At 67.7% G+C, this 54,585-nt stretch carries 60 protein-coding genes and 1 tRNA gene (2 of these 61 running past the window's edge); 18 read left to right on the top strand and 43 right to left on the bottom strand.

Annotated features, from left to right (window positions below):
* The 9 genes from H1Q64_RS10930 to H1Q64_RS10890 form a co-directional block, all read right to left on the bottom strand.
* Window positions 1-1,051 carry the 5' portion of a homospermidine synthase gene (locus H1Q64_RS10930; protein WP_237903513.1) on the bottom strand. Its footprint begins 368 nt before the window's first position, so the window shows 1,051 of its 1,419 coding nt (coding positions 1-1,051); the start codon lies at window positions 1,049-1,051; its stop codon lies off the left edge, out of view.
* 140 nt (window positions 1,052-1,191) lie between these two features.
* On the bottom strand, window positions 1,192-2,466 hold the full coding sequence (locus tag H1Q64_RS10925; RefSeq protein ID WP_237903512.1) for a type III PLP-dependent enzyme: 1,275 nt from the start codon (window positions 2,464-2,466) through the stop codon (window positions 1,192-1,194).
* A gap of 421 nt (window positions 2,467-2,887) precedes the next feature.
* Window positions 2,888-3,712 carry a hemerythrin domain-containing protein gene (locus tag H1Q64_RS10920; protein WP_237903511.1) on the bottom strand — a complete coding sequence of 275 codons (825 nt, stop codon included), beginning with the start codon at window positions 3,710-3,712 and terminating at the stop codon, window positions 2,888-2,890.
* A 132-nt stretch (window positions 3,713-3,844) separates the two neighbouring features.
* The gene (locus H1Q64_RS10915; protein WP_237903510.1) at window positions 3,845-4,408 is read right to left on the bottom strand and encodes a 1,2-dihydroxy-3-keto-5-methylthiopentene dioxygenase; all 564 of its coding nucleotides are present in this window, start codon (window positions 4,406-4,408) and stop codon (window positions 3,845-3,847) included.
* Window positions 4,409-4,508: 100 nt separating this feature from the next.
* Window positions 4,509-5,744, bottom strand: coding sequence for an MFS transporter (locus H1Q64_RS10910; protein ID WP_237903509.1), 1,236 nt, complete (start codon window positions 5,742-5,744; stop codon window positions 4,509-4,511).
* Between the two features lie 133 nt (window positions 5,745-5,877).
* A complete protein-coding gene (locus tag H1Q64_RS10905; RefSeq protein WP_237903508.1) occupies window positions 5,878-6,750 on the bottom strand; it encodes a VOC family protein in 873 nt (290 codons plus the stop codon).
* 75 nt (window positions 6,751-6,825) lie between these two features.
* Window positions 6,826-7,338 carry a thioesterase family protein gene (locus H1Q64_RS10900; protein WP_237903507.1) on the bottom strand — a complete coding sequence of 171 codons (513 nt, stop codon included), beginning with the start codon at window positions 7,336-7,338 and terminating at the stop codon, window positions 6,826-6,828.
* 46 nt (window positions 7,339-7,384) lie between these two features.
* Window positions 7,385-7,777, bottom strand: coding sequence for a MerR family transcriptional regulator (locus tag H1Q64_RS10895; protein WP_014240764.1), 393 nt, complete (start codon window positions 7,775-7,777; stop codon window positions 7,385-7,387).
* Window positions 7,778-7,914: 137 nt separating this feature from the next.
* Window positions 7,915-9,633 (bottom strand): long-chain-fatty-acid--CoA ligase, encoded by a 1,719-nt coding sequence (locus H1Q64_RS10890; protein ID WP_237903506.1) that lies wholly within the window; start codon window positions 9,631-9,633, stop codon window positions 7,915-7,917.
* 232 nt (window positions 9,634-9,865) lie between these two features.
* Here H1Q64_RS10890 and H1Q64_RS10885 point away from each other — a divergent pair, with 232 nt between their 5' ends.
* The 3 genes from H1Q64_RS10885 to H1Q64_RS10875 all read left to right on the top strand — a co-directional run bounded on the left by H1Q64_RS10885 (window position 9,866) and on the right by H1Q64_RS10875 (window position 11,181).
* Window positions 9,866-10,174, top strand: a complete 309-nt coding sequence (locus H1Q64_RS10885; protein ID WP_014240763.1) for an SCP2 sterol-binding domain-containing protein — start codon at window positions 9,866-9,868, stop codon at window positions 10,172-10,174.
* 66 nt (window positions 10,175-10,240) lie between these two features.
* Window positions 10,241-10,873, top strand: coding sequence for a DUF6134 family protein (locus H1Q64_RS10880; protein ID WP_237903505.1), 633 nt, complete (start codon window positions 10,241-10,243; stop codon window positions 10,871-10,873).
* 23 nt (window positions 10,874-10,896) lie between these two features.
* Window positions 10,897-11,181, top strand: coding sequence for a DUF1488 family protein (locus H1Q64_RS10875; protein ID WP_038527656.1), 285 nt, complete (start codon window positions 10,897-10,899; stop codon window positions 11,179-11,181).
* Between the two features lie 116 nt (window positions 11,182-11,297).
* Here H1Q64_RS10875 and H1Q64_RS10870 read toward each other — a convergent pair whose 3' ends face one another.
* The 6 genes from H1Q64_RS10870 to H1Q64_RS10845 form a co-directional block, all read right to left on the bottom strand.
* Window positions 11,298-12,026, bottom strand: a complete 729-nt coding sequence (locus tag H1Q64_RS10870) for an ABC transporter ATP-binding protein (protein ID WP_419468808.1) — start codon at window positions 12,024-12,026, stop codon at window positions 11,298-11,300.
* A gap of 41 nt (window positions 12,027-12,067) precedes the next feature.
* Complete coding sequence (locus H1Q64_RS10865) at window positions 12,068-12,832, bottom strand: ABC transporter permease (protein WP_237903503.1); 765 nt, start codon at window positions 12,830-12,832, stop codon at window positions 12,068-12,070.
* Between the two features lie 5 nt (window positions 12,833-12,837).
* The gene (locus H1Q64_RS10860) at window positions 12,838-13,869 is read right to left on the bottom strand and encodes an ABC transporter substrate-binding protein (RefSeq protein WP_237903502.1); all 1,032 of its coding nucleotides are present in this window, start codon (window positions 13,867-13,869) and stop codon (window positions 12,838-12,840) included.
* A 196-nt stretch (window positions 13,870-14,065) separates the two neighbouring features.
* Entirely contained in the window at window positions 14,066-15,940 is a 1,875-nt protein-coding gene (gene cysC / locus H1Q64_RS10855) for an adenylyl-sulfate kinase (RefSeq protein ID WP_237903501.1), read from the bottom strand.
* 18 nt (window positions 15,941-15,958) lie between these two features.
* Entirely contained in the window at window positions 15,959-16,756 is a 798-nt protein-coding gene (gene cysD / locus H1Q64_RS10850; protein ID WP_014240756.1) for a sulfate adenylyltransferase subunit CysD, read from the bottom strand.
* Window positions 16,753-17,487: a phosphoadenylyl-sulfate reductase gene (locus H1Q64_RS10845; RefSeq protein ID WP_237903500.1), complete on the bottom strand. Its 735-nt coding sequence runs from the start codon at window positions 17,485-17,487 to the stop codon at window positions 16,753-16,755. Before H1Q64_RS10845 ends, cysD begins: the two co-directional genes overlap by 4 nt.
* Before the next feature lie 209 nt (window positions 17,488-17,696).
* Here H1Q64_RS10845 and H1Q64_RS10840 point away from each other — a divergent pair, with 209 nt between their 5' ends.
* Genes H1Q64_RS10840 through H1Q64_RS10820 form a run of 5 tightly spaced genes read left to right on the top strand, consistent with a single transcriptional unit; the run spans window position 17,697 to window position 21,643 of the window.
* Entirely contained in the window at window positions 17,697-18,254 is a 558-nt protein-coding gene (locus H1Q64_RS10840; RefSeq protein WP_237903499.1) for a precorrin-2 dehydrogenase/sirohydrochlorin ferrochelatase family protein, read from the top strand.
* On the top strand, window positions 18,251-19,075 hold the full coding sequence (gene cobA / locus H1Q64_RS10835; RefSeq protein WP_330874489.1) for a uroporphyrinogen-III C-methyltransferase: 825 nt from the start codon (window positions 18,251-18,253) through the stop codon (window positions 19,073-19,075). The genes H1Q64_RS10840 and cobA overlap by 4 nt, the downstream gene beginning before the upstream one ends.
* Window positions 19,076-19,099: 24 nt before the next feature.
* Window positions 19,100-19,435 carry a DUF2849 domain-containing protein gene (locus H1Q64_RS10830; protein ID WP_237903497.1) on the top strand — a complete coding sequence of 112 codons (336 nt, stop codon included), beginning with the start codon at window positions 19,100-19,102 and terminating at the stop codon, window positions 19,433-19,435.
* A 35-nt stretch (window positions 19,436-19,470) separates the two neighbouring features.
* Entirely contained in the window at window positions 19,471-21,159 is a 1,689-nt protein-coding gene (locus H1Q64_RS10825) for a nitrite/sulfite reductase (protein ID WP_237903496.1), read from the top strand.
* Window positions 21,146-21,643 (top strand): DUF934 domain-containing protein, encoded by a 498-nt coding sequence (locus H1Q64_RS10820; protein WP_237903495.1) that lies wholly within the window; start codon window positions 21,146-21,148, stop codon window positions 21,641-21,643. Before H1Q64_RS10825 ends, H1Q64_RS10820 begins: the two co-directional genes overlap by 14 nt.
* A gap of 52 nt (window positions 21,644-21,695) precedes the next feature.
* Here the strand turns inward: H1Q64_RS10820 and H1Q64_RS10815 are convergent, their stop codons facing one another.
* Window positions 21,696-21,887, bottom strand: coding sequence for a hypothetical protein (locus H1Q64_RS10815; RefSeq protein ID WP_237903494.1), 192 nt, complete (start codon window positions 21,885-21,887; stop codon window positions 21,696-21,698).
* A 408-nt stretch (window positions 21,888-22,295) separates the two neighbouring features.
* On the opposite strand from H1Q64_RS10815, the gene H1Q64_RS10810 reads away from it, so the two are divergent.
* Window positions 22,296-24,074 carry a cation:proton antiporter gene (locus tag H1Q64_RS10810; protein ID WP_237903493.1) on the top strand — a complete coding sequence of 593 codons (1,779 nt, stop codon included), beginning with the start codon at window positions 22,296-22,298 and terminating at the stop codon, window positions 24,072-24,074.
* Between the two features lie 139 nt (window positions 24,075-24,213).
* On the opposite strand, the gene H1Q64_RS10805 is transcribed toward H1Q64_RS10810, so the two are convergent.
* The 8 genes from H1Q64_RS10805 to H1Q64_RS10770 form a co-directional block, all read right to left on the bottom strand.
* Window positions 24,214-24,290: transfer RNA gene (locus H1Q64_RS10805), tRNA-Pro, on the bottom strand.
* Window positions 24,291-24,375: 85 nt separating this feature from the next.
* On the bottom strand, window positions 24,376-24,879 hold the full coding sequence (locus tag H1Q64_RS10800; protein WP_237903492.1) for a MerR family transcriptional regulator: 504 nt from the start codon (window positions 24,877-24,879) through the stop codon (window positions 24,376-24,378).
* 40 nt (window positions 24,880-24,919) lie between these two features.
* Complete coding sequence (locus tag H1Q64_RS10795) at window positions 24,920-25,258, bottom strand: integration host factor subunit alpha (protein WP_014240747.1); 339 nt, start codon at window positions 25,256-25,258, stop codon at window positions 24,920-24,922.
* Window positions 25,259-25,397: 139 nt separating this feature from the next.
* Window positions 25,398-26,369 carry a beta-ketoacyl-ACP synthase III gene (locus H1Q64_RS10790; RefSeq protein ID WP_237903491.1) on the bottom strand — a complete coding sequence of 324 codons (972 nt, stop codon included), beginning with the start codon at window positions 26,367-26,369 and terminating at the stop codon, window positions 25,398-25,400.
* Window positions 26,370-26,373: 4 nt separating this feature from the next.
* Window positions 26,374-27,426 carry a phosphate acyltransferase PlsX gene (plsX, locus tag H1Q64_RS10785; RefSeq protein WP_014240745.1) on the bottom strand — a complete coding sequence of 351 codons (1,053 nt, stop codon included), beginning with the start codon at window positions 27,424-27,426 and terminating at the stop codon, window positions 26,374-26,376.
* 49 nt (window positions 27,427-27,475) lie between these two features.
* The gene (gene rpmF / locus H1Q64_RS10780) at window positions 27,476-27,661 is read right to left on the bottom strand and encodes a 50S ribosomal protein L32 (RefSeq protein WP_014240744.1); all 186 of its coding nucleotides are present in this window, start codon (window positions 27,659-27,661) and stop codon (window positions 27,476-27,478) included.
* Between the two features lie 105 nt (window positions 27,662-27,766).
* Window positions 27,767-28,375 (bottom strand): YceD family protein, encoded by a 609-nt coding sequence (locus H1Q64_RS10775; protein ID WP_237903490.1) that lies wholly within the window; start codon window positions 28,373-28,375, stop codon window positions 27,767-27,769.
* A gap of 132 nt (window positions 28,376-28,507) precedes the next feature.
* Window positions 28,508-29,053 (bottom strand): ubiquinol-cytochrome C chaperone family protein, encoded by a 546-nt coding sequence (locus tag H1Q64_RS10770; RefSeq protein ID WP_237903489.1) that lies wholly within the window; start codon window positions 29,051-29,053, stop codon window positions 28,508-28,510.
* A gap of 129 nt (window positions 29,054-29,182) precedes the next feature.
* Here H1Q64_RS10770 and H1Q64_RS10765 point away from each other — a divergent pair, with 129 nt between their 5' ends.
* Window positions 29,183-29,650, top strand: a complete 468-nt coding sequence (locus tag H1Q64_RS10765) for an outer membrane protein assembly factor BamE (protein WP_014240740.1) — start codon at window positions 29,183-29,185, stop codon at window positions 29,648-29,650.
* A gap of 85 nt (window positions 29,651-29,735) precedes the next feature.
* Here H1Q64_RS10765 and H1Q64_RS10760 read toward each other — a convergent pair whose 3' ends face one another.
* From H1Q64_RS10760 to rpiB, 11 genes are all read right to left on the bottom strand, one after another.
* Window positions 29,736-31,838: a sodium-translocating pyrophosphatase gene (locus H1Q64_RS10760; protein WP_237903488.1), complete on the bottom strand. Its 2,103-nt coding sequence runs from the start codon at window positions 31,836-31,838 to the stop codon at window positions 29,736-29,738.
* 205 nt (window positions 31,839-32,043) lie between these two features.
* Window positions 32,044-32,508, bottom strand: a complete 465-nt coding sequence (locus H1Q64_RS10755) for a hypothetical protein (protein WP_237903487.1) — start codon at window positions 32,506-32,508, stop codon at window positions 32,044-32,046.
* Window positions 32,509-32,591: 83 nt separating this feature from the next.
* The gene (gene thiL / locus H1Q64_RS10750; protein ID WP_237903486.1) at window positions 32,592-33,611 is read right to left on the bottom strand and encodes a thiamine-phosphate kinase; all 1,020 of its coding nucleotides are present in this window, start codon (window positions 33,609-33,611) and stop codon (window positions 32,592-32,594) included.
* Window positions 33,589-34,161 carry a transcription antitermination factor NusB gene (gene nusB, locus H1Q64_RS10745; protein WP_237903485.1) on the bottom strand — a complete coding sequence of 191 codons (573 nt, stop codon included), beginning with the start codon at window positions 34,159-34,161 and terminating at the stop codon, window positions 33,589-33,591. The genes thiL and nusB overlap by 23 nt, the downstream gene beginning before the upstream one ends.
* A gap of 33 nt (window positions 34,162-34,194) precedes the next feature.
* Window positions 34,195-34,659, bottom strand: coding sequence for a 6,7-dimethyl-8-ribityllumazine synthase (locus tag H1Q64_RS10740; RefSeq protein ID WP_014240735.1), 465 nt, complete (start codon window positions 34,657-34,659; stop codon window positions 34,195-34,197).
* 21 nt (window positions 34,660-34,680) lie between these two features.
* Entirely contained in the window at window positions 34,681-35,805 is a 1,125-nt protein-coding gene (gene ribB / locus H1Q64_RS10735) for a 3,4-dihydroxy-2-butanone-4-phosphate synthase (protein WP_237903484.1), read from the bottom strand.
* A complete protein-coding gene (locus H1Q64_RS10730; RefSeq protein WP_014240733.1) occupies window positions 35,802-36,389 on the bottom strand; it encodes a riboflavin synthase in 588 nt (195 codons plus the stop codon). Before H1Q64_RS10730 ends, ribB begins: the two co-directional genes overlap by 4 nt.
* A 112-nt stretch (window positions 36,390-36,501) precedes the next feature.
* Complete coding sequence (gene ribD, locus H1Q64_RS10725; RefSeq protein WP_237903483.1) at window positions 36,502-37,620, bottom strand: bifunctional diaminohydroxyphosphoribosylaminopyrimidine deaminase/5-amino-6-(5-phosphoribosylamino)uracil reductase RibD; 1,119 nt, start codon at window positions 37,618-37,620, stop codon at window positions 36,502-36,504.
* A 17-nt stretch (window positions 37,621-37,637) separates the two neighbouring features.
* Window positions 37,638-38,102, bottom strand: a complete 465-nt coding sequence (gene nrdR / locus H1Q64_RS10720) for a transcriptional regulator NrdR (RefSeq protein WP_014240731.1) — start codon at window positions 38,100-38,102, stop codon at window positions 37,638-37,640.
* A gap of 33 nt (window positions 38,103-38,135) precedes the next feature.
* Entirely contained in the window at window positions 38,136-39,446 is a 1,311-nt protein-coding gene (gene glyA, locus H1Q64_RS10715; protein ID WP_237903482.1) for a serine hydroxymethyltransferase, read from the bottom strand.
* A 54-nt stretch (window positions 39,447-39,500) separates the two neighbouring features.
* On the bottom strand, window positions 39,501-39,932 hold the full coding sequence (rpiB, locus tag H1Q64_RS10710; protein WP_237903481.1) for a ribose 5-phosphate isomerase B: 432 nt from the start codon (window positions 39,930-39,932) through the stop codon (window positions 39,501-39,503).
* 534 nt (window positions 39,933-40,466) lie between these two features.
* Between rpiB and H1Q64_RS10705 the strand changes: the two genes are divergently transcribed.
* The gene (locus tag H1Q64_RS10705; RefSeq protein WP_014240726.1) at window positions 40,467-40,910 is read left to right on the top strand and encodes a MucR family transcriptional regulator; all 444 of its coding nucleotides are present in this window, start codon (window positions 40,467-40,469) and stop codon (window positions 40,908-40,910) included.
* Window positions 40,911-41,053: 143 nt separating this feature from the next.
* Here the strand turns inward: H1Q64_RS10705 and H1Q64_RS10700 are convergent, their stop codons facing one another.
* Both H1Q64_RS10700 and H1Q64_RS10695 read right to left on the bottom strand, forming a co-directional pair.
* Window positions 41,054-41,365 (bottom strand): hypothetical protein, encoded by a 312-nt coding sequence (locus H1Q64_RS10700; protein ID WP_237903480.1) that lies wholly within the window; start codon window positions 41,363-41,365, stop codon window positions 41,054-41,056.
* Window positions 41,366-41,692: 327 nt separating this feature from the next.
* Window positions 41,693-41,935 carry a DUF6898 family protein gene (locus H1Q64_RS10695; protein ID WP_237903479.1) on the bottom strand — a complete coding sequence of 81 codons (243 nt, stop codon included), beginning with the start codon at window positions 41,933-41,935 and terminating at the stop codon, window positions 41,693-41,695.
* A gap of 128 nt (window positions 41,936-42,063) precedes the next feature.
* Between H1Q64_RS10695 and H1Q64_RS10690 the strand changes: the two genes are divergently transcribed.
* From H1Q64_RS10690 to H1Q64_RS10670, 5 genes are all read left to right on the top strand, one after another.
* Window positions 42,064-42,576: a ferritin-like domain-containing protein gene (locus H1Q64_RS10690; protein WP_237903478.1), complete on the top strand. Its 513-nt coding sequence runs from the start codon at window positions 42,064-42,066 to the stop codon at window positions 42,574-42,576.
* Window positions 42,577-42,689: 113 nt separating this feature from the next.
* A complete protein-coding gene (locus H1Q64_RS10685) occupies window positions 42,690-43,112 on the top strand; it encodes a hypothetical protein (protein ID WP_237903477.1) in 423 nt (140 codons plus the stop codon).
* Between the two features lie 75 nt (window positions 43,113-43,187).
* Window positions 43,188-43,607: a hypothetical protein gene (locus H1Q64_RS10680; protein ID WP_237903476.1), complete on the top strand. Its 420-nt coding sequence runs from the start codon at window positions 43,188-43,190 to the stop codon at window positions 43,605-43,607.
* Window positions 43,604-44,068, top strand: a complete 465-nt coding sequence (locus H1Q64_RS10675) for a DUF488 family protein (RefSeq protein WP_237903475.1) — start codon at window positions 43,604-43,606, stop codon at window positions 44,066-44,068. The genes H1Q64_RS10680 and H1Q64_RS10675 overlap by 4 nt, the downstream gene beginning before the upstream one ends.
* A gap of 8 nt (window positions 44,069-44,076) precedes the next feature.
* The gene (locus tag H1Q64_RS10670) at window positions 44,077-44,526 is read left to right on the top strand and encodes a GNAT family N-acetyltransferase (protein ID WP_237903474.1); all 450 of its coding nucleotides are present in this window, start codon (window positions 44,077-44,079) and stop codon (window positions 44,524-44,526) included.
* 15 nt (window positions 44,527-44,541) lie between these two features.
* On the opposite strand, the gene H1Q64_RS10665 is transcribed toward H1Q64_RS10670, so the two are convergent.
* The 3 genes from H1Q64_RS10665 to H1Q64_RS10655 form a co-directional block, all read right to left on the bottom strand.
* The gene (locus tag H1Q64_RS10665; protein ID WP_237903473.1) at window positions 44,542-45,315 is read right to left on the bottom strand and encodes a hypothetical protein; all 774 of its coding nucleotides are present in this window, start codon (window positions 45,313-45,315) and stop codon (window positions 44,542-44,544) included.
* Between the two features lie 129 nt (window positions 45,316-45,444).
* Window positions 45,445-47,022 carry a cisplatin damage response ATP-dependent DNA ligase gene (locus H1Q64_RS10660; RefSeq protein WP_237903472.1) on the bottom strand — a complete coding sequence of 526 codons (1,578 nt, stop codon included), beginning with the start codon at window positions 47,020-47,022 and terminating at the stop codon, window positions 45,445-45,447.
* Window positions 47,019-48,008, bottom strand: coding sequence for a ligase-associated DNA damage response exonuclease (locus H1Q64_RS10655; protein ID WP_237903471.1), 990 nt, complete (start codon window positions 48,006-48,008; stop codon window positions 47,019-47,021). The genes H1Q64_RS10660 and H1Q64_RS10655 overlap by 4 nt, the downstream gene beginning before the upstream one ends.
* 149 nt (window positions 48,009-48,157) lie before the next feature.
* On the opposite strand from H1Q64_RS10655, the gene H1Q64_RS10650 reads away from it, so the two are divergent.
* The gene (locus H1Q64_RS10650; RefSeq protein WP_237903470.1) at window positions 48,158-49,078 is read left to right on the top strand and encodes a pseudouridine-5'-phosphate glycosidase; all 921 of its coding nucleotides are present in this window, start codon (window positions 48,158-48,160) and stop codon (window positions 49,076-49,078) included.
* Between the two features lie 109 nt (window positions 49,079-49,187).
* Window positions 49,188-49,601, top strand: a complete 414-nt coding sequence (locus tag H1Q64_RS10645) for a hypothetical protein (protein ID WP_237903469.1) — start codon at window positions 49,188-49,190, stop codon at window positions 49,599-49,601.
* 78 nt (window positions 49,602-49,679) lie between these two features.
* Here H1Q64_RS10645 and H1Q64_RS10640 read toward each other — a convergent pair whose 3' ends face one another.
* The 3 genes from H1Q64_RS10640 to H1Q64_RS10630 all read right to left on the bottom strand — a co-directional run.
* A complete protein-coding gene (locus H1Q64_RS10640; RefSeq protein WP_237903468.1) occupies window positions 49,680-50,564 on the bottom strand; it encodes an S-methyl-5'-thioadenosine phosphorylase in 885 nt (294 codons plus the stop codon).
* Window positions 50,565-50,641: 77 nt separating this feature from the next.
* Entirely contained in the window at window positions 50,642-51,340 is a 699-nt protein-coding gene (locus tag H1Q64_RS10635) for a rhomboid family intramembrane serine protease (protein ID WP_237903467.1), read from the bottom strand.
* Window positions 51,341-51,466: 126 nt separating this feature from the next.
* Window positions 51,467-54,585 carry the 3' portion of a translocation/assembly module TamB domain-containing protein gene (locus H1Q64_RS10630; RefSeq protein WP_237903466.1) on the bottom strand. 1,186 nt of this gene lie beyond the right edge of the window, so the window shows 3,119 of its 4,305 coding nt (coding positions 1,187-4,305); the start codon falls outside the window, past its right edge — the gene reads right to left on this strand; its stop codon occupies window positions 51,467-51,469.

Below are 54,585 nucleotides of genomic sequence, written 5' to 3'. Positions count from 1 at the left end.
CGTGCATCATCAGGCGCTGGCTCGGCTGCATGTACCAGTTCTTGCCGGCCAGCTCATGCACCGACTTCACCGCGTCGTCGCAGGGGTGATAGGCGTAATGCACGGTCGGGCGGTAGGTGACATGGTTGCCGTCGCGCTGGGTGTAGTAGTCGGCGATGGAGATCGCCTCGCTGTGGGTGATGAGGAAGCCGTGGAACGGCCCCTCCAGCGGGGTCCAGGTGCGCACGCGGGTGGAGGCGCCGGGCCGCATCAGATAGATGGCGGCGTCGCAGCCGAACTCGTGGCGGCGGCCATCGGCCGGGAAATGCTTCTCATGGCTGCCCCAGCCGAGTTCGGTGGGCTGGCAACCCTCGCCGACGAAGCCGTCGATGGACCAGGTGTTGACGAACTCGCCCACCTTCTTCGGCTCGTTGGAGACCTGGGTGTCGCGCTCGGCGATGTGGATCACCTTGACGCCCAGCTTGGCGGCCAGAGCGCCCCAGCCGGCGCGGTCCTTCGGGACCTCCGTCGATTCGCCGGTGTCGGCGGCGACGTTGAGCAGCGCCTGCTTCACGAAATGCGAGACGAGGCCGGGGTTCGCGCCGTGAGTCAGGACGGCCGTCGGCCCGCCCTCATAGGCGGCGCGGTGCGACAGCGCGGTCTCCCGCAGGGCGTAGTTCGTGCGCAGCGACGGCGGCAGGGACGGGTCGGTGTAACCGCCGGCCCACGGCTCGACGCAGGTGTCGATGTAGAGCGCGCCGACCTTGTGGCAGAACTCGAACAGGGCGACGGACGACACGTCCACCGACAGGTTGACCAGGAAATCGCCCTTGCCCAGCATGGGCTCCAGCACTTGGACGTGGTTCTCCCTCGTCAGCGGCAGGTTGATGAATTTGACGCCAAGCTCATCCGCCTCGGCATGACCGCGTTCCTCGGCGGTGACGATGGTGATCTGGTCCTTCGTGATTCCGATGTGGCGCAAAATCAGGGGCAACACTCCCTGGCCAATCGATCCGAAGCCGACAATGACCATGCGGCCGGTGAATGTGATGTGCTTGGTGTCCAGGGTCATCTAAGACGGTCCCCCGTGGTTGGCGTGACAGAAATACAGCCCGTCACCCTCGCGCCTCTTGCAAAGGCGGAGGGTGGCGGACCAACGATGGTTTACGGTGATTTTTTAGGGATATCCACAGCTTTCCCGCGATGCGGGACTTATGCCACGCAGCTCTTGAGGACGTAGCCGGGCGTTTCCAGCAGCGGCGCGTCCGAAACCTCGACCACGCGGGCCTGGTCGAACCCGTTGAAGGCGGTGCGCAGGCAGGAGCCGTAGGCCCCCAGCTGGCCCAGCTCGATCCAGTCGCCGGCGCGGATGTCCGCCGGCAGGTGGAACGGGCCGTTCATGCGGTCCGCGCTGTCGCAGGTCGGGCCGTAGAAGGCGAAGGCCTCCACCGGCTCGTCGCCCATCGGCGCGAAGGGGCGGATCATGCGGGCCGGGAAGCGGAAGCCGGGAACCCCGGCGTCCGACAGGGCGCCGTAGACGCCGTCGTTGATGAACAGCTCGTTGCCGCGGCGCTTGACCACCTGCACGACCAGCGACACGCCCGGCGCGACCAGCGCGCGGCCCGGCTCGCACCAGACGCGGCAGTGGGCCGGCAGGTCGAGCTTCGCCACGCCGCGGGCGATGGCCTCCATGAAGTCGCCGAGCGGCGGCGGGGTGACGCCCGGATAGGAGACGGGGAAGCCACCACCCACGTCCAGAACGTCGATCACCACGCCCGACTCCGCGATGATGCGGCCGGCCAGCTCCAGCGCCCGCTCGTAGGCGGACGGGTCGAGCATCTGCGAGCCGACATGGAAGGACACGCCGACCTTCGGGGCCACCATGCGCACGGCCTGGAGCAGCTCGACCGCCTCCATTGCCGGGGCGCCGAACTTGCCGGACAGGTCGTAGACCGCGTTGCCCTTCGGCAGGGCCAGACGCACGACGAGGCCGAGATCCTGGGCGTCGCCCGTCTCCTCCAGGATCTTCTGAAGCTCCTCCATGCTGTCGAGCACGAAGTCGCGCACGCCATACTGCTGATAGGCGGTGCGGATCGCCTCGCGCCCCTTCACCGGGTGCATGTAGTGCAGCACCGCGTCCGGGAACATCTGGCGGATCAGGCGGATCTCACCCGGCGAAGCCACGTCAAAGTGACGCACGCCGCCGGCCCACAGGGCGCGCAGCACCGCCGGCTCCGGGTTGCACTTCACGGCGTAGAGCACGTCCCCCGACACGGCGGCGTCGAAGGCGGCCACGAAGCTGGACGCGATGTCAGCCAGGACACCCGGACGGATGCAGTGCATCGGCTCCTCGGGCCGGGCCATCGCCACCGCCTGATGGACGGAGGTGCGGCGGTCCGACACCGGCGAAGCGCCGAAGGACGGGGCGGAGATGGAAACGCCGCGGCGCAGCGGGGCGACGGCGAAACGGGAACGGATGAAGCCCATGGCGCACTCCTTACCCTGGGCCACCCGGCGCGGGGCGGTCCAGCGAACAGACGGGAATCCGGCGCGGCCTTCAAAGCCGCGGACCAAAATTCGGGTTGTGGTGAAAGGCGACGGAGAAAAGCCGGGTCAAACGCTCACGAGCGGGCTAACAGCTCCGCAGGTTCAAAGCGTCGATGTCCGGCTATGGGCTACCGTCTGAGAGCCCTGCCGTGGAGAGCCAACATGCCTACCTCCCTCTCGGGACCGGCCCACTGATGACCGGTTCTGCCAAAAAGGACGCGGTACGTCGTTGCATAACCACAGAGGGCCATTGGCACGTGCGAGTGCGTCGTCCCCGATGAATTACGCTTTTTCCCCGGCGATTCAAGTGATTTTTTGATGACAGGTCGGGATCGGCCCGGGGTCGGAACGATGGCAGCGATCAGCGGGGCGCCGCGTCCGCCGCCTCGACGAAGGTCGGACGGTCGGAGCCGAGCACATGGTCCATGAACCAGAAGCGCAGGAATCCCCGCACCGCCACGCCGGGGTCCAGACGACCGCCCTCCACCTGCTGGCGGATGCGGGCGAACTGCCCCTCCAGCAGCCGATGATGGTTGCGGTGGGCCACGAAACGGCTGGGCGCCACACGGCGCAGCACACCTTCCTCCATGGCGAAATGGGCGTGCACATGGTCGTGGAGCAGCCCCAGAAGATCCAGCAGTTCGCCGGTCGGCGCCCCTTGGCGGCTCATCGCGTCCAACTCGTTCATAAGCTCGGCGAGTTGGCGGTGCTGCGCGTCGAGCGGCCCCACCCCGACCTCGAAAGCGCTGTTCCAGGCGATCAGGCTCCGCCCTTCCGGTGCCAGGGAGGCGTCGCGCACCAGCGCTGTGTAATCCCCGTCGTGCCTGATCTCGTGCCCGCACAGAGCAGCGTCCAGAGTGCCCGCCACCGTGCACAGGAAGTCCGACGTGACATCGCATTCGCGCACATAGTCGATGAGACGGCCGAACTGCTGGTCCAGCATCGCGTGATGGCTGGCGTGCTCCTCCCACCGGGTAAATCCGACGGCGCGGATGATGACCTCCTCATGGTCGAAATGCGTGCGCATCTCGTCCGCGAATCGGCTGAAACGGGGAACCATGGAATCGCGGGAAGCACCGTCCGCGCACGCGCGGCGGATGGCGTCGACTTGGTCCATCAGCGAGCTGTGGGCCGCGTCGATGAAGCCGTTGCCCGTGCGCGGGACGGTGTGGCCATCCGTGGTCATGGAGCCTCCGAAGCGGGTGACGCGCCGCCAGCGATTGGGTGCCGATACCGAAGGCCTTGTAACAGCGTCGCTTTTTGCCCGCAACCGGCTGCGGCGAAAGGTAACGGCGGCAGGCGGGTCATGGCGGGCGGGTCATGGAACGGCACCGGCTTCCGGTTCGAACTTCGGAAAACGGTCGGCGATCACGTCGCCGGTGAAGGAGGCCACCCAGCCGTCCGGGCGCGTGAAGAAGCGGATGGCGATGAATTCCGGGTCCGGCCCCATGTCGAACCAATGCTTCGTCCGCGCCGGTATGCTCAGCAGGTCGCCGGCCCCGCACACGACGCGGAACACCTTCTCGTCCATGTGCAGGTAAAAAGCGCCGCTCCCCTGCACGAAGAACCGGGCCTCGTCCTCGTCATGGGTGTGCTCCGCAAGGAAGGCGGCGCGGCGGGCCGCCGCGTCCGGCTGGCCGCGCGGCATCCGTACCACGTCGGCGGACTGGAAGCCGCGCGCCTCCTTCAGGGCCAGCACCGGCCCGGCGTAGGCGTCCAGCACCGCCTGGGCGTCGGCGGAGTCGGGAATGGCCTGGGGTGCCGGCCAGCGCTCGAACAGCACCCCGGCCAGCGCCAGATGGGCGGTGACCAGCGCCGGGTCGGCGGACGAGAGTTCCGCAACGTTGGGATCGGTGTCGCTGTAGACGGACAAACGGGCCATGGTCGCCTCGTTGTGCAGGTGCACCCAGAATGAGACGAAGCGGCGCCCGGCGCAACCGAAACGGTTGAAATCATACTTCAGTATGCGCGCAATGAACGAATCAGCGGCGGATCGCCAGCCCCAGCGACACGATCAGCCCAACCCCCAGAAGAAGCCCAACGAATCCGCCGACTCCGGCCCAGCCGAACCCGTGCCAGAAGACACCGCCCAGCGTCCCGGCGATGGTGGAGCCCATGTAGTAGCAGAACAGATAGATCGCCGACGCCTGCCCACGGTTGACCGGCGCCCGTTGCCCGATCCAGCCGGAGGCGACGGTGTGGACCCCAAAGAAGGCGAAGGTGAACAGGGCAATTCCCGGAGCCATGGTCCACAGGCTGTCCGGCGTCATCAGCGCCAGACCGGCCGCCATCATCGCCGCCGCTGCAGCCAGCACCCTGCCCCGTCCCAGCCGCATCGCCAGCCCGCCGAACAGCGGCGAGCTGACCACCCCGCAGAGATAGACTGTGAAAACGGCGCCGACCGCCGCCGGGCGCAGGTCGAAGGGCGGTGCCAGCAGGCGGAAGCCGATGTAGTTGAAGACGGTGACGAAGGCCCCCATGGACAGGAACCCCATGGCAAACAGGGCGAGCAGCCCGCGGTCCATTAGGTGTCCACGCCACGCCTCGGCCAATTCCCGCATGCCCGCCGGCCGCCGCTGGAAATGGCGCGATGCGGGAAGCGCGAACCACACCGCCAATGCGGCGGCGATTCCCAGCGTGCCGATCACCCCCATCGCCATGCGCCAGGACGCGACGTCGGCAACCAGCGCCGTCAGCGCCCGCCCCGACATGCCGCCGAGCGCCGTTCCGCCGATGTACAGGCCCATGGTGACCCCGGCGGAGCGCGGGTCCACCTCCTCCGACACGTAGGCCATGGCGACGGCGGGAAGACCGCTGAGCGCCATCCCTTCCAGCGCCCGCACCAGCAGCAGCGACATCCAGTCCGGCGCCATCGCCCCGCTGATGCCCAGCGTGCCGGAGGCGAGCAGGGAAAGCGCCATGATCGCCTTGCGCCCGAACCGGTCGGACACCGCCCCGGCGATCAGAAGGGCGAAGGCCAGAACACCGGTGGACACCGACAGCGCGAGGCTGGACTGCGCCGGCGTGACGCCGAACTCCCGCGTGAATTCCGGCATCAGCGGCTGCACGCAGTAGAGCGCGGCGAAGGTGGAGAAACCGGCCACGAAGAGGATGCGGCTCGCCCGCTTGTAGGCCGGCGTGCCGGCGACGAGGTAATTCGCCGCCGCCCCCTGCCCCGCCGGTTCGATCTGAATCCTACCGAAATCGCCGTCCGCCACGTCGGTCCGTCCCCATGATGCGCTGCAACATGCACGCAGGAGGGGAATGTGCGCCCGCGACGGCGGCCTGTCCAACGGATCGGACGCAGTGCAGCAATATGATTCCGTTATGACGAACGGCCGTCCGGCGCGTTCAGGGAATCAGCGCGCTGAGGTCGAAATCCTTGGCGAAGGCCAGCATGGCGCCGCAGGCGCTGACGGACGACACGCGCAGCACGCCGTTGCCGACGACGGTCGGGAACTTGCTCTTCTGAAGCGCCTGCTGGGCACGCTCCAGGTCGGCGACCGTCAGCACCATTCCGGCCAGGAAGGGGCGCGGAACCTCCAGCGCCGGGTCGCCGGTCCATCCCCAATGCAGCGCGGCGGGATCGGCCACCACGATGGGGGCGCTGCCGGTCAGCACGACGCGCGCCGGCCCCCGCGTCTCCACCGCCGTGCCGAACAGCCGGGCGTAGGAGGAGGCGGTGGCGTCCGGGTCGTCGGCGGCGACAAGCAGGGCGGCGAGGCCGGTCACCGTGTTGTCGTGCTGGATCAGCTCCGGACGCCAGACCACGTCGGGGGTGTGGTGCTGGCACAGGAAGACCCGCCCACCCCACTCCGGCACACCGTCGATCGGGGTCGTCGTGAAGCGCGCCTGCTGCGCGCCGCCCGGCAGCTCGACGGGGCGGCCGAACTCCACCGGCTCGCCCGCCGGATAGCCGGCCTCGACCAGGAGGCGTTGCGCCGCCCGCGCATCGTCGGTCTTCAGCGCCGCCGCGGCGATGCCCTCGCGGGTCTTCAGCACGTCGCTGAAAAAGGCGGTGAAGGGGTGCGGCTGTTCGATGGCGAGCAGTTCCAGATAGTCGCCCGCCCCGAACATCATGGTGTGGTTGGCCGACTTCAGCTCGCCATGCCGGCCCTTTGGCGAGATGGTGAAGCCCATGCGGCGATAGGCGTCCTGCGCCTTCTCCAGATCGCGGACGACGATGACGAGATGGTCGATGCCGTTGATTCCGTGTGCGCCCATGACCCTTGCCCTTCCGCTTTGCCGGCTTTTCGCGTTCGGCCAGCCATAGTGCAAGGGGGCAGCGCAACGCAAGGGTCAGGGCGCAAGCGGTCGCTCGCGCCACGCGGCGACGGCGTCCGGCATGGGCGGGGATTCCCTGTGCTCGCCGTGGATCGCCAGAATCTCCGCCGGAGCGACCACGGCGCCGCGCACCACGAAGGCGCCCTGCACCACCGCCAGCGCCGCCGTTCCCGTGGCGGTCTCCACCCGGTGCTCGATGAAGAAATACTTGTCGTCCCAGCACAGCACGCGGGTCGCCAGCTCGAAGCGCTGGAAGGGCGCCAGCGGGCGACGGAAGCGCAGGTTGGCGGCGCCGATCACCGGTTGCCAGCGGTGGCGCAGGATCGACCGCCCCATGCCGGAGCGCAGCATCAGATCGACCCGCCCCAGGTCCATGACGCTGAAATAGCGGGCGTTGGTCATGTGCAGGTTGAGGTCGAGGTCGGTCGGCCACACCCGGAAGCGCAGCCGCGCTGGTTCCAGGAACCCCACCGGCCGACCGGTCAGAGCGGCCACGATGACGGCGATCAGGCGGAACAGCAAATTCATAACCCTATCCCCTCCGGCCCGGCCGGGCGGACGGGACCGCGCCGGCTCAGGCGCTCTTGGACGCCAATCCGCGCTCGTCCAGCGCGGCCTGCACCTGGGCCCCGATCTCCCGCAGCTCGCCCACGGTCGCCTCCAGGTCCTGGCGCTGCTGCTCCAGGTCCTTCAGCCGCGCGTCGATGCGCTTCTGCAGGACCTTCAGCTGCTCCACCCCGCCATCGACGTTGTAGAGGTCGAGATACTCGCGGATCTCCGCCAGCGAGAAACCCAGCCGCTTGCCGCGCAGGATCAGCTTCAGCCGGGCGCGGTCGCGCTTGGTGTAGACGCGGTTGTTGCCCAGGCGGTTGGGCGACAGCAGCCCCTTCACTTCGTAGAAGCGGAGGGCACGCGGCGTGATGCCCAGTTCCTCCGCCAACTGATTCACCGTGTAGAGCTGTTCCATGGTGGGGGGCACGCCTTCCGTCACGTCGCGCCGCGGCGGCGTGGGGAACGAAGGCTGCTCGCTCCACGCCGCCGGACGGCGTCTCCGTTCCTACCACACACACCACGGCGTGACAAAGCCGAGCGCCCTTCCCCCGGTCATCCCTCCGACTTCTGCGAGCTTTCGGCAATCAACTCCTTCTTCGACAGCTTGCCGACGGCCGTCTTGGGCAACTCGGCGCGGAACTCGATCAGCTTCGGCATCTCGATCCGTGAGATCTTGTCGCGCAGGAAATCCTTCAACCGCTCTGCGGTCAGGCTGGCTCCGGGCTTGAGCTGCACGAAGGCCTTCGGGCTCTGGCCGCGATAGTCGTCGGGGATGCCGATGACGCAGACGGCCACCACGTCGGGGTGCTGGTAGATGGCCTCCTCGATCACGCGCGGATAGACGTTGTAGCCGCCGCAGAGGATCAGGTCCTTCAGCCGGTCGAGCAGGAAGACGTAGCCGTCCTCGTCCATCAGCCCGACGTCGCCGGTGAACAGCCAGCCGCCGACGATGGTGCGCCGGCTCTCCCCGTCCTGGTTCCAATAGCCGGCCATGACGTTGGGACCGGACAGCACGACCTGCCCCTTCTCGCCGGGCGGCAGCACGCGGTCGGGATCGTCCAGCGCGCGGATCTGCACCATGATGCCGGGCAGCGGCAGGCCGATGGAGCCCTCCTTGTTCACCCCGGTCAGCGGGTTGCAGGCGCAGACCGGCGACGCCTCGCTGAGGCCGTAGCCCTCGACCAGCACGCAGCCGGTGGCCTCCTCGAACTGGCGCTTCAGTTCCATCGGCAGCGGCGCCCCGCCGGAGATGCAATAGCGGATCGACCGCATCGGATGGCGCGCCACGTCCGGATGGCTCAGCAACGCCTTGTACATGGTCGGCACGCCGGGCAACAGCGTGGGCTTGCGCCGCGCGATGGTCTTCAGCACCTGCAGCGTGTCGAAGCGCGGCAGCATGATCAACTCCGCCCCCGCCGCCAGCCCCATGTTCAGGATCACCGTCATGGCGAAGACGTGGAAGAAGGGCAGGACGGCGAGCATCCGTTCCTCCCCCAGCGCCATGCCGGGGAACCAGGCCTGCACCTGCCGCGCGTTGGCCACGAGGTTGGCGTGGGTCAGCATCGCCCCCTTGGGTACGCCGGTGGTCCCGCCGGTGTATTGCAGCACCGCCACGTCGCGCCGCGGGTCCAGCCGCACCGGCGGCATCACTCCGTCGTTGGCCAGCAGCGCGTCGAAATCCACATGCCGCCCGTCCTGCGGGATGCTGGCCAGTTCGCTGCGCTTCAGGACGCGGAACAGCACGCTCTTCACCGGGGGCAGGATGGAGGCCATGCGGCAGACGACCACCGTCTTCAGCCGCGTGCGGTCCAGCATCGCCTCGATGCGCGGGTGGATCTGCTTCAGATCGAGCGTGACCATGATCTCGGTCCCGGAATCCTCGATCTGGTGCTCCAGTTCCCGCTCGACGTAGAGCGGGTTGTAGTTCACCACCGTGCCGCCGGCCTTCAGGATCGCGAAATAGGCGATCACGTAGGTCGGCGTGTTCGGCAGGCACAGCCCCACCCGCACGCCTGGCTTCACCCCCAGCGCCGCGAAGCCCTTGGCCGCCCGGTTCACCAGCCCCAGCACCTCCGCGTAGCGGTAGCGGCGGCCGAGGAAGTCCAGGCACGGACGGTCGGCGTAGCGGCGGGCGGCCTCCTCGAACAGCTCCGCCAGCGGCATCACGGCGATCGGCTGGTCCCAGGCGATGCCCTCGGGGTAATGGGCCAGCCAAGGATGGGCCGGCCTGTCGTCGCCGATGCTGCTCCGGCGCGCAAGATTCTCGGTCATTTCCGATCCTCCCGGCTGCGCGGCGGGTCAGGACAAGCGACGACGGAAGGCGGTGCGGGGCTTTCGGAGTCCGGGCGCGGCGGTCTGCATGGATTCACTCCCCTCGATTGATTTGATGGTTCCCGGATCGTTGTGGCGCCGGAAACGTTTTGGTTATGACGTTGACGTAAACGTAAAGTCCACCTACTGTCAAGATCCGACGAACACGAATCCAGGGGAGAGAGACTGATCCATGGTTGAGGACATCCTGCGCGAACTCCAGTCCCGCTCCACCAGCTTCCGCAGCCTGAAGGCCGACGTCCGCTTCGCGCTGGAGGACGGCGAGGCGGTGCGGGTCAACGCCCGCGAGACGCCCGTCGCCATCGCGCGGGAGGACGCCGGGGACGCCGATCCCGACTGCACCATCCGCATCTCCGCCGAGAACTTGAAGAAGCTGATGGACGGGCGGCTGAACCCGATGCTGGCCTTCACCATGGGCAAGCTGAAGGTGGACGGCTCGATGGGCGTCGCCATGAAGCTGGCGCAGCTCCTCGACGACTGAGCGACTGGCACCGGACGGCGGCACCATAAGCCGCCGCCGCATCACGAACACAGGGAGGGAACATCCTTGACGCACGCCCTGCGCGCGGCGCTGGCGGCCGCCGGCCTGCTGCTGTCCATGGCCGCGGCCCAGGCCGCCGAGCCGCGCACGCTGACCTACCGGATTCAGATGGGCGACGATCCGGTGGGCAGCGAGACCGTTCGGCTGGAACCCCAGGGCGACGTGACGAAGGTCGCCGTCACCGCCTCGACGCGGGTGAAGGTGCTGTTCATCAACTTCCGCTACGATCACAAGCGGGAAGAGGTCTGGAAGGACCGGACGCTCGAATCCATGAGCGCCCAGACCGATGACGACGGCACACCCCACGCCATCCGGATGATGCGGACCGGCAGTGGCTACACCGTCACGGTGGACGGCAAGGCGGGCGCGGCCAGCGCCGACACCCTGCCCCTGACGCTGTGGACCCCGGAGGTGCTGAAGCGCCCCACCCTGCTCTCGGTCATCGACGGCAAGCCCTACAGCGTGCGCACCGACCTTGTCGGCACCGAGACGCTGACCGTCGGCGGACGGGCCGTTCCGGCGCAGCACCACCGCATTTCCGGCGACGTGGAGCGCGATCTGTGGTTCGACGCGCAGGGCACGCTGCTGAAGACCCGCTTCAAGCGCAGCGGCTACGATGTTACCTACATCCTGGACTGAGATGTGTTCCGCGTGAGGGTGTGATGCCGCTGTTCGTGTTCCCCGATGACCCGTCCTGGAACGAGGAGGCCGACGCCGTGGAGTTCGCGGTGGAGGTGGGGGAGTATCACGGGCGGGTCTTCGTCCCGCGCCGCGCCCTGCAAACCCTCGCCGGCCATCTGCCGAAGCCGGACGAGGCGCTGCAGTATGTCTGCCTGAACCGCCCGGTCTTCGACAAGGCGGTGGAAGCCCGCATCATGGACCGCAAGCTGGACCCGGATGCGAACGTCCATTTGACGGCAAGGGATGTGCGGCGGGTGGCGCCGTAGAGCGTGAGTGGTTGAGCAGAGCCCCCCTCCCTGCCTCCCCCCGCTACGCAGGGGGAGGAGAAAAAGCCCTCCCCTGCGTAGCGGGGGAGGGTTGGGTGGGGGCCCGGTTCGACGCCTCAAATGCTGTAATTGTCCGCGATCCCCGACCGCAGTTGCTCCACCTGCTCGCGGAAGCCGCCGCTCTCGCGGCCCGGCTCGTTGCGCACGTCCTGGACAATGCGCGCCGGGCTGCCGCCCAGAACGATGATGCGGTCGGCGAGATGCACGGCCTCTTCCAGGTCGTGCGTGACGAACAGCACGGTCTTGCCGGTCTCGCGGTGGATGCGCAGCAGCTCGTCTTGAAGGCTGTGCCGGGTGATGGCGTCGAGCGCGCCGAACGGCTCGTCCATCAGCAGAATGTCCGGATCGACGGCCAGGGCGCGGGCGATGCCGACGCGCTGGCGCTGACCGCCCGACAGCTCGTAGGGCCAGCGCCGGCCGTAATCGTCCAGCCGGACGAGGCGCAGCGCGGCGGCCACCCGCTCCTCCCGCTCGGCGGTGGAGATCGGCAGCCCCTCCAGCCCGAAGCGGATGTTCTTGGCGACCCGCCGCCAGGGCAGCAGGCGGGCATCCTGGAAGACGAGGCTGACCGGACGGTGGCCCGGCTTCTTCGTCTCGTGAATGGTGACGGCACCGGCACGCGCCGTGTGCAGTCCGGCGACGACGCGCAGGAGCGTGGACTTGCCGACGCCGGACGGCCCGACGATGGCGACGAAGCTGCCGCGTTCGATGGACAGGTCGACGTCCACGAGGACCGGCGGGGCCTCGGCGCCGTAGCCGATGGCGACGCCCTTCAGGTCGATCACGGCAGAGCCGTTCCCATTTGGGCTGTTCACTTTTGCGCCGTTCACTTTTGCCATGCCAGCACCCGCTGCTGAACCTGCATGAACAGGAAGTCGCACACGCCGTAGAGCGCCGCGATGGTGACCATGTAGAGCACGACGATGTGCGTGGCGAGCAGGCCGGAGGCGTCGGACATGCGGGCGCCCAGTCCGGAGATGCCGAACAGCTCCGCCGCCACCACGGTCATCCAGCCCTGCCCCAGCCCGGCACGTACGCCGGCCAGGATGCCCGGCAGCGCGCCGGGCAGGACGATCTTGAACAGGCGCGGGATCAGCCCGCCCTGCCCGAAGGCATGGCCGAGTTCGATCAGGTCCTTGTCCACCCCGCGCACCGCGCTGTAGGTGGCGTAGTAGTTGATCCAGAAGACGGTCAGCGCGATCAGGAAGGTCGCGGCCGACTTGCTGACGCCGAACCAGATGATGGCGAAGGGAATCCAGGCGATGGACGGGATGGGGCGCAGCATGCGCACCACCCAGGCCTGGAAAGCGTCCCAGATGCCCCAAGTCGCCGCCGCCGTGCCGAAGGTGATGCCCAGGACGGTGCCGAGCGCCAGCCCCGACAGGTAGTGCGACAGGCTGGCGAGGACCATCGCCTGCCAAGTCCCGGACCGGAACTCCGCCAGGAAGGCGCCAGGCACGGCGCTGGGCGACGGCAGCAGCCCAGCGGGCACGATGCCGCTGCGCGCCAGCGCTTCCCAGGCGAGCAGGAAAGCACCGACGCCGAGCGCCGACAGGGCGATGGAACTGTGAAGCTTCAGCGGTTGACGCATCGCGCTTACTTCGCGGCGGCCGCGTCGTAGAAGCGGAAGTCGAACGCCTCCGCCACTGGGATGGTGCCCTCGGCGGAGCCGATCTCCTTGGCGTAGGCCATCATCTGCTCGACCGCCGGGACCACGCCATGCGGGTCGGCGATGAACTTGGACCCCGGCGAGCGGAAGGCGGCCTCCAGAGTGGCCGGCTCCATCAGGCCCTTGCCGAGATACTCGTTGGCGACCTTGGCGGAGCGGGCCGGGTCCTTGGCGATCTGATCCACGGCGCGGATGTGCGCCTTGAGCAGGCGGGTCAGCGCCTCGGCATGCTCCTTGGCGACCGGGCCGCGGACCGCGATGACGGTGCCGGGCTGGTTCGGGAACATCTCCGCGCCGGTGGCCAGCAGACCGACGTTCGGGTCGACCTTCTGGGTCACGGTCACCGTCGGCTCACGGATGGTGGCGGCGTCGAGCGCGCCGGCGAGCAGGGCCTGCTGGGTCTTCTCGATGCCCATGGAGATGATCTCCACGTTGGCAGGGTCGGCCTTCACCACCTTGAACAGCCAGTGGCGCAGCACCGTGTCCGGAACCGAACCCGGCGGCTGCGTGCCGATCTTCACCTTGCGGCCGCTGTCGGCGACGAACTTCGCGATGGACTCCGCGGTGGCCTTGCCGCCCAGCGCCTTGGCGAACTCGCCGCGGCTGGCGACGACCATCTCCTCGACCGCCGAGTTGGCGATCACCGACACGTCCGCGCCCTTCGAGCGGGCGACCAGGACCGGAGCGACGCCGGCATAGAGCAAGTCGATCTTGCCGGCGGCCATCGCCTGGATCGCGTGCGGGCCGGATTCGAACTTGGTCAGCTTAAGGTCGATGCCGGCCTCACGCGCCCAGCCTTCCCCTTCCAGGATGAACAGCGGCGCAGCGGCAAGGATGGGAATGTAGCCGACCTCCAGCTTAACCGGATCGGCTGCGCGGGCCGCACCGGGCGTGAGGGCGGCCAGGGAGGCGACGGCGGCCACGGCCAGCATTGCGGAGCGTCGGGTCAGGGCGGTCATGGTTCCATCCTCGCAGAAAATTGCCCGCCTATTTAGCACATCTCCTATCGGAAGGAAGAGCGAATTACACATTTACAAATGATGAAATGACTGATTTCACATAATACGTTTCGAAATGTGAAATCAGAACCGCTATAGGAAAAGCCCCTTCGCGGCGACGCGAAGGGGCTTTTTCCAGAACGGAAGAGCGAAGCCGTTACACCCGTCCGCGCTTCAAGGCGTTCCGGCCGAACGCGCCGTCCACATAGTCGAGCAATTCGCCCAGCGCCTCCACCGGGGTGACCGTGCCGGTGTCGATGGTCAGCTCCGCCGACTCCGGGGCCTCATAGGGGGCGGAGACGCCGGTGAACTCCGGGATCTCCCCAGCGCGCGCCCGGCGGTAGAGGCCCTTGGGGTCGCGCGATTCGCATGTGGCGAGATCGGCGGCCACATAGACCTCGTGGAAGCGCTCGCCACCGATGGCCCGCGCCCGCGCCCGATCGGCCTGGAGCGGCGAGATCAGCGAGGCGATGACCAGAACGCCCGCGTCCGCGAACAGCTTGGCCGTCTCGGCGACGCGACGGATATTCTCCGTCCGGTCCTCCGCCGAGAAGCCCAGCCCGGCGTTCAGCCCGTTGCGCACGTTGTCGCCGTCCAGCACGAAGACCTGCCAGCCGCGGTCGAACAGGGCGCGCTCCAGCGCCATGGCCAGCGTGGACTTGCCCGCCCCAGACAGGCCGGTCAGCCAGAGGACGCCGCCCTTGTGGCCGTTGGCGGCGTTGCGCTCGTCCGCGGTGACGGCGTGCGAGACCTCGGTCGTGTTGGCTGAGGCGGCGGGCCCCTCGTCCACCTCGACGACGATGCAGCCGCCGACCACGTCGTGGCCGTCGATCAGCACGCCGCGCCCGGTGCGCGACAGCGCCGACGCGAGGTCGACGGCGATCGGCGAGCGGGAGCGCAGGACGACCTCGGCCACCTCGTTGCGGTGGACCGCCTTGGCCGGGGTGCTCGACAGGTCCTCGATGTCGATGACGGCGGTGATGCTCTCCACCGTCACGCGGTGCTCGCCCGTCGTGATCTTCAGCGTGTAGGTCTTGCCAACCGCCAGCGGCTCCGAGGTCAGCCAGAAGGCGCGCACGCCCAGCCGGTGAGTGACGTGCGGCGCGCCCTCCTCATGGTGTGCGACATGGCCGCGCTCGGCGAAGATGCGCTTGTCCAGCGTGATGCCGATGCTCTGCCCGGCCTGGGCGGCGACGATGGGCTGGCTGTGGTTCCACCCCTCGATGCTGACCACCGTAGCGGTGGCGCCGGTCGGCGAGAAACGCAGCGTGTCGCCGACGCGCAGGCGCCCGCTCTCGATGCGGCCGGCCAGGATGCGGCGGTCGTCGGGCTTGTAGACGTCCTGCAGCGGGAAGCGCAGCGGCAGTTCGGTCGGCGCCTGCTGCGGGCGGAAGGCGTCGAGCGCCTCCACCACGGTCGGTCCCTCGTACCAGGGCGCCTTGTCGGAGCGGGTGACGATGTTGTCGCCATGGCGCGCCGCGATCGGGATCACCGTGGAGGTGTGCAGGCCGAGTTCCGCCAGATAGGCGCGGATCTCCTGCGACACCGCCTCGAACCGGTACTGGTCGAAGTCGACGCGGTCCATCTTGTTGACCGCCACCGCCACCTGCCGCACGCCCAGCAGGTGCAGCAGGAAGGCGTGGCGGCGTGACTGCTCCAGCGCGCCCTCGGCGGCGTCGATCACCAGCAGGGCGGCGTCGGCCTGCGAGGCGCCGGTCACCATGTTCTTCAGGAACTCGGTGTGGCCCGGCGCGTCGATGATGACGTAGGGGCGCTGTTCCGTCTTGAAATGGATCTGCGTGGTGTCGATGGTGATGCCCTGGTCGCGCTCGGCCTGGAGCGCGTCCATCACGAAGGCCCACTCGAAGGGCATGCCGCGCTTGCGGCTCATCTCGTGGACCTGCTCCACCTTGCCGTCGGGCAGGCTGCCGGTGTCGTTCAGCAGGCGTCCGATCAGCGTCGACTTGCCGTGGTCGACATGGCCGACGATGACGATGCGGAGCTGGCCGTTCAGTTCGTTCCGGATGTCCATGGTCCCAATCCCCGCTTCTTACATGTAGCCCGAGCTGCGCAGGCGCTCGAAGCTGTCCTCGGCCTCGTTGTCCATGGCGCGGCCGGCGCGCTCCGGAATGCGGGTCACGACCAGTTCGGCGATGATCTCGTCGATGGTGCCGGCGGTGCTGTCCACCGGGAAGGTGATGTTCTTCTCGCCCAGCGAGCGGTAGCGCTTGCCGTCCTTGGCGAAGTACAGCGGGACGATGGGAATCCCCTCGCGCTTGGAATAGCGCCAGATGTCCAGTTCGGTCCAATGCAGCAGCGGGTGGATGCGGACGTGGGTGCCTTCGTCGAAGCGGGTCTTGTAATGATCCCAGAACTCCGCCGGCTGGTCCTTCACGTCCCAGTCGCCTTCCAGCGAGCGCGGGGAGAAGACGCGCTCCTTGGCGCGGGTCGCCTGCTCGTCGCGGCGGATGCCGACCATGATGCCCTGGTACTTGCCGGTGCGCAGGAGGTTCTTCAGCCCCTCCGTCTTGCGGGCGGCGGCGCGGGTCAGCGGCGGCAGGGTCTGGTCCATGTCCGCTTCCGGCGGGCACTGCTCCACCCGCAGGTCGAGGTCCCACTCGCCGGCGATGCGGTCGCGGAAGTCGTAGACCTCCTGCAGCTCCATCGCGGTGTCGAGCTGAACGACCGGGAACGGAACGCGCCCGAAGAACGCCTTGCGGCAGAGCCAGAGCAGGACGTTGCTGTCCTTTCCGATCGACCACAGCAGAGCCAGCTTGTCGATGCGGTTGTAGGCCTCGCGGAGGATGTAGATGCTCTGGCTCTCAAGGTAATCGAGATCGGCGGTCATTGTGCGGTTCCGGTCTTCTTGAAGGTGTGAATGCCGCATTCGGTCTTGGCGGTTCCGGCCCAGCGGCCCGACCGCGGGTCCGCACCGGGAGCGACGCGCTCGGTGCAGGTGAAGCAGCCGATGGACAGGAAGCCGTCGGCCTCAAGCGGGTGGCGCGGCAGGTTGCGCCGCGCGAATTCCTGGTCGATCCGCTCGCGGTCCCAATGGGCGAGCGGGTTGATCTTGATGCGGCCCGTGCCCTCCTCCGCCTCGAACAGCGGAAGGGCGGCGCGCGTCGATGCCTGGAAGCGCTTGCGCCCGGTCACCCAGGCGTCGAAGCCCTCCAGCGCGCGGTCCAGCGGCACCGTCTTGCGCAGATGGCAACAAGCGTCGTGCGAGCGGGTGAACAGCAGCCCGTCGGGGTCCTCCACCGCCAGATCCGCGTCGGTCGGGCCGATCGTGCGCACGCCGGTCAGGCCGAGCGCGGACACCAGCTTGTCGCGGTAGCGCAGCGTTTCCCCGAACAACTTCCCGGTGTCGACGAAGAGAACCGGGAAGGACGGGTCGGCCTCCGCCGCCAGGGCGAGCAGCACCGCCGATTCCGTTCCGAAGGACGAAACCACAGCGACGCGACCGTCGAATTCATCACGCAGAAGGGCGTTCAGAAGCACCGCCCCGTCCAGCCGCCCGTACCGTTCGGTCAGATCCGCCACGCGGTCGCGTTTCACAGCCTGGGCAAGTCCATCAAGCATGACCTAATTGCCTATCCACGAAGTGGAGTATTTGTTCTGAATTGCACATTAACACCAGTTTCACGGCGTTGCAACGCATATACATTGTCTACATGTATTATAGGTTTAAGTGAGTTTGTGAAATCTGTTGATTGCACCCCGCCATCGCGCTTAAATGCGCCCATGATGTCTTTTCACGATAGCTTCGGTGTGCATTTCGGGTGGCGGCGGTGATCCCGGTCGCACTCGACCCGACGCATGTGCGGATTGCGCTGGTCGGCCAGGGACCGCTGGCGAAGCGCCGCCTCGCGCAGCTGCTGGAAGGCGGCGCTTCGCCAGCGGTCTATTCACCGGAACCGGATGCGGAATTGATCGCCCTCGCGGGAGCGGCCCTGCGACGCGCCCTGCCCTCGCCCGGCGACCTGGAGGGCGTGCAGGTGCTGTTCGTCGTCGGCATCGACGACTCCGTCGCCGAAACGCTGGCCCGTCAGGCACGCGACCGCAGCATTCTGGTCAATGTCGAGGATGTGATTCCGCTCTGTGATTTCCACGCGCCATCTGTGATACGGCGCGGCGACCTTCTGATGACCGTCTCCACCGGCGGCAGAAGCCCGGCACTGGCCCAGCTTCTTCGCGAGCGGCTGGAGGCTCTGTTCCCCGCCGTCTGGGCGGACCGGTTGGCGGAAGCCGCCGCGCTCCGCGACCGCCTGCGCGCCGCGGGCGCCAAGGGACCCGAGGTGCTGCGCGCCTGCCGGGATTTGATCGCCGCCAAAGGATGGCTGCCATGATCGCATCGTCTCTTCTGTCCCGCCTGCCCGCCTTCGAGCCGGGCAGCGTCTGGCTGGCCGGGGCCGGTCCCGGCGATCCGGGCCTGCTGACCCTGCTGGCCGCCAAGGCGCTGGGCGAGGCCGACGCCATCGTCCACGACGCTCTGGTCGGCGGCGGCATCCTGGAGACCGCCAACCCCGAGGCCCTTCTGGTGGACATGGGCAAGCGCGCCGGCCACCCCTCCCCCAAGCAGGAGGCGATCAACGCGCGGCTGGTGGAACTGGCGCGCGAAGGACGGCGGGTGCTGCGGCTGAAGGGTGGCGACCCCTTCGTCTTCGGGCGTGGCGGCGAGGAGTGCCTGGCGCTGGCCGAGGCCGAGATTCCCTTCCGCGTGGTGCCGGGCGTCACCGCCGGGATCGGCGGGCTGGCCTACGCCGGCATTCCGGTGACCCACCGCGGCTTCGGCACCACCGCGACCTTCGTCACCGGGCACGACAAGGCCGGCGGCCTGCCCGCCGACCTGGACTGGAACGTTCTGGCGCGGCTGCCCGGCGCGCTGGTGTTCTATATGGCGCTGGGCACCATCGGGACCATCGCCGAACGGCTCGAAGCCGCCGGCAAGCCGCCGATGACCCCGGTCGCCATCGTGTCGAGCGCCAGCACCGAGGCGCAGAGCGTCATCGAGACCAATCTTGCCCATTGCGCGCGGGACGTCGTGCGGCTACAGGCCAAGCGCCCCGCGATCGTCGTGGTCGGCGAGGTCGTGCGGCTGCGCGCCCTGATCGGCGCGTGGCAGCAGACCACCGGCCAGAACCCGTTTTCCATCGCCGTGTCGGCGTGAGCGTACGTGTTAGGAGTTGAAGGCATGGCGTTGAACGATAAGTCCAGAAACGAGGCGGCGTTGAAGGCCATTACCGCCAACCGCCTGCGCGACGGCGAGGTGATCTTCCTCGCTCCCGGTCCCAACCTTGGCTGGGTGGAGCGTCTGGACGACGCCGCCCTGTTCGAGGACGCGGCGGCCGCTGACACCGCCCTGGCCGCCGCCAAGGCCCAGGCGGAGGACGAGCAGTTCGCCGTGGACGTCTACGCCTTCGACCTGAGGGTCACCGACGGGCAGCGGGTGCCGGTCAAAACGCGGGAGCGCATCCGGGCACTCGGCCCCACCGTCCGCATCGATCTCGGCAAGCAGGCTGCGGCCTGAACCGGGCGGCCACTCTTTTGACAAGGGCGAGTTCCATGAACCACATCGCGCCCGGCCGCAACGCCGGGGTCTACAGCTACGACGACATCGACCGCCGCTTCGTCACGGAGCGCGTGGAGCAGTTCCGCGCCCAGGTCGAGCGCCGCCTGTCCGGCGAACTGACGGAGGACGAGTTCAAGCCCCTGCGGCTGATGAACGGCCTCTATCTTCAGCTCCACGCCTACATGCTGCGCATCGCCGTTCCCTACGGCGTCCTGACCGCGCGGCAGCTCCGCAAGCTGGCCGAGATCGGGCGCAAATACGACAAGGGCTACGGCCACTTCACCACCCGCCAGAATCTCCAGTTCAACTGGATCAAGCTGGAGGACACCCCGGCGATCCTGCACGAGCTGGCCGAGGTGGACATGCACGCGCTGCAGACCAGCGGCAACTGCGTGCGCAACGTGACCACCGACCAGTTCGTGGGTGCTGCGCGGGACGAGGTGGTGGACGGGCGAGTCTACGCCGAGATCCTGCGGCAGTGGACGACCCTGCACCCCGAATTCACCTTTCTGCCGCGCAAGTTCAAGATCGCCATCATGGGGTCGGACGCCGACCGCGCGGCCATCCGCGTCCATGACGTCGGCGTCTTCGCCAAGCGCAACGAGCGGGGCGAGGTCGGCTTCACCTTCTACGTCGGCGGCGGCCTCGGACGGTCGCCCTTCATCGGCAAGCTGATCCGCGACTGGGTGCCGGAGGAGGACTTCGTCGCCTATCTCGAAGCCATCCTGCGCGTCTACAACCAGTATGGCCGGCGCGACAACATCTACAAGGCGCGCATCAAGATCCTCGTCCATGAGCTGGGCCAGGAGAAATTCACCCAGGAGGTGGAGGAAGAGTTCGCCCGCCTGCGCGGACCAAAATACCGCCTCGCTCCGGAGGTCGTCGACGAGATCCGCCGCCGCTTCGGCGGTCCGGCCTTCGAGACGCTGACCGACGAGCCGGAGTCCTTCCAGGCCGCCAAGGCCGCGAACCCGGACTTCGCCCGCTGGGTGGCGGTCAACGTGCTGGCCCACAAGGTCCCCGGCTACGCCGCCGCCACCATCTCGCTGAAGCCCGCTGGCGGCATCCCCGGCGACGCCACCTCGGAGCAGATGGAACTGATCGCCGATCTGGCCGACGCGCACAGCTTCGGCGAACTCCGCGTCAGCCACGCCCAGAACCTCGTCCTGGCCCATGTCCGGCAGGACGCGCTGTTCACCCTGTGGACGGCGCTGGAGGCCAACGGGCTGGGCACGCCGAACGCCGGGCTGATCGGCGACATCATCGCCTGCCCCGGCCTCGACTACTGCGCTCTGGCCAACGCCCGCTCGATCCCGCTGGCCCAGGCCATCTCGGCCCGCTTCGCCGATCCGGCGCGCCAGCAGACCATCGGCGAGCTGGGCATCAAGATCAGCGGCTGCATCAACGCCTGCGGCCACCACCATGTCGGCGCCATCGGCATCCTCGGCGTGGATAAGAAGGGCGAGGAATTCTACCAGATCACCGTCGGCGGCGACCCGACCCTGACCACGGCGATCGGCGACATCCTCGGCCCGGCGGTGACCGCCGACGAGACGGTGGACGCCATCGAGGCCATCGTCGAGGTCTATCTGTCCAACCGGCACGACGGGGAACGCTTCATCGACACGCTGAAGCGCGTCGGCCACGGCCCGTTCAAGGAGAGAGTTTATGCCGCTCATTAAGGACGGCCGCATCGTCGATGACGAGTGGGTCGCGGTCGCCGACGGCGAGCCGGTTCCCGCCGACCGTCCCGCCATCGTCACCTTCGAGCGCTGGCAGGCGGAGCGCGCGAGCTTCGACGGGCGCAACGCGGCGCTCGGCGTCCGGGTCAAGAGCGGGACCCTGGCCCCGGCCATCGCGCCGGACCTGGACCGCTTTGCCCTGGTGGCGATCGAGTTCCCGAAGTTCCGCGACGGTCGCGGCTTCTCCACCGCGCGCGAACTGCGGGAGCGCTTCGGTTATCAGGGTGAGGTCCGGGCGGTCGGGCACGTCATCCCCGACCAGTACCGCTTCCTCCTGCGCACCGGCTTCACCTCCGCCGAGGCGCCGGAGGACACCAACCCGGAGAGCTGGGCGCACGCCCTGACAGAGATTACCGTCGCCTTCCAACCGTCGCTGGACGACCCGCAGCCGCTGTCGCTCCTGCGCCGCCGCCTGGGGTCCTGACACGCATCGCGCCGCGCCTGCGTTCCGAAGATGGGAGCGGGCGCGGCGCGGTTCACATTCCGCCGAACAGCCAGAACAGGCCTGCCGCAGCCGCAGCCGCGACCGCCGCCAGCACACCGCCGACGGTGCGCCGCAACCGGGCCTCGCGCCGCTCGACCTCCTGGCGCTTTTTCAGCAGATACTGCTGCTCGGGTCCGAGAAACGCCCCCGAATCGCCATCCAGGGACAGAGCGCGCTTCGCCACGCTCCGGCCGCGCGCGGCAGGGACCGTCCGGACCGGTGGGCGCGCTGCCCGCCCCTCCAAAACCATCGATTCGCCCGTCAGCGGACGCCCTGTCCCCGGACGACCTCGGCCCGCCTTCCTGGATGCCTTCCGTCTTTTGCTCGCCATGCTCCTCACCTCACCGTCGCCCGGCGAAGCATAGCGGCCCTGTCCCGCTTATCCACCCCCTGATCACGGCAGGCCAGCAAGGTCACACCGCGTTTCCCACCCCTCGCCGAATCATTGGGCAATTGAGGGGAATTTGCGCAAATCGCGTTCCAGTTCCCGAAAAACGAGCGTGCGACTGGAAAAAAAAATCCCGCCGCCGCCCACAAGCACCAGCAAAATCCGTACTATGCGGCGTCGCGCCGATGCAGCCAGGATTTTCGCATGTCTCATGACGTTCCACTTATTTCTATGATCGCCATCGCATTCGGGTTGGCCTTCATCTTCGGATACCTCGCTGATCGCATTCGCTTGCCTCCCCTCGTCGGGTATCTGGTCGCCGGCATCATCATCGGTCCCTTCACGCCGGGCTTCGTCGCCGATGGTGCTTTGGCCGCCCAGTTGGCCGAGATCGGCGTCATTCTCCTGATGTTCGGGGTCGGTCTTCATTTCTCGCCCTCGGATCTGCTGGCGGTCCGGAAAATCGCCATTCCCGGCGCGGTCGGCCAGATCGGCCTCGCCACCGCGCTGGGCGTCGGGCTGGCCTGGCTGTGGGGCTGGAGTCTCGGCGCCGGCCTCGTGCTGGGCCTCAGCCTGTCGGTGGCGAGCACGGTCGTGCTGCTGAAGGCCCTGGAAGAGCGCGACATGCTGAACACCGCCGAAGGCCGCGTGGCGGTCGGCTGGCTGATCGTCGAGGACCTCGCGATGGTCCTGGCGCTCGTGCTGCTGCCGGCCCTGGCGGAGGTCCTGGGCGGCCACGCGCCGGGCGCTGCTGGGGGCGCCGCTGGGGACCATGGCGCCGGCTCGGACGGTCCGATCTGGCTGACGCTGACCCTGACGCTGGGCAAGGTCGCGGCCTTCTCCGTTCTGGCGATCGTGCTCGGCCCGCGCGTCGTCCCGGTGATCCTGACCAATGTGGCGCGCACCGGCTCGCGCGAGCTGTTCACCCTGTCGGTTCTCGCCATCGCGCTCGGCGTCGCCTATGGCTCGGCGGTGCTGTTCGGCGTGTCCTTCGCGCTTGGCGCCTTCTTCGCCGGCGTGGTGCTGAACGAATCGCGCTTCAGCCACAAGGCGGCCACCGATTCGATGCCGTTGCAGGACGCTTTCGCCGTTCTGTTCTTCGTGTCGGTCGGCATGCTGTTCGACCCGTCGATCCTGCTGCGCGACCCGCTGGCGGTCATCGCCGTGGTGGCCCTGATCGTGGTCGGCAAGTCGCTGATCGCCTTCGGCATCGTGATCCTGTTGCGCTTCCCGGTGGGCATGGGTCTGGCGGTGTCGGCCAGCCTCGCGCAGATCGGTGAATTCTCCTTCATCCTCGTCGGGCTGGGCATGTCGCTCGGCCTGTTGCCGGAGGAGGGCCGCGACCTCGTACTGGCCGGCGCTCTGCTGTCGATCACCTTGAATCCGGCGGTCTTCGCGGGGGTCGCCGCGCTGCGCAAGCATCTCCAGGCCAAGCGGGCCGCCGGTGTGCCGCCCTATGGCTGGGAGCAGTTCGAGCAGCTCCAGAGCAGCCTCGCCGACGCCCGCCACCAAGCGGAGGAGCGCGAGAAGGAGCACGACCTGCAGATCCAGGCGCTGGCCAAGACCTTCCCGGTGCTGTCGCTGCTGGATGCCCACGAGCAGGAGCGGCTGATGATGCTGTTCCGGCCCAAGTCGGCGGTGCCCGGCGAGCGGATCATCCGCAAGGGCGACCGCGCCAATGCCATGTACTTCATCTCCTCCGGCGCCGTGGAGGTGCTCATGGAAGGCCAGACCATCCGCCTGGGCGCCGGCACGATGTTCGGCGAGATGGCGCTGCTGAGCGGCCAGCGGCGCAACGCCGACGTCGCCGCGGTCGACTATTGCCAGCTTCAGGTGCTGGAACGGCGCGACTTCAACCAGTTCACCGCCCGCCATCCGGCGCTGCGCACCGCCCTGATCGACATGGCCGCGCAACGGCGCAAGATGAACCAGCAGGATGCCGCCACCGACGAGGCCGTGGCCGCATCGGAAAGCGCCGCCTGAGCGGACGCGCATTGCAACGGAACCGCCGCCGGCCTCTCCAGCAGAGGCCCGGCGGCTTCCGCGAACCGGCCGTTGGAGAAAAGCAAAAGAAAAGGCCTTGGAGCCGAACAGCTCCAAGGCCTTTTCATCTTCCAGAACTTGGTCGGAGCGACAGGATTTGAACCTGCGACCCCCAGACCCCCAGTCTGATGCGCTACCAGGCTGCGCTACGCTCCGTTCGACGGACCGCCCTTCGTTCTGGAAGGGAGCGGGACTATAGCCGGGACCTTGGTCCAACGCAAGCGCTACAGTTCACTTTTTTTCACACCTCTCGAATTTCTTTTTCCTCTCCCACCGCGAGCAGAAGATGCGCTTCCCTCAACTCGTCGAGCGCCTGGGCGATGGCCTGCCGGATGGTGTCCGACAGGCCATCGAGCGCAACGACCGGAGCACCCTCCTCCCCGTCGAGCAAGGCCACGGCCGCATCGTCCGGAACGACCTCAAAGGTGTCGGGGGCATCCGGTTCCTCCGGCGCTTCCTCCACCCTCCGGACGTCCGGATCGCCGTCCACCTTGCCGTCCTTCAGAAGGCGCTGGACACCCTTGATCGTGTAGCCCTCGCCATACAGAAGGTTCTGAATTTGCCGCAGCAGGTCCACGTCTTCCGGACGGTAGTAGCGCCGCCCTCCGCCGCGCTTGAGCGGACGGAGTTGCGGGAACTTGCCCTCCCAGAAACGCAGCACATGCTGCGGCACGTCCAGGTCGGACGACACCTCGCTGATCGTGCGGAACGCCGTGGCGGACTTCGTGGTGCCGCGCGCCTTCATATCCGGGAAACCCTTGTTGTCGGCCGGTTCGTGCGGCGGATCAGGAGACCGCCTTCACGCGCTGCGCCTCGGCTTCCTCCGCCTCAACGACCTCGTTGATGCGGTTCTTCAGGACGTGGCTCGCCCGGAAGACCAGGACGCGCCTGGGCAGAATCGGAACCTCTTCGCCGGTCTTCGGGTTGCGGCCGACCCGCTGCCCCTTCTGCCGGATCTGGAAACTGCCGAAGGACGAGATCTTGACCATCTCGCCGCGGGCCAGGGCGTCGGAGATCTCCTCCAGGACGCTTTCGACCAGATCGGCGGATTCGTTACGCGACAGGCCGACCTCTTGGTAGACCGCTTCGCTGAGCTGCGCGCGGGTGACGGTGTTCTGTGACATGGTTCGCTTCCCCCCCGAAACCATAGGGGAAAAACCGTAATCCGGGGAAAGAACCCGGTCAATTCAAAAGCTTGGATCGCGTCGTTGTGAGCAGCGCAGCAAACGCACCCGTGCGGGGGAAGCGAAGCGGGTGCGCCGCTTACCAGCGCACCATCGCAGCACCCCAGGTCAGTCCACCGCCGATGGCTTCCATGAGGATCAGGTCGCCACGCTTCACGCGGCCGTCATGCACCGCTTCGCACAGCGCCAGCGGGATCGAGGCGGCGGAGGTGTTGCCGTGGCGGTCCACCGTCAGCACAACCTTGTCGGTCGGCAGCTTCAGCTTGCGGGCGATGCCGTCGATGATCCGCTGGTTGGCCTGGTGCGGCACCAGCCAGTCCACCGCCGACGGCTCCAGACCGTTGGCCGCCAGGGCTTCCTCGACGACCGAGGACAGCTTGCTGACGGCGTGGCGGAACACGTCCTGGCCGTTCATCCGCACATGACCGGCCGTGCCGGTGGTGGACGGGCCGCCATCGACGTAGAGCAGCCCGTACTGGGCGCCGTCCGAATGCAGGTGGGTGGACAGAACGCCGCGGTCCGCCGAGGTCCCGGCGGCGTCGTAGCCGTCCATCACCACGGCCCCGGCGCCGTCGCCAAACAGGACGCAGGTGGTGCGGTCCTTCCAGTCGAGCAGGCGGGAGAAGGTCTCCGCACCGATGACCAGAGCGCGGTTGGCCTGCCCGATGCGGATGAAGTTGTCGGCGATCGACATCGCGTAGACAAAGCCGGCGCACACCGCCTGGATGTCCAGGGCGAAGCCCTTGGTCCCCAGCGCCGCCTGCACCTTCGTCGCGGTCGCCGGGAAGGTGTTGTCCGGAGTTGTCGTCGCCAGCACGATGCAGTCGATGCTGGCGGCGTCCACCCCAGCATGCTCCAGCGCGCGGGTCGCCGCGGCGATGGCGAGGTCGGAAGTCAGTTCCCCGTCGGCGGCGATGTGGCGCGACTTGATGCCGGTGCGCTGGACGATCCACTCGTCCGAGGTGTCCACGCGGGCTTCAAGGTCGCGATTCGTGACGACGTTGGCCGGGAGGTAGGAACCGCAGCCGAGAACTCGGGAACGCTTGACCATGATGTTAGACCGCCGCCGCCTTCGTGTCGGGAAGAGGCTTGGCGTCGGCGAGACGCTGCATCTCTTCCTTGATTCGGTCGTTGAAACCGTTTGCCGCCAGATTGTAGGCCACACCGATGGCGTTGGCGAACCCGATGGCGTCGGTGCCCCCGTGGCTCTTCACGCAGACGCCGCGCAGGCCCAGGAACATGGCGCCGTTGTAGCGGCGCGGATCGGTGCGCTGCTTCAACCGCTTGAAGGCCCCGCGGGCCAGCAGGTAGCCGAGACGCGCCGTCCAGGAGGACTGGAACGTCCGGCGCAGGAACTCCGTGAAGAGCTTCGCCGTGCCTTCGGCGGTCTTCAGGGCGACGTTGCCGGTGAAGCCGTCGGTGACGATCACGTCCACCGTGCCGGTGGCGATGTCGTTGCCCTCGACGAATCCGTGGAAACGCCCGGGCAGCGGCATTTCGCGCAGACGGGTCGCGGCGGCGCGCACCACCTCATTCCCCTTCACCTCTTCCGAACCGATGTTCAGCACGCCGATGGTCGGCTCGGACAGGTTCAGCGCGGTGCGCGCGAAGACCGCGCCCATCACGGCGAACTGCACGAGGTTCTCGGGCTGGCATTCGGTGTTGGCGCCGAGGTCGAGCATGACGCTCTCCCCGCGCAGGGTCGGGAAGAATGAGGCGATGGCCGGACGGTCGATTCCGGGAATCGTCTTCAGCACGAACTTGGCCATGGCCATGAGCGCGCCGGTGTTGCCGGCGGAGACCACACAGGCGGCTTGCCCGCCCGCCACCGAGTCGATGGCGAGACGCATGCTCGACTGGCGCCCGGCGCGCAACGCGACCGACGGCTTGGCGTCGCCGGCCACAGCGTCCGGGGTGTGGCGCACCTCGGCCACCGCTCTCAAGGCGGGCCGCTGCGCGAGCAGCGGCTCGATGCGGGCGGTGTCCCCGAACAGCAGGTAATGCACCTGCGGGTGACGCTCGCGGGCGATATCCGCCCCGGCAATCACCATGTCGGGTCCTTTGTCACCGCCCATGGCATCAAGGGCAATGGTCAGGCGCTGGCTCACCGCGGACAGGCTCCCTGGCTAGGACGTAGGGCGGCCAACCAAACCGCCATCAGGCCGCCGGAGCGCTCTGAACCACTTCGCGCTGGTCGTAGTGACCGCAAGAGCCGCAGACATGGTGCGGGCGCTTCAGCTCGCCGCAGTTCGAGCACTCGGCGTAGGACGAGGTCGGGAGAGCGTGGTGCGAGCGACGCATGTTGCGGCGCGACTTGGAGGTCTTCTTCTTCGGAACAGCCATGGCCGTAAACTCTCTTCATTGTAAAAGGCGGCCCGAAGAGGGGCCGCCTGACGCGAGCGGCATTCAATACGGCAATTGCCCCCGAAGGGCAAGCCCGTTCCGCCCTCAATTCTGTCGTTTCAGACGTTCCAGCGCGGCGAACGGGTTCGGCTTCTCCGGATCGGCGCCGGCATCATCATCGGCGGGGGCCGCAGCCTCCTCCTCCTCTTCGCCTTCGCTGTATCCGTCGAACGCCACGCCTTCTGCATGAGGATAGGGGTCGAGCGCCAGGGACAAATGCTGGGCGGCCAATTCGCCGATGTCGATGCGTCCGTTGCTCATCGCCTCCGGAATGTCCTCCTCGGGGACGTTCGGGTCGATCTCGATCTCGTCCTCCTCGCCGGGGACCATCGACTCCGGCGCGAACAGAGCGCCAAAGCGGTCGGAAACCTGGGCGGGCACCGGCTCCAGCGTGATGACGCAGGTCTGCACCACGTCGGCCTCCAGTTCCCCTTCGACGCGCACCATCTGTCCGCCGCGCACGGAGCGCAGGCGGACCCGGGCGATCAGTCGTCCGATTCCCTCCAATTCGAACCGCTCGGCCAGCGCCTTGCGCTCGGCCTCCGTCGCCTCGATGGTTTCGACCAGATCGCCGTCGCGGTGGACGGCGTCGGCGCGGACGATGCGCGAGAATTCCGGAGCAGGGCCGGCGGAGAGCGGGGGCGTGTTGCGCATATCAGGCAGTTCCTTGTCACAGCGCCCGTTCTGGAGCGGGCGCCTTCGTCTCAGTGTCAGATGAATTCGGACGCCGGGAAAGGCAAGTCCAATTGGCGCGGCCTATAGTAAGGAGAGACCCGATGGGTGCGATCAGCCGGCGCCGGGAGGCGGACCGAAGCGGACCTCTCCGGCCATGAGCGACTCCAGCGGTTGCGTCTCCAGCCCGGCGGCCTCGCGCCGGACATAGGCCGCCAGGACGGCCAGCCGCTGCGGCGGGACCTCCGATGCGGTGCCATAAACGTTGTTGTCGAGCGCAACCTGCAACGCCGCGTCGCCTTCGTCGGCGAGCGCACGGTCGTAGACCTCGATCCGGCCGGCGATGCCGCGCGCCATGGTCTTGATGCGCCGCCCGACTCCGCTGTCGCCCACCCCCTGCTCCACCAGCGACTTTTCGAAATGATCGATCATCGCCTCGAAGAGCAGGCGCGAGCGGTCCGCGGCAGCAGCCCCCTGCCCTTTCAGGCGGCGCATCACCAAGAAGACGTGAAGCACCACCATGTCAAAGCGCCCGTCCAGCGTGTCGGGAACCCCAAGGTCACGGTAGAAGGCCGGCAGGCGGGCCTGCGCTGCGATGGTGAGATAGAAATCGGCGACGGCGCGGGCTTCACGCCGACGCCGGAACAGGCGGTCAAGCACGGTTTCTCTCTCGCTCGGAGTTTCGTTGACAGGACAAACCGCGCGATGCGATTGTCCCGGCATTGCGGGCGGAGTCCGGCCTGCCGCAAGGGTCCGGCGGTCCTCCCGCGCCATCATAGCCTGAGCACCATGACGAGATCGATTCCTTCGGCGCTGTGCGCCTTCGCCTTTCTGGGTCTCGCCGTCTCCGCGTGCTCGCCCACCGTGGCGACCCGCGGCAACATGGCGGACCCCGACCGCATCGCCGAGATCAAGGCCGGCCAGTCGCGGCGGGAGGATGTGGCGGACATCCTCGGCACGCCGACCTCCGTGGGAACCTTCGACCAGAATGTCTGGTACTACATCGGCCAGAAGACGGAGAAGGTCGCCTTCTTCCAGCCGAGCGTGATGGAGCGCCGTGTCGTCGTCGTCCATTTCGACGACGCGGGCGTGGTGACGGAGATGAAGCAGCTCGACGCCACCGACGGCCAGCAGATCGACATCGTCGATCGCAGCACCCCCACCGCCGGTCGTGAGCTGAGCTTCCTCGAACAGATGCTCGGCAACGTCGGGCGCTTCTCCGCCAAGGATTCGCGCAACCGCGGCCCCGGCCGCTGACGCCATTCGGTCTGCAGAGACACGAAAAGCCCCGCTTTCGCGGGGCTTTTCTTTTGGGGCCGATCCGGGATCGGCCGATCTTAAGTCAGCCGATCTGGGCGAGGATCGCCAGCAGCAGAATCGCCACGATGTTGGTGATCTTGATCATCGGGTTGACCGCCGGGCCGGCAGTGTCCTTGTACGGGTCGCCGACGGTGTCGCCGGTCACCGCCGCCTTGTGCGCGTCGGAGCCCTTGCCGCCGTGGTTCCCCTCCTCGATGTACTTCTTGGCGTTGTCCCAGGCGCCGCCGCCCGAGGTCATCGAGATGGCGACGAAGATCCCCGTCACGATGGTGCCCAGCAGCATGGCGCCCAAAGCGGCGAAGGCCTGCGCCTGACCGGCGATGGCGGCGATGACGAGGTACAGGACCACCGGCGCCAGCACCGGCAGCAGCGACGGGATGATCATCTCTTTGATCGCGGCGCGGGTGAGCATGTCGACGGCGCGGCCATAGTCGGGTTTGGCGGTGCCCTCCATGATGCCGCTGATCTCACGGAATTGGCGGCGCACCTCGACCACCACCGAGCCGGCGGCACGACCGACCGCGGTCATGCCCATCGCCCCGAACAGGTAGGGCAGCAGGCCGCCGATCAGCAGCCCGACGACCACATAGGGATCGTCCAACCGGAACTCGACCGTCACGTTCGGGAAATAATGCTTCAGATCCTGCACATAGGCGGCGAACAGCACCAGCGCGGCCAGACCGGCGGAACCGATGGCGTAGCCCTTGGTCACCGCCTTCGTGGTGTTGCCGACGGCGTCGAGCGCGTCGGTCGTCACGCGGATGTCCTTCGGCATGTCGGCCATTTCGGCGATGCCGCCCGCGTTGTCGGTCACCGGGCCGTAAGCGTCCAATGCCACCACCATGCCGGCCAGAGCGAGCATCGTGGTCGCGGCGATGCCGATTCCGAAGATGCCGGCCTGCCCGTAGGCGATGATGATGCCGACGCAGATGACCAGGACGGGAAGTGCCGTCGCCTCCATCGACACGGCCAGACCCTGGATCACGTTGGTGCCGTGCCCGGTCTCCGACGCGCGGGCGACGCTGCGCACCGGGCGGAAGGCGGTCGAGGTGTAATATTCGGTGATCCATACCAGCAGGCCCGTCACGCCCAGCCCGACCAGGGAGGAGACGAACAGGTTGCCGCCGGTGACGTAGCCGCCGCCGTTCAGGGGAATCGGCCGGGTGAAGCCGAACATGATCGCGGTCACGATCAGGATGAGCACCAGCGATATACCCGCGGTAGCGGCCAAGCCCTTGTAGAGGGCGGCCATGATGTTGTTGTTGCTGCCCAGCTTCACGAAGAAGGTGCCGGCGACGGAGGCGGCGATGCAGACCGCGCCGATGACCAGCGGGTAGACGAGCAACAGGCGGATCACCTCGCCCGAAAAGAAAATCGCCGCCAGCAGCATGGTGGCGACGATGGTAACGGCGTAGGTTTCGAAGAGGTCGGCGGCCATTCCGGCGCAGTCGCCGACATTGTCGCCCACATTGTCCGCGATCACCGCGGGGTTTCGGGGATCGTCCTCCGGGATGCCGGCCTCGACCTTGCCCACCAGATCGGCGCCGACGTCGGCGCCTTTGGTGAAGATGCCGCCGCCCAGCCGCGCGAAGATGGAGATCAGCGAGGCACCGAAGCTGAGGGCGACCAGGGCCTCCAGCACGGAGCGGACCTCGATCGGGTCGGTCACGCGGTAGATCATGGTCAGGATGCCGTAATAGACACCCACCCCCAACAGACCCAGCCCGACCACCAGCATGCCGGTGATCGCCCCCGCCTTGAAGGCAATGTCCAGCGCCGGGGCCAAGCCATGGGTCGCTGCTTGGGCCGTGCGCACGTTCGCCCGCACCGACACGTTCATCCCGATATAGCCGGCTGCCCCCGACAGGACCGAACCGATCAGGAAGCCGATCGCCACATGCAGGCCGAGGAAGGCGCCGAGGATGATGAGAAGAACCACGCCGGCGATGGCGATGGTGGTGTACTGGCGATTCAGATAGGCTCGGGCGCCCTCCTGCACGGCCGCAGCGATCTCCTGCATGCGGTCGGAACCGGCGGAGGCCGCCATGACTTGCTTGCCCGCGTAGTACCCATACGCCAGGGCCAACAGGCCGCTGGCGATGATGATGACGAACGCTGCTGCCATCGGTTCCCCCAAATTCTTATGGTTTCGGGCCCGATTACCGCCTTGTCGTGAGAACGACCCGTACAAACGAAGGTGGATGACGGGCGAGTTGTTCCGAAAAAGGATGCCGAAGAGAATGGCACAATGCAACAGCCGCCACGCCCGAATAGGCGCGGCGATTTGGCCGAGGCGCTCCTGACTTTCGGATAGGCTTTTTTCAGAACGGTTACAAATTGCGCTGTGTAACCACCTGAACAAGAACATTTTGCACCACACCCTCTCCCACGACTTTCGCGGCGGCGGCGGCAAGTTTCTCTTTTACGGCAATGATGTTGACCAAGTTGCCCGTCATCACCGACCGGTCGTCCACAGCGGCATAGAGGGCCGACAGGCAGCGGTCGTAGACGAGCGGCTGGCGGGCTTGGACATAGGGAATCTTGTCGAGAACGACCTCCAGCGTGACGACCACGGTCACGAACTGCTCGACCTTCTGTGTGCCGATGGCCGGAACCACGAAGGGAGCCATGCGAACGAAGCCGGTGGGCGGCTTGGGCGGCGGCTCCTCCTTTTTGGGGGCCGACTCCTCATGCTCGACGAAATACTTGTTGTAGATCATCCAGCCGCCGAAGCCCGCGCCACCCAGCAGCAGCAGGCCCAAAACCAGCAATATGACGGCCTTGATCACACCCATCCCTTCCCGGATACGGAACGGATCGAGCCTAGCGCCGCCCTGCTTTCGATTGCGTTAAGCGGAGTCGCGCCACCAGGAGGCTGTCAGAAATGGTCCCAGCCGCGAGTCGGCAGGTCGAGAACCCGCCCCTTCGCATCGGTCACTGTGACGTCTTCCGCCGCCCCCTCCACGAGATGGCCGATGGCCGTCACCGGAACGCCGGTCTCCGCCGACAGAGCGGCGAGCGCCGGCGCGGCGTCCTCCGCGGCGGTGAAGAGCAGCTCGTAGTCGTCGCCGCCGGTCAGAGCCATGGCGAAGCGCACGGGATCGTCGCCGATCACCGACCTTGCGGCACCCGACAGTGGCACGCGGCCCGACTCCAGAACCGCGGCGCAGCCCGATTCCTCGCACAGATGGCCGAGATCCGCGACCAGACCGTCGGAGACATCCAGGCAACCGGTCGCCAGCCCGACCAGACGCGGCCCCAGCGTGGTCCGCGGATCGGGCCGCCGCAGACGCCCCAGCAGCACGGCGCGCGCCGAGTCGTCGGTCACCTCCAGCGTTCCGTAGGCGATCCGCAGGCCGAGCGCCGCGTCGCCGATGGTGCCGGTGACGTAGACGCGGTCGCCGGGCCGCCCGCCCCAACGCGGCACCGCCCCGCCCTTCGGCACCAGCCCGAAGGCGGTCACCGACAGGGTGATGGGGCCGGAGGTCGAAACCGAGTCGCCGCCCGCCAGCGCGATGCCGAACCGGGCCTGATCCTCGCCAAGACCGGCGGCGAAGCCGGCCAGCCAGTCCTCCCCCACCGTCTTCGGCAGGGCGGTGACCAGGGTGTAGGCGTATGGAACCGCCCCCATGGCGGCGAGGTCCGACAGGTTGGTGCGCAGCAGCTTTGCGGCGATGTCGCCGGGCGCGTCGTCGGGAAAGAAATGGACGCCCGCCACCATGGCGTCCGTGGTGACGACCAGTTCCTGGTCCGGTGGAACGCCGAACACGGCGGCGTCGTCGGCAAGCCCGCGGGCGCCCGGAAAACCGGACGCCAGCGGCCTGAAGTAACGGTCGATCCGCCCGAACTCGCCGAGCGGCTTGCCGGTCTGTGCCCTAGCGGTCTTTGGGCTGGTCACGGCTGGGGTCCGGCTGGGCCAGTTCGTCCGGCCGCAGCGCGCGGGCCACATGGTCGAGCACGCCGTTCACCATGCCCGGCTCTCGCCCCGCGAAGAAGGCGTGCGCCACGTCCACATACTCGCTGATGAGGATGCGCGGGTGCGTGTCGTTGTGGACGAACAGCTCATAGGCGCCGGCCCGCAGGATGGCGCGCATCAGCAATTCCAGGCGGTCCAGCGCGTAGCGCGGCTCCAGGGCCGAGGCCAGCATGCCGTCGACCTCCGCCCGGCGGTGCGCGACACCACGGACGATGTCGGCGAACAGCTGCGGATCGGCGGCGACGAACTTCGCCCCGTCGATCTCCTCACCCAGCCGGTGATTGACGAATTCGCCGATCACGGATTCCACGGCGATGCCGGTCGGTTCGATCTGGTTCTGGTCGATCTGGTACAGGGCCTGGACGGTGGCAAGGCGCGCGGCCTTGCGCCGGGCCTTGGCCGATCCGCCACCCGTCCGGTTCCGGGAGCCGCGCTTCTGTTTCGCGCGGCCAGCCGCGTCGTCGTTGCTCATGATGCTCTTACTGTCAGGAATTGCACCGCGGGGTCACCGCGGATAGAGGCGGAATTGGCGCTTAAGTTCGATCATGTCAAGGCAGGCGCGCGCCGCGAAACCGCCCTTGTTCTTGGCCGTCACGGAGGCCCGCGCCCAGGCCTGCTCTCGGTTCTCCACCGTCAGCACGCCGTTGCCGATGGCCAGCGCGTAGCGCAGCGCGAGGTCCTGGAGACCGCGGGCGCTCTCGTTGCAGACGATGTCGTAATGGGTGGTCTCGCCGCGGATCACGCAGCCCAGCCCGACATAGCCGTCGAAGCGCTTGCGCGCCGTGAAGAAGTCCATGGAGCGCAGGGCGTACAGGATCGCCGCCGGAATCTCCAGGCATCCCGGGACCGAGACGCGCTGATAGGTGGCGCCCTCCTTCTCGATCTCGGCGATGGCGCCTTTCACCAGCTCGTCGGCGATGTCCTCGTAGAAGCGGGCTTCCACGATCATCAGATGGGGCTTTTCGGTCATCTCGGGTCGCTCGGCTGGCGGTTACTGGTCTTGCAGGGGAATCGGGCGGTGGCCGAGCACGGTCAGGCCGTACCCCTCCAGCCCGATGATGGACTTCTTGCGGTTCGACAGCAGAACCATGTCGCGCACGCCCAGGTCCAGCAGGATCTGCGCGCCGACACCATAATCCCGCAGGGCGGGCGTCGGGTTGTCGTGGCCTTCCAGCCGCGCTTTGACCGATTCCGTGAGGCTGTTCGCCATCGGCTCGCGCAGCAGGACGATCACGCCGCGGCCTTCCCGCGCGATCATCTCCATGGAGGCCTGAAGCTCGCCGTCGCGCGCGGCACTCCGGTCGCCCAGCACGTCGTCCAGCACCGACAGGGCGTGCATGCGCACCAGCACCGGCTCGTCGCCGGAGATGTCGCCGCGCACCAGGGCGATGTGCTCCGCGTAGGCCACCTTGTTGACGTAGACGTACATCTGGAAACGTCCGCCGAAGCGGCTGTCCAGGGTCGCCGCCAGCTTCTGCTCGACGATCGTCTCGGTGCGGCGGCGGTAGGCGATCAGGTCGGCGATGGTGCCCACCTTCAGCCCATGGAACTGCGCGAACTTCACCAGATCCGGCAGGCGGGCCATGGTGCCGTCGTCGTTCATGATCTCGCAGATCACGCCCGCCGCGGTCATCCCGGCCATGCGGGCGATGTCCACCGAGGCTTCCGTGTGGCCGGCGCGGACCAGCACGCCACCGTCGCGGGCGAGCAGCGGGAAGACATGGCCCGGCGTCACGATGGCGTCTGGCCCGGCGGTCGGGTCGATGGCGACCTGGATGGTGCGGGCGCGGTCGGCGGCGGAGATGCCGGTGGTGACACCCTCGCGCGCCTCGATGGAGACGGTGAAGGCAGTCTGGTGGCGGGTGCCGTTCTGTTGCGCCATCAGCGGCAGGCGCAGCCGCTCGATGTGGTTCTGGTCCATGGCAAGGCAGATCAGGCCACGCCCGTACTTGGCCATGAAGTTCACGGCCTCGGGAGTCGCGCACTGGGCCGGGATGACCAGATCGCCTTCGTTCTCGCGGTCCTCGTCGTCGACGAGGATGAACATCTTGCCCTGGCGCGCCTCCTCGAGGATCTCCTCGGGGCGCGACAGATACTCGTGAAACTCGGACGTCATTCCTGCCCTGCCAGCCGCGCCACATACCGCGCGAGCATATCGATTTCCAGGTTCACCCGATCCCCGGCCTTCAGCGCGCCGAAGGTGGTCGCATCCTGGGTGTGCGGGATGATGTTCACGCCGAAGCGCGCACCATCGACCTCGTTCACCGTCAGCGACACGCCGTCCAGCGCCACCGACCCCTTGGAGGCGATGTATTTCGCCAGGGTGGCCGGCGCCTCAAAGGTGAAGCGCTTCGACTCGCCGTCGGCGCGGACCTCCACGACCGTGGCGACGCCGTCGACATGGCCGGACACGATGTGCCCGCCCAGCTCGTCGCCGACCTTGAGCGCCCGCTCCAGATTGATGCGCGTGCCTTCGGCCCAGCCGCCCAGCGTCGTCTTCGACAGGGTCTCGGCGGAGGCCTGCACGGCAAACCAGCCCGGCCCCTTCTCGACCACGGTCAGGCAGACGCCGTTGTTGGCGATGGACGCGCCGATGGGAACCGTCTCCATAGCGAAGACGGTTTCGACGGTGAACCGGGTGTCGCCCTGCCGTTCCACGGCCCGAACGCGCCCAACATCGGTGATGATTCCGGTGAACATGGGCCGGCAATTTAGCAGGTTTTCAATCGTGTGAAAGATTCATCCGCACGGCGCGGCACGCAACGGACTGTTGCGCCCGGCACGGTGCCGGATGCCGCACATCCCCGACCCTTCAACCGCGCCGGACGTAACTTTCCACGAGGTCGTCCCCGGCCTGCCGCAGGTCGGTCCGGCGGAACAGCGCCATGCGCTCCAACCCGTCCACCCCGAAGGCATGGACCGCCGGCAGCCCGTCGCCCCCCATGACGGAGGCGGCGCGGAACCACTCCAGCCGGTCGACCAGATTGGCACGCAGCAGCGAGGCCGCCAGAGTAGCCCCACCCTCCACCAGCACGCGGGTCAGGCCGCGGCGGGCCAGCATGGCGCTCGCCTCGACCAGATCCGGCAGACCCGCGGAGTCGGCGGGCACGCGGATCACCTCGAGTCCGCAGTCCTGGAAGACGGCCAGACGGCTCGGGTCCGCGTCCTCGCGGGTGACCACCCACGTCGGCACGGACCGCGCGCCCACGGCCAGTTTCCCGGTCAGCGGCAGGCGCAGCCGGCTGTCCACCACGATGCGCACGGGCGAACGGTGGGCCAGCCCCGGCAGGCGGCAGGTGAGTTCCGGGTCGTCGGCCAGGGCGGTGCGGATGCCGACCATGATCGCGTCGTGGGTGGCGCGCAGCCGGTGCCCCCACGCCCGCGCCGTCGGACCGGTGATCCATTGCGACTGGCCGCTGTGGGTGGCGATGCGCCCGTCGAGCGTCGTCGCCGCCTTGAGTGTATAGAGTGGCCGTTCGTCCTGGATGCGCCGGAAGAAGCCCTCGTTGAGCGTCCAGGCCGCGTCCTCGCAGACGCCGGTGTCCACCGCGACCCCGGCGGCGCGCAGCCGCTCCAGCCCGCCGCCCGCCACCCGCGGGTCGGGATCGCCGCAGGCGACCACCACCCGCGCCACCCCGGCCTCGACCAGCGCCAGAGCGCAGGGCGGGGTTTTCCCGTAGTGGTTGCAGGGCTCCAGAGTCACATAGGCGGTCGCGCCGTGCGCCGCGCTGCCGGCACGGGCCAGGGCCTCCGTCTCGGCGTGGGGCCGTCCGCCCGGCTGGGTCCAGCCGCGCCCGACCACCACACCGTCGCGCACGATGACGCAGCCCACCGCCGGGTTCGGCCATGTGTTGCCGAGCCCGCGCGCCGCCAGGGCCAGGGCAGCCCGCATGTGGCGGACATCGTCGGGATGGATGGCTTGCTTCGCCATGGGCGCCGCCCGCCCCCTCACCCGTTCTGGGCTTCGGGGGCGAGCTGCTCGACGAACTCGTTGAAATCCGACGCCTCGCGGAAGTCCTTGTAGACCGAGGCGTAGCGGATGTAGGCGACCTGATCGAGCGTCTGGAGCGCCACCATGATCATCTCGCCGATCTGCTTCGACGGGATTTCGCTCTCGCCAGAGGATTCGAGCTGGCGCACCAAGCTGTTCACCACCCGGTCGATGCGGTCGGCGTCGATCGGGCGCTTGCGCAGGGCGATGCGCATGGAGCGCAGGAGCTTTTCGCGGTCGAAAGGCTCCCGCTGGCCGGTGCTCTTCACCACCGTCAGCTCACGGAGCTGAACGCGCTCGAAGGTGGTGAAGCGCGCACTGCAACTGGGGCAGAACCGCCGCCTGCGGATCGCCGAGTTGTCCTCGGTCGGTCGCGAGTCCTTGACCTGGGTGTCCTCGTGTCCGCAGAACGGGCAGCGCATGTCCGGCCTTTCCCCTTTAGTCGGTCTTGATGATTACAGGGTCGGGTAGATGGGGAAGCGGCGGCACAGCTCGCGCACCTCCTCCCGCACCTTCGCCTCGACCGCCGCGTTGTCGCCGGAGTTGCTGGCGGCCAGCCCGTCCAGCGTCTCGACGATCAGGCGGCCGACCTGCTCGAACTCGGCCACGCCGAAGCCGCGGGTGGTGGCCGCCGGGCTGCCCAGACGGACGCCGGAGGTGATCATCGGCTTCTGCGGGTCGAACGGGACGCCGTTCTTGTTGCAGGTCATGCCGGCGTGCTCCAGGCTCGCCTCGGCGGCCTTGCCGGTCAGGTTCTTCGGACGCAGGTCGACCAGCACGATGTGGCTGTCGGTGCCGCCGGACACGATGTCCAGGCCACCCTCGATCAGCACCTTCGACAGGGCGCGGGCGTTGTCCAGCACGCTCTTGGCGTAGGTCTTGAACTCCGGACGCAGCGCCTCGGCGAACGACACCGCCTTGGCGGCGATGACGTGCATCAGCGGGCCGCCCTGCAGGCCGGGGAAGACCGCCGAGTTGATCTTCTTGGCGATCTCCTCGCTGTTGGTCAGCACCATGCCGCCGCGCGGACCGCGCAGCGTCTTGTGGGTGGTGGTGGTGACCACGTCGGCGTAGGGGAACGGGTTCGGGTAGACGCCGCCGGCGATCAGGCCGGCATAGTGGGCGATGTCCACCATGAAGTAGGCGCCGACCTCGTCCGCGATGGCGCGGAAGCGCTGGTAGTCGAGGACGCGCGGATAGGCGGAGCCGCCGGCAATGATCAGCTTCGGCTTGTGCTCGCGGGCCAGACGCTCGACCTCGTCGAAGTCGATCAGGTGGTCGTCACGGCGCACGCCGTACTGCACGGCCTTGAACCACTTGCCCGACAGGTTCGGGGCGGCGCCGTGGGTCAGGTGGCCGCCGGCCGCCAGCGACATGCCGAGGATGGTGTCGCCCGGCTGGAGCAGGGCGAGATTGACCGCCTGGTTGGCCTGCGAACCCGAGTTCGGCTGGACGTTGGCGAAGCCGCAGCCGAACAGCTTGCAGGCGCGCTCGATCGCCAGCGTCTCGGCCACGTCCACATACTCGCAACCGCCGTAGTAGCGCCGGCCCGGATAGCCTTCGGCGTACTTGTTGGTCATGACCGAGCCCTGGGCCTCCAGCACCGCCTGGGAGACGATGTTCTCGGACGCGATCAGCTCGATCTGCTCCTGCTGGCGGACCAGCTCGTCGCGCACCGCGCGGGCCAGTTCGGGATCGGTCTCGGCGAGCGAGGCAGCGAAGAAGCGGCCGATCTCGGCGCGGGGGTCGGCGTTGGTCACGGTCATGGCAGGGCAGGTCCTTGGTTCAGAAAGCAGTCACGGGCCGGGTGAAGGGCCGTCTCATCCCATCTTGGCGATTCGCCGGCTGTGCCGCTCACCGCCTTCGAAATCGGTCGTCAGGAAGGCGTCCACGCAATCCTTCGCGATCTCCGCGCCGATGATGCGGGCGCCCAGAGCCACCACGTTCGCGTCGTTGTGCTGGCGCGCGAGGCGGGCAGTGGTCACGTCGTGCACCAGGGCGGCACGGATGCCCGGATGGCGGTTCGCCGCGATGCTGATACCGATGCCGCTGCCGCAGATCAAGACGCCGCGCGCCGCGCGCTTGCCGTTGATGGCACCGGCCAGCGCCGTTGCGAAATCCGGATAGTCCACCGATTCCGGACCGTTGCAGCCGAGGTCCAGCACCTCGTAGCCGGCGCCGGCCAGCCAGGAGGCGATCTGGGCCTTCATCTCGTACCCCGCGTGATCGGACGCGATCGCGATGGTGGTCATGAAAGAAAAACTCCGTGCACGAATACGAATGGCGCCGGCCCGGGGGAGCACCCGGCGGGAACGGCGGCACGGCGCGCAAGCTACCAGATATCGCCCCGAACCGCCAGAAGGACACAACGCACAGGGGCTTTGCGCCGGGCACAGAACCGCAGAAGGGGAGCGCCGGGCGTCGACACGGCGAAGGGAAGCCCATCCGCGATGCATGCCGAGAACAAATGTTTCTCTATTTCCCGCCACCGTTGACGTTAACGGCCAGTAAGCAGATCGACCGATTCGGTCTCGCATCACGAATCGGTCAGTTGCGGTGCCCGATTCTCATGGTCTTGCCTAGCTTCCCCGCACTAGACGATGCCTAAACGTGGGGCAGTGCAGCCGCAGCCCGGCCATTTCCTGGGACATCTGATTTGCCACGCCTTGTAACTTCATGCAGTTTGCAAATAACTTAATTCGCTGCTCTCGAAATTATATTGACACCCAAATCACGCTGTGCAACTTGGTTGCTAGGGACAAAATGAAAAATCAGGACTAATGGCAATGAGTGACCAGCTTCGCGCCGATGTGCCCGATAACGAGCTTCTGCGGATGACCGCGGACATCGTCTCCGCATATGTCAGCAAGAACGTTCTGCCGGCGCAGCAGATTCCCGAGGTGATCAACACGGTCTACTCGTCGCTGACCGGGCTGAACACGCAGCCCCGAGAAATTCCTTCAGAGCCTCTGAAGCCGGCCGTGCCGATCCGCAAGTCGGTGACGCCCGAATACATCGTGTGTCTGGAAGACGGCAAAAAGCTGAAGATGCTGAAGCGCCATCTTCGCTCCACCTACAACATGTCGCCGGACGAATACCGGGCGCGCTGGAGCCTGCCGCCGGATTATCCGATGGTCGCGCCGAACTACGCGGCGCAGCGCTCCGAGTTCGCGAAGCGGATCGGCCTCGGCCGCAGTTCCGGCCGCCAGACCCGCCGCAAGGCCGGCTGAGCGCCAGCACCGTCCTGAACGAACAGGGCCGGCCTCCCCGATGGGAGGCCGGCCCTGTATCGTTTCGCCGTCATCTCGTTTTGGCCCGGGATCAATCCGAGCGTTGCGTGGGCGGGTTTTGCCGAACCCGCCCACGCTGCTCATCACCCACAGTTGCGGCCCGACAGACGACAGTTGAATCGTTCTACATTGCGGGTCAGTTCCTGCCCTGTGCTGGTGTTTTCCTCGTTCAGGCAGCGCAGATAATCCATCGTCTTGTCCACGTATTCCTTCACCTCGAACTGACAGGCGCCCATCTTGTCCGCGCTGACGAAGGTGGTGGTGTCGCTCATGCAGAGCGGAACGCCGGGCTTCGTGCAGATGATGGTGGTTTCCGACCACGCCGCCGGGCTTTGCAGCGCCACGGCCAGCACCAGCAGCGTGGCCGCCGGCTTCAGGGTCTCTCTCAACAGCACGGGCAATCTCCGCAAGACCGTCACGCAACGCATTGCGATCGTCTCCCTCCGCATTCGGTCAGAACCGCCGCGCCAGGAAAACACTGTCTGGAAAGCACGGCGGTCCGTTCGTTCGTGGAACGGTTTCTACAGGCGTTACATCCGATGCACCAGTGCCCACGGCGCGGCATAGGTCTAGAGTCGGAATTGAGCAGTTCACCCCTGGACCGGTTCCGCAGGTCCGGCACCGGGATGTCAGTGCTCACCATCAGCAGAAGCCAAGACTAGCCGCGCCCCCCGCCCCGCCGGGAGGGCGCGCTTCTTGGCGTCTGTATTCACTGATAAGGCTCAGCGTTTGGCCGCATCGCGCTTCATGACAAACTGGAGCTTGCTGATCGCGGTCCGTTTCAGCAGTTCCAGACCGCCGGTGGCCGGCCCAACGACCGATACCTCCGTCGCGGTGACCGGATCAATGGCCATCACCTTCAGATAGCTGCCAACCCGCTGGAACTCGAACAGCACCTCACCCAGACCGCTTCCTGCGCCGTTTCCAGCCGGCTGGCCTTTCCCAGGCGCCCGATTGCCCACCATCGCATTCTCTCCATCGCCGGCCTTCGCCGGTTTCAATACCACCTTAGCACAGCGCAACCGTCCCGGAACCCCGTCTGCCACGTCCTGTTGTTGGCGGACGACGCACACAGCAAGGGAGTACCGGCACCATGGCTGCCAAGACCATGCAGGATCTGCTGATCGAAGAACTCCGCGACATCTACCACGCCGAGAAGCAGCTCACCAAGGCCCTGCCGAAGCTGGCCAAGGCGGCGCATTCCGAAAAGCTCCGCACGGCCTTCGAGTCCCATCTGGAAGAGACCCGCGGCCAGATCGAACGGCTGGAGCAGGTCTTCGAGGAGTTGGACACCCGCACCCGCGGCAAGCATTGCGACGCGATGGAAGGGCTGATCAGCGAAGCCCGCGAGATCATGGAAATGGGCCTCGCTCCGGAAGTGCAGGACGCCGCCCTGATCGCCGCCGCCCAGAAGGTGGAACATTACGAAATCGCCAGCTACGGCACCGTCCACGCCTACGCGACCGCCTGCGGCCTCACCAAGGTGGCGGAGCTGTTGGAGCAGACTCTGAACGAAGAGAAGGAGACCGACAAGAAGCTGAACATTCTGGCAATCAACGATGTGAACAAAAAGGCGATCCAGGCCAGCGGGCAGAAGGCGGCCTGACAGCGGCACGCCACGTCATAAGCCGAATCTCTTGTTACAGCGGGCGCCATTGAAGACGGGCGGATGAAGCCCTACTATCGGGGCCATCCAATCGATTTTTCCGGTGCCCGCCAATGCGCAGGGTCGCATCCATTCTCGTTGCCTTTCTGATCGCCGCCACCGCTGCCGGTTCGGGCATGGTGGCCCAGGCGGCGGAGGGGCCGGCGGCCCTGCCGCCCTCCGTCCGCATCAAGCCGGTGATGGTTCCCATCGTCACCCGCGGGCAGGTGGAGCGCTACACCCAGATCGAGGTGATGCTGGAGGTGGCGAACGCCACCCGCCTGGGTGAAGTTCAGGTCGCCATCCCGCGGCTGCACGACGCCACGTTGCGCGCGGTCTATCTGGGTATTGAGGAGGGATGGATCGTCCGCGGCAACATCGCCAACATGCCCGCTCTGCGCCGCAAGATCGACGAGGAAAGCGTCAAGTTGTTCGGCAAGGACGTCGTCAGCCGCATCCTCATCACCCCTCTGTCCCGGCAATCCTCCTTTCCCTGACAGACTCCTCCTTCCGGTTGCCTCGTCAGCCACTTCGCGGCAGCATGGCTGCCTGACCGGTAAGGAAACGCGAAAATGGCCGTGGTTTATGTGGCGCGCAGCGCCGCGCTGACGAAGTGGGCGTCCGACGTCGGACAGGGAAAGCACATCTTCAAGCTGGGCGTGGCCGCCGACAATAACGAGGCCAAGGTCGCCATCGAGGCCGGCTGGGCGGGCGAATCCGACTGGCGCCTGATCCACAGCCAGGAGGTGCCGGACCTTGAGGAGGAGGCGGTGATCGAACGCCTGATGCGCAAGGAGAAGGTCATCGATCCGACCTACTACCCGAAGCTGAAGGGCGCCACCGGCGTCTTCCGTATCACCCTGACCAACGTGCAGAACAGCCTTCTCGTCGCGAAGGCAATGTCCGCCGACGAGCCGCTGACCGACGTCAAGGTGAAGCCCAAGGACATCGGCGAATACATGATCCGCAACGCCCTGCCCTCACCGTCATGAGCAACAGCCCGACGCTCTACACCATTGGTTACGAAGGCGCCTCCTTCGACTCCGTACTGCGCGCATTGAAGGCGCGGGGGGTAGCGGTTCTTCTGGACGTGCGCGAATTGCCCTTGTCCCGCCGCGCCGGCTTCTCCAAGAGGCCGCTGTCCGCCGGGCTGGAGGAAGCCGGAATCGGTTACGTCCATCTGAAGGGGCTGGGCACGCCCAAGGAGGGCCGCGTCGCCGCCCACCAGGGCGATCTGGACCGCTTCTGGTCGATCGTCGAAGCGAAAATGCAGACTCCCGAAGCGGAGCACGACCTCAGCCGCGCCGCCGCTCTGGCGCGGGAAAAACCGGCCTGTCTGCTCTGCTTCGAGGCGTCACCGCACCTCTGCCACCGGCTTCGCGTCGGTGAGAGTCTTCACAGCCGTTTCGGCTTCACGGTGGAGCATCTGAACCCCACCGACGTCTCCTTCTAGAGGCTGACATGCATTCCCGTTGGTACCGCTTTGCCGATCTGTCCGCCGGCACCCTCCACGACATGCTCCACCTCCGCCAGAGCGTGCTGGTGGTGGAGCAGGCCTCGCCCTTCCCCGATCTCGACGGGCGAGACCCGGTGGCGCAGCATCTGGCGCTTTATGAGGGCGACGCGCCGATACCCGTCGGCTATGCCCGCATCTTCGGCCCCGCCCCGGAGACCGGCGCCACCTCCTTCGGGCGGTTGGCGGTCGCTCCGGAGTGGCGCGGCAAGGCGCTCGGTCGCCGGCTGGTCGCCGAATGCCTGGAACGGCTGGCCCGGGACTGGCCGGAGCACGACGTGCAGATCAGCGCGCAGCTATACTTGGAAACTTTCTACGGCGGCTTCGGCTTCCGGCGCGTCAGCGACATCTACGACGATGTCGGCATCGACCACATCGACATGCGGTTGAGCCGATAGGGCGGAAGATCCTGTTTATTTCCTGGCCTCGGCCAGGATGTTGCCGGCTTCCTTGCGGATGACGTTCAGGTTCTTCAGCAGAATCGCCAGCGCCTGATCGTAGTTGAACGCCTCCTCCGACTCGTCCGGGATGTCGGTGTCGTCGGCGGCGACGGAGACCTTGGCCTTCTTCTTCACGGTCGCGAAATACTCGCTGCCGGTCTTCTCGAACCCCTTGATCGCCTTCTGCAGAGCGTCGACGTCGTTGGCCCGCGTCGCGGCGTCCAGCGCCTTCGTCGCCTTCTCCAGCCCGCTCGACGCCCGGAAGGCGAGCAGGAAGCCCTCAGCCGGCTTCTTCTTGCCGGTCAGCGCCTCGAACATCTTCTTGGCAGCGGTCCAGTCGGCGAAGAAGGTGGTGGCCGGCATCTCTTTGCCGCTGCCGGCCTTTTCCAGCTTCTTCAGGGCGGACAGGGTTTCCAGCTGGGCCATCTGCTCGACGTTCATGGCGCCGCCCAGCATGTCGGCCGCCACTTCGACGGCGCCCTCGTTCTTCGCCTTCTGCGCCTTGACGATGACCGCGCTGAGCTTCGCCCGGAAGATCTTGGTCGCCTGGAGCAGATCGGCCAGCGCGGCGCGCAGCGCCTTGGCGTCCCCGGCCTTGTAGGCCTTGTCCCAGGCCGCGGCGGCCTTCTCCACATCACCGGACTTTTTCACCACCGCCAGGGCGTCGCCCGAATTGGAGATCTTCTTCGCCTCGGCCTCGCACTTCGCCTTGTGCTTCTTGAACTCGGGGGCGGCGGCGAACGGCATGGTCAGGTCTCCGGGTTGATGTCTTCCCGCTCGACCGCAGCGAACGGTTGCAGAAGACTACGCGCCATCCCGCCGTCGTCAACGCGGACCCGGTTCAAAATGGAAGAAGCGCCCCTATAGCCGCCCAGCCTAGCTGACGACCATCGCCTGAAGCGTTTCCAGCCGGTCGGCCTCTGCCGCCGGCTTGTCCCAGCGGATGCGGTGGACGCGCGGGAAACGCATCGCCAAACCGCTCTTGTGGCGGTTTGACGGGTGCACGCTGTCGAAGGCGACCTCCAGAACCAGCCCCGGCTCGACCTCGCGCACCGGGCCGTAGCGGCGGGTGGTGCGGTTGCGCACCCAGCGGTCGAGTTCCACCAGTTCGGCGTCGGTGAAGCCGAAATAGGCCTTGCCCACCGGCACCAGTTCCTCGCCGCGCCAGACGCCGAAGGTGAAGTCCGAGTAGTAGCTGGACCGCTTGCCGTGCCCGCGCTGGGCGTACATCAGCACGGTGTCGAGCGTCAGCGCCCCACGCTTCCATTTGAACCAGGGCCCCTTGGGGCGCCCGGCGACGTAGAGGCTGTCCTTGCGCTTCAGCATCAGTCCTTCGATGCTGTTCTCCCGGCTGCCCTCGCGCAGGCCCTTCAGCGCCTCCCAGCCCTCGAACGGCACCAGCGGCGACAGATCCATACGCCGGGGCCGCACCGCGTCGTGCCAACGCTCCAGCCGGGCGCGCCGCTCGGTGAGGGGCAGGCCGCGCAGATCCTCCTCGCCTTCGAACAGGATGTCGTAGAGCCGCACCCAGGCGGGAAATTCCTTGAGCATCGCCGCGGTGACCGTCTTGCGGTTCAGCCGCTGCTGAAGGTCGTTGAAGGGCGCAATCTCGCCCTCATTGCGGGCGACCAGCAGCTCGCCGTCCAGCACGGCGTCGAAGGTCATGTGGTCCGCGATGTCGGGAAAGGCGCCGGACACGTCGTCACCGGTGCGGCTGTAGATGCGCCGCTCGCCGCCGCGGGCCGCCAGTTGCACGCGGATGCCGTCCCATTTCCATTCCGCAGCGTAGTCGGCCGGATCGAGGGCGGCCATGTCCTCCTCCTCCAGCGGGTGGGAAAGCATCAGTGGGCGGAAGCCCGCCCCCTTCCCCGCAGCCGGCCGGTCGGACTTCCCCTCCAGCCAGGCGAACAGGTCCGCGTAGGGCGGGGTCAGCCCATGCCAGCACTCCTCAAGATCGCCGAGATCGACCTTGCCCCACTCCGCCAATGCCGTCTTGGCCAGCCGCGCCGACACGCCCACCCGCAGGCTACCGGTGATGAGCTTGAGCAGTGCGAAGCGGCCGGAGGAATCCAGCGTGTCGAGCCAGCCCTCCACCAGCCCCATCACCTGCCCGCGCTTGGCCGCGCGCAGCGTCTCCACCACCTCGGTCATGGACGGCGGCAGGCTGTTCGCCCGCTCTGGACGCTCCGGCCAGATCAGCGCCACCGTCTCGGCGAGGTCGCCCACATAGTCGTAGGACAGGGCGAACAGGTCCAGGTCGACGCGGGTGGCGACCAGCTGCCGGATGGCCGCCGGCTTGGCCTCGTGGAAAACCAGCGATTCCGTCAGGGCCGCCAGCGCCCAGCCGCGGTCGGGGTCGGGCGTGGTGGCAAAGAAGTCGGCCAGCAGGCGGATCTTGCCGTTGCGCGCCGGCATGAAGACCAGCCCGTCGATCAGCGAGGAGAAGTTCCTCACGCCCCTTCCTCCTCCTCGAAGCCGACCATGGCCAGGGCGCGGGCGCGGATGCCGCGCTGGGTCGCGTGGTGGACCAGCGCCTCCTCCCGACCATGGGTCACCCAGACCTCGGGTGCTGCGACCTCGTCGAGCGTCTGGGTCAGCTCGTCCCAATCGGCGTGGTCGGAGATGACCAGCGGCAGTTCGACGCCGCGCTGGCGCGCCCGCTGGCGGACACGCATCCAGCCGGAGGCCATCGCCACCACCGGGTCGGTCAGCCGACGCGCCCAGCGGTCGGCCACCGCGCCGGGCGGGGCCAGCACCAGGGCGCCCTTCAGCTCCTCCTTCGCCGCGACGGTGGCCGGGCGAAGCTCGCCCAGAGGCACGCCGAAGCCCTCATAGAGTTTGCAGATCGGCTCCAGGGCGCCGTGCAGATAGATCGGCCGGTCGTAGCCGGCGGCGCGCAGCAGAGAGATCACCCGCTGGCATTTGCCCAGCGCGTAGGCCCCGACGACATGGCTGCGCTCCGGAAAGATCGACAGAGAGTGCAGCAGCTTGTCGATCTCCCCCAGGTCGGGCGGGTGGCGGAAGACCGGCAGGCCGAAGGTCGCCTCGGTGATGAAGACGTCGCAGGGCACCGGCTCGAACGGGGCGCAGGTGCGGTCGAAGCGCCGCTTGTAGTCGCCGGACACCACCACCCGCGTGCCCGCATGCTCCAGCACCACCTGCGCGCTGCCCAGCACATGGCCGGCGGGTACCAGCCGCACCGTCACGTCGCCGATGCGGATCGCCTCGCCATAGTCGAGCGTCTGAGGCGCGGCGCCCGCCCCCTCGCCCAGCCGTTGCCGCATGATGGCAAGCGTTCCGGCGGTGGCGAGCACATGGGCATGGCCGGGCCGGGCGTGGTCGGAATGGCCGTGGGTGACAACCGCGCGTTCCACCGGACGCAGCGGGTCCACGTAAAAGCCGCCGGGCTCGACATAGAGTCCCTCGGGGCAGACCTTCATCCAACGTTCGGCGGGGGGACGGGAGGGGCTTTGTGCAGGCATGCCCTGCAATATAGGCCGTCCTCACGAAAGGACAAAATTCCGATTCCCCCGGTTGCGCCGAGGCGGAGCGCAGCGCAGGATGCGGGAGAACCAGGGAGACTCCGACCATGCACCACCGCCTGTCCCCAACGCCCGAGGTCGCCGCCGCCCTGGCCGAGGGACGGCCCGTGGTGGCGCTGGAATCGACCGTCATCTCCCACGGCATGCCCTTTCCGAAGAATCTGGAAACGGCGACAGCGCTGGAGGACGCGGTGCGGGCCGAGGGGGCGGTTCCCGCAACCATCGCCGTCCTCGACGGGCGCATCTGCGTCGGGCTGGACGGCGAGTCCCTGGAACGGCTCGCCAAGGGTGGCACCGGCGTCATGAAGCTGAGCCGCCGCGACCTGCCCGTCGCGCTGGCGACCGGGGCGCTGGGCGCCACCACCGTGGCAGCCACCATGATCGCCGCAAAGCTGGCCGGGATCACCGTCTTCGCCACCGGCGGTCTGGGCGGTGTGCACCGCGGCGCCGAAACCAGTTTCGACGTCTCGGCGGATCTCGACGAGCTGGCCCGCACCAGCGTTTGCGTCGTCTGCGCGGGCGCCAAGTCGATTCTCGACCTGCCGAAGACGCTGGAGGTGCTGGAGACCCGCGGCGTCCCCGTCCTGGGGCTGGGCACCGATGAATTTCCGGCCTTCTACAGCCGCAACTCTGGTCTGCCCGTCTCTCATCGCTGTGACAACGTGCATGAGGTCGCGGCCATCCTGCAGGCCAAATGGAAGCTTGGGCTGGAGGGTGGCGTGGTCCTCGCCAACCCCGTCCCGGAGGCCGACGCGCTCGATGGCGAGGCCATGGAACGAGCCATCGCGCAGGCGCTAAAGGATGCGGAACATCATGGAATCACGGGAAAATCCGTCACGCCGTTTCTCCTCGCGGCGGTGGAGCGAATCACTGGCGGGCGCAGCCTGACCGCGAACATGGCGCTGATCCAAAACAACGCCGTCACCGCGGCGCGACTGGCGGCGGCTTACGCGGCGCTGACGTCATGACTGGTCATAGACCATTACGCATAAGAGGTAAGCCATCCGTGTCGTCGGGATTTAAGGGCCCGTTAACCGAAGCCGGGTGAATCTGCGCTCGTTCTTCACGGAGGTCTCTATGCGTGCGCCCAGCCCGTCGAACCTGGTTTCCCGGATGATCGCCATGGCCGCCCAGCCCGACGAGGGCATCGGCGAAGCCGACAACCGCCCGGCTGCGCGGGTCAAGAAGATCGTCTGGGCCTCCCAGGCGGCGAAACTGCGGGGGTCCCTCTCCTCGCGCCTAGTCCATGAGATCGAATGCGCGGTGTCCGCCGACCTCGACAGCATGGAACTGCCGGAGGTGTTCTTCACGTCCGTCGAGTTCGCCGGCCGCGTCATCACCTGCGACCTGGACGCCTCGGGCACCGCCTCGATCTTCGGCCTGATCGAGATCAGCGATTATGACGAACTGGTGGAAGAAGCTGGCGACGAGGCGCTGTTCGGCGTCGATTGGGACGGCGTCTACGTCACCCCGGCGCGCACCCGCCACTGAGGCTATCCGCCCGATCCAAGAAAAAAGCCGCGGGACCCGGACGCACGCCGGGTCCCGCGGCTTTTTGCGTTGGCGTCCTCAACCCAGCGCGCGGGCGAGAATGATGTCGAGCGCCTTCAGCATCTCCGGGTCGCGCTTGTCCGGCGCGGTCATGATCGCGTGGTCGAGCGCGGTGTGGCAACCCTGGGCGCACAGCCCGTCGCGCACCTGCAGCTTCGGCGCGAGCGTCTTGACCAGCGACCGCGCCTTGCCGGCGTTGGCGACCACCACGCGGATGACGGCGTCCACGGTGACGTGGTCATGGTCGGGATGCCAGCAGTCGAAGTCGGTGACCATGGCGACGGTCGCGTAGCACATCTCCGCCTCGCGGGCGAGCTTGGCCTCCGGCATGTTGGTCATGCCGATGACGTCGCAGCCCCAGCTCCGGTACAACTCGGACTCGGCCTTGGTCGAGAATTGCGGGCCTTCCATGACCATGTAGGTGCCGCGGCGCTGGTGTGGCACCTTCAGCTCCACCAGCGCCTCCTCGATCAGGTCGCCCAGCCGCCCGCAGACCGGATGCCCCAGCGCCACATGCGCCACCAGACCGGTGCCGAAGAAGCTTTTGTTGCGGGCGAAGGTGCGGTCGATGAACTGGTCGATCACCACGAAGGTGCCCGGCGGCAGATGCTCCTTCAGCGAACCGACGGCGGAGACCGACAGGATCTCGGTCACGCCCAGCGCCTTCAACGCGTGGATGTTGGCGCGGAAGTTCAGCTCAGACGGCGGGATGCGGTGACCGCGGCCATGGCGCGGCAGGAAAACCAGCTTCTGGCCGTTCAGCTCGCCCGTCAGCAGCTCGTCCGACGGGTCTCCGAAAGGTGTTTCCACCTTCACCCAGCGTTGCTTCTCCAAGCCGTCGATGTCGTAGACGCCGCTGCCGCCGATCACGCCGAGCACCGGCGCGGACCCGGTTTCCGCCATAGTCACATGCCTCCGTCAATGGGAGGGCGCAGTATTCCGCCCCGGCCCGGCAAAGGCAACGGTCACGGCAGGGACGGTCACAGGGTGCGCAACAGAACCACGACCAGCGTCAGATAGACGGCGGCCTTCGCCGCGGTGCTGAGGCGCGCCACGCTCCACAGCGCCACGCCGGGGCGGCGGAACAGGGCGACCAGCGCCATCCCCGCGCCGAACCCACCGAGATGGGCAGCCCAGGCCACGTCGCCCAGGCTGGAGTCCGGGGACGGCGGCATCAGCGTCATCGCCACGTTGATCGCCAGGAAGCTGCCCACCACGAAGGAGGCGGGAACGCGCGGCCCCGGCGTCACGCCGAGCGTCGCCTGCGGGTGCAGCAGCAGGAAGGCCCCCATCACCCCGCAGATCGCCCCGCTCGCCCCGACCAGCGGTGCCATGGGATCGACGGCCAAGGCCCCCTCCACCATGGCCCCCGCTGCGGCGCAGAGCAGGAAGAACAGCAGGTAGCGCAGGCTGCCCATCGCCAGCTCGACTGCGCCGCCGAAGGCCCAGAGCGCCAGCATGTTGCTGACCAGATGCACGATGTCGCTGTGGATCAGGACATGGCCGAACAGGCCGCGCCACACCGCCCAGTTCGGCAGCGGCCCGGCCATCTCCACCGTTCCGAAGAAATAGGCGGGAACGAAGGCGAGGGATTCCGGCGGCACGCCCAGCACGAAGGCCAGCGTGCAGGCCATGACGATGCCCTGGTTGACGTAGGGAATCCTTCTGGCAGCGCGCACCGCTCCCCCTTCGCCGATGACCGGAGCCTTGGCGGCCCGGCCTTCATCCTTGCTCGATATGGGGGCTCTTGCGCCGATGACCAGCGCCCGAAAGCGGCTCGCAAACAGGTTAGAAGGTCGGACCTATCAGTAATTCCACTCCCATTTGACGCCGACGCGGGTATCGGAATCGGCGCCGACATCCGCCTGGGCCTTGATGTTCTTGGTGATGTCGACCTCGACCGTGGCGCGGCTCTGGTTCGCGCCGATGCCCTGCTCCACCCCGACATAGACGCGGTCGCTGACGTAGCGCCCGGCCTGCACCGCCCCACCCTTGCCATCGGCCCCGCCGGTGAATTCCAGCCGGTCGATGCCGAGACCGCGGCGCAGGTTGCCGATCAGACCGGGTCCGCCACCGCCGAAGCCAGCCAGCGTCGCCGCGGATTGGGCGAGTTGGACCGCCTCCACGGCGCTCAGGCTGCCGACTGACTTCCCGAACAGAACGGCCGACAGCACCTCGTCCTGCGGCAACCCCTGCGGGGAGGTCAGCTCCAGCTTCGGTTGTCCGGCGGTGCCGGTAACCAGAATCTGGGCGGTCACGTCGTTCGCGGTGGCTTCTGCCAAGAAGTCGAGCCGCGGGTCGATGGCGGGACCACCGTCGAACTCGATGATTCCGCGCTTGAAGACGAAGGTCTTGGCGAGAATATCCAACTCACCCTTCAGCATGTTCAGCCGCCCGCTGACCAGCGGCTGGCTGGAGGTGCCGGCGACGGCGAGTTGCCCGGCGAACTCCGCCTCAAGCCCACGACCCCGGACGAAGATCTGGTTCTGCGCGCTGATCGTCAGATCGAGGATCATCGCGAAGGCCGGCTCGGGAGCCGTGGCCTGCCCGTTCTTCAGGCTGACCGGCTGCGCCTTGCGGCCCCTGCCGACCTCGACGACCTTCAGGTCGACCACGTTGGGCGGGGTCTGGTTGGGGATCTGGATCTCCGCCCGCTCAATCCGCACGGGGCCGGCCAGACGCGGATTCAGGAAGCTGCCGGTCAGCGTCAGGTTGGTGCCGATGGTGACCGCGGCCAGATCGTTCTGCACCAGCCGCGCCCGGTCGGCCTGAATGCCGAGGTCGAGCTGTTGCTGCGGGTCCGCGGCGGCGGGACGGATCACGCCGCGAGCGCTGATCTCCCCGCCGTTGGCGGTCCGCCCGCGGAAGCTCTGGATGGTGAAGACGTCGCCGTCACCGACGATGCGGGCGTCGATGTTGCTGATGATGGCGCCGCTCGCCCGGTTCTCGTAGCGCCCGTTGGCCAGAGTCACCGTTCCGCCCAGCCGGGGAGCCGCCACGGTGCCGTCGACGCTGACGTCCAGCCGCAACGTGCCGCGCGCCCGGTCGCCGGTCGCCGCCAGCAGGTCGTTGGCGAGCGAGGCGTCGATCGCGCCGCGCAGCGCCGCCTCCAGCCGGCCGCGCTCCGGCACCGAGAAGGCCAGCGTGTCCGGGTCCATGGCCAGCGGCGCGGCGGCGGTCAGGGTCACCCGGCCCGCGTTGTTGCTGGTGGCGACGTCGCCGTCCACCGACAGGCTGGCCTCCCGCCAGCGGGCGTTGACAGTGGCGTTCAGGCCCGGCACGCCGGCCTGGGTCGTCTGCTGCGCCTTCAGGTTGGCGACGCGCACCGTGGCGTCGGCCTGCGGGCGGCGGACGGTGCCGCCGAGCGTCGCCTGTGCGTTCAGCGTGCCATCCAGCCGGAGGGTCGGGTTCGCCAGCCGGGCCAGCGCCATCGGCACGCGGTCCAGCCGCAGCTCTCCCGACAGCCGCTCCCCGTTCAGGCCAAGGTCGGCGGCGAGTTGGGCGTTGCCGCTGACCAGCCGCAGGCCGGACACCTCGTAGCGCCGCTCACCCACGGCAATGGCGGCGGGCTGGGTCAGCCGGAAGGATTCGCCGCTGTAGCGGCCCTGGAGCCGGTCCAGCCGGATGCGGTTCAGCGTACCGTTCTGCGTGAATTCCCCTGCCAGTTCGAGCCCCAGCGGGTCGCGCCCGGCCCCTGCGGCCTCCGCCCGGAAGGCCGCCTTGGCGAGCGAGCCGTCCACGCTGGCCGTCACGCGCGACAGGTCGTTGCCGGCGGCGGCCCCGTCCTGAAGCTCCAGCCGCGCCTTGCCGCTGGCACTGCCCAGCGCGTCGGCGACGTCCGCGTTGGCGGTCAGGCGGCGCGCGGCAAAGAGCGGCCCGCCCTCGCCCTCCACACGGAGGTTGGTGGCGTTCGCGGTCAGGTTGGCCGCCTGCTTGCCGTTCGGCGCGTCGAGCGCGACGGTGAAGCCTGCCGCCCCGGTCAGCGGCACGCCGGCCAGCTCCGACAGGGCCTGAAGCTGCGGCAGGGTGCCGTCGAGCTTGCCGGTCGCGGTCATGGCGTCGAGCGCCACGCGCACCGCCCCGGTGATCCGGTTCGGCCCGTTCGCCAGCGTGAGGTCGCTGATCCGCAGCGCCTGCCCTTCCAGCGCGTAGGCGGCGTCCGCGGTCAGCCCGGCGCCGGCCAGTTCGGTGCGGGCCGACACACGCCCTTCCGGGGCGGCCGGCAGGTTCTGCGCGGTGGCGTTCAGCCGCGTGTCGCCGAAGCGGCGCCCCTGCACGGCGAGGTTCCGAGCGTGCAGCGCCGCCTCGGCCACCAGCTTGTCCAGCGGGCCTTTCGCCGTCGCGTCGAGCGTCAGGCCGCCGGCCATCTCCGTCCCGGCAGCGGTGCCCACCGGAGCAAGGTCCGTGATCTCCAGCCGGGTCTTCGCGTCCACCGCCCCGTCCGCCAGGGCCGCAGCACCGGTCAGCCGCCCGTTGCGGCCATCCACCGTCAGGTCGGTGAGGCGCATGGCGCCGTCCGGCTCCATCACCGCCTCCGCGCCCAGGCTGACGTCGCGGCCGAGCACGCCGTCGGCGGGCGTTCCGGTTTCCAGACCGCGCAGCGCGCCGCTGAGGCCCGCCGTCAGCGTGCCGTCCTCCTGCCGGCGCACCGGCCCGGCCAAGGCCAGTGACCCGGCCAACGGTTGCCCGGCGAGGGCGGAGAGGCGCGACAGGTCGTCGGCATCCAGAGTCACCATTACATCGGCGGTCCGGCCCCAGCCGGTCACATTGCCCTGCGCCCCGGCGCTGGCCGCCGCGGTGGTCAGAGTCACGCCCTCGATCCCCACCGCTCCGATGTCGGCGTTGATCTGCGCCCGCCCGTCCAGCCGCACCTCCGGCCCGGCGACCGAGGCCAGGGCGGGATCGTCGGCGGCGAGGTCGCGGA

This window comes from Azospirillum brasilense, from assembly GCF_022023855.1.
GTDB classification, from domain to species: domain Bacteria; phylum Pseudomonadota; class Alphaproteobacteria; order Azospirillales; family Azospirillaceae; genus Azospirillum; species Azospirillum brasilense_F.
This window is presented reverse-complemented; position numbering and strand designations above follow the sequence as displayed.

Bases quoted from the DNA above. Each gene is read 5' to 3' on its own strand.
- H1Q64_RS10890 (WP_237903506.1), bottom strand. From the start codon at position 9,633: ATGACCGAGAATCTTGCGCGCCGGAGCAGCATCGGCGACGACAGGCCG.
- H1Q64_RS10680 (WP_237903476.1), top strand. From the start codon at position 43,188: ATGGCCGTGGTTTATGTGGCGCGCAGCGCCGCGCTGACGAAGTGGGCG.
- H1Q64_RS10790 (WP_237903491.1), bottom strand. From the start codon at position 26,369: ATGGTCAAGCGTTCCCGAGTTCTCGGCTGCGGTTCCTACCTCCCGGCC.
- glyA (WP_237903482.1), bottom strand. From the start codon at position 39,446: ATGACCGTGACCAACGCCGACCCCCGCGCCGAGATCGGCCGCTTCTTC.
- H1Q64_RS10920 (WP_237903511.1), bottom strand. From the start codon at position 3,712: ATGACCACGGATGGCCACACCGTCCCGCGCACGGGCAACGGCTTCATC.
- H1Q64_RS10820 (WP_237903495.1), top strand. From the start codon at position 21,146: ATGCCGCTCATTAAGGACGGCCGCATCGTCGATGACGAGTGGGTCGCG.
- H1Q64_RS10885 (WP_014240763.1), top strand. From the start codon at position 9,866: ATGGTTGAGGACATCCTGCGCGAACTCCAGTCCCGCTCCACCAGCTTC.
- H1Q64_RS10895 (WP_014240764.1), bottom strand. From the start codon at position 7,777: ATGGAACAGCTCTACACGGTGAATCAGTTGGCGGAGGAACTGGGCATC.
- cysD (WP_014240756.1), bottom strand. From the start codon at position 16,756: ATGACCGCCGATCTCGATTACCTTGAGAGCCAGAGCATCTACATCCTC.
- H1Q64_RS10645 (WP_237903469.1), top strand. From the start codon at position 49,188: ATGCGTGCGCCCAGCCCGTCGAACCTGGTTTCCCGGATGATCGCCATG.
- H1Q64_RS10775 (WP_237903490.1), bottom strand. From the start codon at position 28,375: ATGCGCAACACGCCCCCGCTCTCCGCCGGCCCTGCTCCGGAATTCTCG.
- nrdR (WP_014240731.1), bottom strand. From the start codon at position 38,102: ATGCGCTGCCCGTTCTGCGGACACGAGGACACCCAGGTCAAGGACTCG.
- H1Q64_RS10860 (WP_237903502.1), bottom strand. From the start codon at position 13,869: ATGACCGCCCTGACCCGACGCTCCGCAATGCTGGCCGTGGCCGCCGTC.
- H1Q64_RS10795 (WP_014240747.1), bottom strand. From the start codon at position 25,258: ATGTCACAGAACACCGTCACCCGCGCGCAGCTCAGCGAAGCGGTCTAC.
- H1Q64_RS10830 (WP_237903497.1), top strand. From the start codon at position 19,100: ATGGCGTTGAACGATAAGTCCAGAAACGAGGCGGCGTTGAAGGCCATT.
- H1Q64_RS10650 (WP_237903470.1), top strand. From the start codon at position 48,158: ATGCACCACCGCCTGTCCCCAACGCCCGAGGTCGCCGCCGCCCTGGCC.
- H1Q64_RS10675 (WP_237903475.1), top strand. From the start codon at position 43,604: ATGAGCAACAGCCCGACGCTCTACACCATTGGTTACGAAGGCGCCTCC.
- H1Q64_RS10755 (WP_237903487.1), bottom strand. From the start codon at position 32,508: ATGGGTGTGATCAAGGCCGTCATATTGCTGGTTTTGGGCCTGCTGCTG.
- ribD (WP_237903483.1), bottom strand. From the start codon at position 37,620: ATGGCGAAGCAAGCCATCCATCCCGACGATGTCCGCCACATGCGGGCT.
- H1Q64_RS10740 (WP_014240735.1), bottom strand. From the start codon at position 34,659: ATGACCGAAAAGCCCCATCTGATGATCGTGGAAGCCCGCTTCTACGAG.
- cysC (WP_237903501.1), bottom strand. From the start codon at position 15,940: ATGGACATCCGGAACGAACTGAACGGCCAGCTCCGCATCGTCATCGTC.
- H1Q64_RS10760 (WP_237903488.1), bottom strand. From the start codon at position 31,838: ATGGCAGCAGCGTTCGTCATCATCATCGCCAGCGGCCTGTTGGCCCTG.
- H1Q64_RS10695 (WP_237903479.1), bottom strand. From the start codon at position 41,935: ATGGTGGGCAATCGGGCGCCTGGGAAAGGCCAGCCGGCTGGAAACGGC.
- H1Q64_RS10845 (WP_237903500.1), bottom strand. From the start codon at position 17,487: ATGCTTGATGGACTTGCCCAGGCTGTGAAACGCGACCGCGTGGCGGAT.
- H1Q64_RS10900 (WP_237903507.1), bottom strand. From the start codon at position 7,338: ATGAATTTGCTGTTCCGCCTGATCGCCGTCATCGTGGCCGCTCTGACC.
- rpiB (WP_237903481.1), bottom strand. From the start codon at position 39,932: ATGACCACCATCGCGATCGCGTCCGATCACGCGGGGTACGAGATGAAG.
- H1Q64_RS10810 (WP_237903493.1), top strand. From the start codon at position 22,296: ATGTCTCATGACGTTCCACTTATTTCTATGATCGCCATCGCATTCGGG.
- H1Q64_RS10665 (WP_237903473.1), bottom strand. From the start codon at position 45,315: ATGCCGTTCGCCGCCGCCCCCGAGTTCAAGAAGCACAAGGCGAAGTGC.
- nusB (WP_237903485.1), bottom strand. From the start codon at position 34,161: ATGAGCAACGACGACGCGGCTGGCCGCGCGAAACAGAAGCGCGGCTCC.
- ribB (WP_237903484.1), bottom strand. From the start codon at position 35,805: ATGACGTCCGAGTTTCACGAGTATCTGTCGCGCCCCGAGGAGATCCTC.
- H1Q64_RS10655 (WP_237903471.1), bottom strand. From the start codon at position 48,008: ATGAAGGTCTGCCCCGAGGGACTCTATGTCGAGCCCGGCGGCTTTTAC.
- H1Q64_RS10685 (WP_237903477.1), top strand. From the start codon at position 42,690: ATGCGCAGGGTCGCATCCATTCTCGTTGCCTTTCTGATCGCCGCCACC.
- H1Q64_RS10925 (WP_237903512.1), bottom strand. From the start codon at position 2,466: ATGGGCTTCATCCGTTCCCGTTTCGCCGTCGCCCCGCTGCGCCGCGGC.
- H1Q64_RS10825 (WP_237903496.1), top strand. From the start codon at position 19,471: ATGAACCACATCGCGCCCGGCCGCAACGCCGGGGTCTACAGCTACGAC.
- rpmF (WP_014240744.1), bottom strand. From the start codon at position 27,661: ATGGCTGTTCCGAAGAAGAAGACCTCCAAGTCGCGCCGCAACATGCGT.
- H1Q64_RS10690 (WP_237903478.1), top strand. From the start codon at position 42,064: ATGGCTGCCAAGACCATGCAGGATCTGCTGATCGAAGAACTCCGCGAC.
- H1Q64_RS10915 (WP_237903510.1), bottom strand. From the start codon at position 4,408: ATGGCCCGTTTGTCCGTCTACAGCGACACCGATCCCAACGTTGCGGAA.
- H1Q64_RS10800 (WP_237903492.1), bottom strand. From the start codon at position 24,879: ATGAAGGCGCGCGGCACCACGAAGTCCGCCACGGCGTTCCGCACGATC.
- H1Q64_RS10905 (WP_237903508.1), bottom strand. From the start codon at position 6,750: ATGGGCGCACACGGAATCAACGGCATCGACCATCTCGTCATCGTCGTC.
- H1Q64_RS10865 (WP_237903503.1), bottom strand. From the start codon at position 12,832: ATGCGTCAACCGCTGAAGCTTCACAGTTCCATCGCCCTGTCGGCGCTC.
- cobA (WP_330874489.1), top strand. From the start codon at position 18,251: ATGATCGCATCGTCTCTTCTGTCCCGCCTGCCCGCCTTCGAGCCGGGC.
- H1Q64_RS10670 (WP_237903474.1), top strand. From the start codon at position 44,077: ATGCATTCCCGTTGGTACCGCTTTGCCGATCTGTCCGCCGGCACCCTC.
- H1Q64_RS10705 (WP_014240726.1), top strand. From the start codon at position 40,467: ATGAGTGACCAGCTTCGCGCCGATGTGCCCGATAACGAGCTTCTGCGG.
- H1Q64_RS10730 (WP_014240733.1), bottom strand. From the start codon at position 36,389: ATGTTCACCGGAATCATCACCGATGTTGGGCGCGTTCGGGCCGTGGAA.
- H1Q64_RS10640 (WP_237903468.1), bottom strand. From the start codon at position 50,564: ATGGCGGAAACCGGGTCCGCGCCGGTGCTCGGCGTGATCGGCGGCAGC.
- H1Q64_RS10765 (WP_014240740.1), top strand. From the start codon at position 29,183: ATGACGAGATCGATTCCTTCGGCGCTGTGCGCCTTCGCCTTTCTGGGT.
- H1Q64_RS10875 (WP_038527656.1), top strand. From the start codon at position 10,897: ATGCCGCTGTTCGTGTTCCCCGATGACCCGTCCTGGAACGAGGAGGCC.